The organism is Parafrankia colletiae, from assembly GCF_001854655.1.
Classification (GTDB): domain Bacteria; phylum Actinomycetota; class Actinomycetes; order Frankiales; family Frankiaceae; genus Parafrankia; species Parafrankia colletiae.
Window position 1 is genome coordinate 1 of the sequence record NZ_MBLM01000108.1, and the last position, 57671, is coordinate 57671.

Below are 57671 nucleotides of genomic sequence, written 5' to 3' on the forward strand. Positions count from 1 at the left end.
GACCTCCACCTCGACGCCTCCGGCACCACCACCCCCGAAACCTGCGCCGACACCGTCATCAACCACCTCCACCACACCGGCATCCTCACCCCACCCGAAACGCCGTGAGGGGCTGAGTTGTAGTCCACCTGTGCAGGTCGGGGCGGTGGTGGCCGAATGCGGGCCGCCACCGCCCCGAGCTTCTCCGCGGGCGGAGAAGGATGCGGAAAGAATTCGGCCCGAGGGTCAGCCCTGCGAGGGCTGGTCTGCGTCCGGACAGCTGATACCGCGCAGGATGACGGCGACGCGGTCACGGAGCGTCTGGCTCAGCCAGGCCGCGGTGCGGTCTCCCGCGCCCCAGCGAATGATCGCCTCCATGGTCACGGCGGTCAGCATCGCGGCGACATCCTCGACGTCGATCCGCGGGCCCAGTTCGCCGCGTTCCCGGCCGTAGCGGAGAAGCGTCTCGAAGGCGACGCTGAGGCGAGGACTCGGCACGGTCCCCTCGGGTGCCTGCCCCGTGAAGCCCAGGGCGCCCGCCCGCAACGCGGCCGCCCTGGGGGCGCGGACGACGCGCCGAGCCATGGAACCCATCACCTGCTCGCTCAGCGAGGTCAGGGGGACATTCCGCACTGTCTCGGCCTCGACCTGGTCGATCATCGCCTGAATCGTCGCCGAGCTCATCTCAAGGAGAATCGCCTCTTTGTTGGCGAAATGGAAATAGAAGGTTCCCTTGCTGACTCCGGCGGCCTGCGCGATATCACCTACGGTGCTCGCCTCATAAGCCTCGTTGAAGTCGCCCGCGCTCCACAGGTCGAGTGCGGCGCGGGTGAGCGCGAGTCGGGTCTCCCGTGACCTCGTGTTGACGAGCGTAGCCCGCTGTCGGGGCGGGTTACGGGTTCGACCGGGTTCCATCGTGGCACCAAGCATACGCAGGGGCCCCGCTCGTTCCTGGTCCTGTGTGGCGCCAGTTGTCCGGGGRAGTGGAGCGACTCCCGGGCGGCCGAGCGGTGCCGGCGGGCGCTGGACGGGTACTGGACGGGCGCGGTGCGGCGGACCGCGCGCAGACCCGAAGGTCCGAGTCCGACCGATGTGGATCGCCGAGCTCCGGGTGGCCGCTTCGGTCGCGCTGTGCACCACTGTGAGCCGTGTTACTCTCCCATTTGAACATCGATCAAATGGGAGGCGGAGATCGCATGGCGATGCAGCGCCACGAGGAACTCGATCTGACCGGCAAGGTCGTGATCATCACGGGAGCCAGCCGAGGAGTCGGTCGGCAGGCGGCCCAGGTGTTCGCCCGCCGCGGCGCGCACCTGGTCCTGGCCGCGCGGACGGTCGAGCCGGACAGGAAGCTGCCCGGCACGCTGAACGAAACGCTCACGGAGATCGAGAACCTGGGCGGCCAGGCGATCGCCGTGCAGACCGACCTGGCCAGCGAGGCGGATCTCAGGCACCTGGTCGACGCCGCCGTCGAGCGGTTCGGTGGCGTCGACGTGCTCATCAACAACGCGGCGGCCACCACCGGCGACATCTGGTCCAAGCGGTTCCTGGAGCTGACGCGCGAGGACTGGCTGTACCAGTTCGACGTCAACCTGCACGCGCCCTTCACGCTCATGCAGCTGGTAGTGCCGATCATGGAAAGTCGTGGCGGCGGGCGCATCATCAACCTCAGCACCGGCAGCGGCGAGGTTTTCCGCCAGCCGGAGGAGCTCCCCAAGCTCGAGAGCGTCGGYGAGTTCAGCCTGGCCGTGCCCGGCTACTACTCCAGCAAGCGGGCGCTCGACCGGCTCGGCAACGCGCTGGCTCCCGAGCTCGCCCGCAAGGGCATCGCCGTGATCGCCATGCACCCGGGCCTGGTGGCCACCGAGCTCGTCGCCATCCGGGTCAGGGAAGCCGGTCTCGACGACAGCGTGGCCGTGCCCATGCAGGTTCCCGCGCGCATGCTGRCCTACTTCGCCTCCTGCGCCGACCCCATGGAGTACAYCGGGCGCATCTTCTGGGCCGAGCGCGAACTCAGGGAGCTCGGAATCGAGCTGGACGACGAGCCCGCGCTCACGAGCTGACTGGAACGGGGCCGGCTGCCCGGCCGCTGTCGGCCCGGTGCCGGCACCGGGCCGACACCGACACCGACACCGACACCGCCGACAGCAGAGGGGAAGACATGGATCTGGAGAAGTACGGGCCGTGGGCTCTGGTCGTCGGCGGGTCGGAAGGTATCGGGGAAAGCTATGCGCGAAAGCTCGCAGCGCACGGATTCAAACTGATCCTCACAGCACGGAAGACCGGCCCCTTACAAACGCTGGCGGATGATCTGCGCGCCGGGGGAGCCGAGGTACGGACCCTGTCCGTCGACCTGAGTGAGCCCGATGCGCTGGAGCGGACCCGGACCGCGACCGACGACATCGAGGTCGGCCTGCTCATCTACAACGCCGGCGCCAACAGCGTGCGCGGCGACTTCGTGGAGCTGGACCCCGCGGTCTACCGGTCGGTGATCGCCGTCAACGTCCTCGGCCAGGCGGAGTTCGCGCGTCACTACGGCGCCCTGATGTGCGAGCGCAGGCGCGGGGGAATCATCCTCTCCGGTTCGGGTGCCAGTTTCATGGGTGCGCCGTCCCTGGCCGCGTACTGCGGGTCCAAGGCATTCAGCCGGGTCTTCAGTGAAGCGCTGTGGATCGAGTGCGAGAAGTACGGTGTGGACGTGCTGCACCTCAGCATCGGCTTCACCGCCACTCCGGCGATGGCCCGGCTGGGATATCCCCTCGACGCCGCCCAGTCGCCGGACGAGGCCGCCCAGGAGGCCCTGGACAACATCGCCGGCGGTCCGCTGTGGATCGCGGGCGGTCAGTCGTCCCTCGAGACCGCGATCAGCCGGTCCACGGTCACCGGGCGCGCCGAGGCCGTCCGGGCGGTCGCCACCCCAGGGCGGTTCTGACGCCTCTCGTAGTCCGCTGGTCGACAAGGCATTTCGCGTAGGGTCGAAGGTGGCAGACACTTCGTGCGGCCCGTGACGGGGCCGCGCCGGCCGAGCAGGGCTCCTGCCCGGCACGGATGTCGGGAGGGGAAGCCATGTCGAACTCGTTGGACCTGGGCGGCTCGCCGGCGTCGGGAGCGAGCGCCGACTCCCCTCGCTCGCCGGCCGGTGCCCTGGAGCTCGTCCCGCCCCAGCCGGTGGCAGCCGTCGCCGACGACCAGGTGGACAGCATGGTCCCGCTCGACGAGGCAACCCGGGCCCAGCTGCGGGAACGGGCCGCCGCGTTCGCGGACGACCTCGCGGCGCAGGACCCGCGCAGTCCTGCCTTCCAGGACAAGATCAACGACATCGTCCGCATGGGCGAGCGGGAGATCGTGGCGAGCGCGCGGGTGTCGAGCCGGATGCTCGACCGCCCGGCTGCCGCGCTGCGGGCGGGGCGTGGTGGCCGCGGGGGTGCGGACGCGCAGACCCGCGTCGCCGGCACCCTGCTTGAGCTGCGCCAGACCGTCACCGACCTGGATCCGGCGAAGGCGGACCTGAAGGGTGGCCGCAAGCTGCTGGGCAAGGTGCCGCTGGGGAATCGGATCTCCCGCTATTTCCAGCGTTACCAGTCGGCGCAGAAGCAGCTCGACGCCATCATCGGCGCGCTCGACTCCGGTCAGGACGAGCTGCGCAAGGACAACGCCGCCATCGAGCACGAGAAGGCCACACTCTGGGCCGCGATGGGCAAGATCACCGAGTACGCGACGCTCGCCCGGGCGCTCGACGCCGCCGTCGCGGCCCGCATCGATCACGTCCGCGCCACCGACCCGGCGGCCGCGGACGCACTGACATCCGACGCGCTGTTCCCCATCCGCCAGCGCCAGCAGGACCTGCTCACCCAGCTGGCCGTGAGCGTGCAGGGCTACCTGGCCCTCGACCTGGTCCGCAAGAACAACATCGAGCTGATCAAGGGTGTCGACCGGGCCCAGTCGACGACTGTGGCGGCGCTGCGCACCGCCGTGATCGTGGCCCAGGCGCTGGCGAACCAGAAACTGGTGCTGGACCAGATCACCGCGCTGAACGCCACCACCAGCAACATGATCATGTCGACCAGTGAGCTGCTGCGCCAGCAGTCCGGCCGCATCCAGGAACAGGCGGTGTCCAGCACGGTGGACGTCGAGACACTGCAGAAGGCCTTCGACAACGTCTTCGCGACGATGGACGCGATCGACACCTACAAGGTGAAGGCGGTGGAGAGCATCGCGACCACGGTCACCGCGCTGGAGGCGCAGGTGGTCCGCTCCAGGGCCTACCTGGAGCGGGCACAGGCCGGCGAGGGCTGACCGGTGCCCGTCCGGCGCCGTGCGGGACTGGTACGGGTGGCCGCAGCATGATCTTCCGATGGCGGGGTGAGAGCGCCGAGGCCGAGCCCACGGCCGGTGAACCGGCACCGCCCGCGTCCCCCGCGGAGCAGGCGGGGCGGCTCCGGGAGGAGCTCGCGCGGATCGTCGGCCACGCCAACGCCGACGGTGGCAGGCTCCCGCCCGGCGCGGTGCCGACCGTGCGCGACATCGACGACGTCCTGCGGCCGCTGCTGGGCTACATAGAGACCAGAGGCGCGAGCGACGAGGAACTGCGGTACATCGCCGCGATCATCCAGGAGTACCTGCCACAGGCGCTGGACGACTTCCTGGCACTTCCGCCCCGGTACGCCGACCGGCCCGGCGTCACCGGGACGACCCCCGCCGAGGACCTGGTCCGCCAGCTCCAGCTGCTCGACGAGGGCGCCGGCGAGATCCAGGACTCCGTCTACAGCGGCGACGCCGCGAGACTGGCGATCCAGGCCCGGTTCCTGGACGCCAAGTTCCGCCGCTCCGACCTCGACGCATGACCGTGGCCCTGCCGCGCGGCGGCAACGTGCTGCTGGCGAAGGAGGCACCCGGCATCGAGCGGGTCCGCATCACCCTCGGGTGGAGCGCCACCACGCGGACGACCGGGACCAGGGCCGGGACCAGGGCCGGAGTCGGGGTCGGGACGGGAACCGGCCCGGTGCCCGAGGCCGACGCCGTCGTCGTGCTTGTCGACACCGACGAGAGGGCCCCGCGGCTCCTGCTCACCGACCAGGTGCCCAACCCGACCGAACGGATCGGCGCGCCGCGCGCACCCCACCGGACGGACGGGGACATTGAGCAGATCGCCGTCGCGCTCCCCGCGGTGCCGGCGGACGTCGCCCGGCTGCAGTTCGCCACGGCGATCTACGACCCCACCGGCCGTAACCAGACCTTCCGGGCCGCCCCCCACGGATTCATCCAGGTCTGCGACGACAGGGACGGCCGGGAGATCGTCAGTTACACCTTCGAGGCGGAGACCGGCGCCGAGACAGCGCTCGTCTTCGGTGAGCTGTACCGGCACCCGACAGGATGGAAGTTCCGGGCGGTCGGCGAGGGGTACGCCAACGGCCTGCCCGGCCTGGTCGGTGGCGGTGGCGGTGGCAGTGCCGACGGCATCGCGGCGGTCCACCCGGCCAGCGCGGCCGCCTTCCTCACCCGGCTCTCCCCGGCCCGCAGCCGGCGGCGGGTGACCGACCACCTGCGGCCCGCGACACGACCGGCACCGCCCCCGCCACCGCCACCGCCGGAGCCTTCGCCTCCGCCGAGCGCGCCCCCGTCGGTGGCGCCGCCGAGCGCGCCCCCGTCGGCGCCGCCGACGCCGCCCGCGCCAGTCCCGCCGGCTCCAGTTGCTCCACAGGTTCTGCCGGCATCTCCGGCTCCGCCGGCATCTCCTGTTCCGTCCGCGTCTCCTGCCTCGCCGGTTCGGGCGGCGGCTTCGTCCGCTCCGTCACCGCTGGATCTCGGCCAGCCCGACGCGGGCTCCCGCTCCCGGCCGGCCACCGTCGAGGCGGGCGAGCGGTCGTCCCGCCACCGGCAGCGCCACGAGCAGGTGAGTGCCCTCGACGACGACCACCCGGCCACCATCTGGACCGGTGACACCCGCGGAACGGGCGCCCTGACCGTGTCGCTGCGCTGGACGCCGCTGCGGACCCGGACCGGTCTGCCGCGCCCGGCCAACATCCACCTCGGCTGCCTCTGGCAGGCTCTGGACGGGGCGGCCGGCGTCATCCAGCAGCACGGGGGCTCGGTGAGTGGAACGGGGCGCGCCGGTCGCCAGGTGCTGCGCCTCGTCGGCCGGGACGAGCGGGCCGAGCAGACGATCTTTGTGGATCTGGCCACGCTCGCGACCTTCAAGCGGTTCTTCGTGTTCGCCTACGGCCTGCACCGCTCGCCCGAGTGGGACCTGTTGCGACCGGTCGTCGCCGTCACCACGCGTGGCGGCGGGGAACTCGCCATCCGGCTCGGCCAGCCACCCGAGGACGCCCGGACGTGCATCGCGGTGTCATTCCACGTGGTCGGGGACGACCTCGTCATCCGCCGTGAGAACGACTTCGTCGACGGCCCCCAGGCCATCGCCGCGGCCCGCTACGGCTGGTCGCTCGAGTGGAACGAGGACGGCACCGCACCGCGCGACGCCGGGTAGCCGACCCGACCCGGTCAGGTGGTGGTGGCGGGCACCTGGGCGGGAAACGCCATGGTCGTCAGCAGACCGCGCACCGGCTCGGGCACCGGGACGGGGCCGGTCGGCCCGCGGTGTACGAGGACGGCGTCACACAGGGCCAGGCAGATCTCGTCCTCGAACAGCCCGCAGACCTGCTGGATCGAACTGGTGCCGATCCGTCCGACGCCGACAGCCACCTGGTAGGACCCGGGGTAGCGGACCTCCCGCAGATAATCGATCTCCACGCGGGCCACGACCACCGGCAACGGCCGCCGCTCCTGCGGGAGTGCCACGTGACTGGCGCCGAGTACCGCCCGGTTCATCGCGACCCGCGCCTCCTCGAAAAGCGCCGCGATGGCCACGTTGTTCACGTGGCCCAGGCTGTCCATGTCGCCGAAGCGCGGCTGCATCGTCAGGACGAAGGGGTAGTTCGCCAGCCGGGTTCTCGCCGGGTCGAGTTTCGCTCCCATGAGCCCTTCTACCGTGTCCGACGCACATGGGCATCCCCGGCTGTGGCGGGGGTCTCGCTGTGCGCGGGCGGGCGGGCGGGCGGGCGGCGACGGGCCGGCCGGGATAAGGTCTCCGGCGTGTTGACGGTGACCGGCGGCGACTGGTCGGCGGCGGCCCCTGCGGCGCATCCGGACGGCTCCGAACGGGAGGCGGCCGGCGGCACCGGCGGCCTGCGGTGGCCGCGCCGGCATCACCGGCCGGGCCCGCGGGGACGGCGCCGCTGGCCGCGCCGGTCGCGGCGGGCGGAGCGCCGCCGGCGGGACCCCTCTGATGCCGCCGACGCCGGCTGCGACGCCTTCGACGGCTGTGACGGGTGCGACGGGTGCAGCCCGCTGCTCACCCTCGCTGCCCTGTTCTCGCTCCTGTCCACACTCGCGGTGGTCGGGAACCGGCTCCGCGCCGCGATTGCACTGCGGGGCGCGCGGACGTCGGAGGGTGCGCCGGGAGCATCGGTGACCCGCAGCGGGTTGGCGGCGCGAGGCGCGCTGACGGTGATCCGTGCGTATCAGCGTGCGGTGTCGCCTCGCCTGCCCGCGCGGTGCCGCCACACGCCCACCTGCAGCGCCTTCGCCGCGGACGCGATCTCGGGTTCGGGGCTTGCCGCGGGGGCGGCGGCCACCGCAGGGCGGCTGCGTGCCTGCCGTCCCGGCGCCCGCGCGGGGGGTGGCTGACCCGGCTGACCAGGTCTGGATGGGTTCGTCCAGCCAACCGCGTCAGCTGCCGCCGGGATGGGAAGGCCCAGCCGGCGGGCGCGTCCCGTTGCCGGGGAACGGCGGCCCCGCCGCCAGGCTGGGGCTGCTGCCGGGGAACGGGGGCGGGGCCGACGGGCGGGCTCGGCGGCCGGTCAGCGAGGCGTTCACCTCGTCGATCAGCAGCCGCTGGCCGGCCGTGCCCGCATCGAGGCCGACGAGGTCGATGTAGGTGATGCCGCCCAGCAGGCCTTCGGCACGGACGTCCTCCACCCGAACCGGGAGGAGGGCACGTTCGGTGCCCGCAGGGTCGGAGTCCCAGGCTGCCTGCCAGTGCGCCTGCACCCTGGGCGAGGCCAGGTAGCTGCTGGAGAGCACCACGATGGTCCGGCGGGAGAGCCTGATCGCCTCCTGCAGCACCTGCACGGCACGCGCTCCCGCGACCAGCTCGCGTGCCTTCAGATGGACCTTGAAGTCGGCACCCTCGAGCACCCAGTCGATCCAGCGGGCCCAGCCCTCGTCCGCCTCCGCGTAGGACACGTGAAAGTCCCACCGCGGCCCGTCGCCGCCGGAGGAGCCCATGCCCGGCGTCGGGCTGGGCCGTCCGGCCGCAGTCCGATCGGCCTGCGACGCGGGCGACGGGGGCGTCGTGGGCGAGGCGGCTCCGGCCGCGGGCAGTGCTGCGTCCGGGTGGCCGAAGACCCGGTTGGCCGGGTACTCCGCGGCGGCGGCGGCGAGCAGCTGGCGACGGCCGTCCTGCACAATGCCCGACCGTAGAAGCGCGTTCACCTCGTGCCAGAACGACAGGGAGTCGGACGCTGCCCAACCGGGGATGCGGCTGGGGGAGAACCCCACGGAGGTGAGGAGCCGCCGGGCGGAAGGCAGCTCGGCGTAGACATCGGCGAACGCGTTCAGTTCGACGCCCGTCAGGAAATCCTCACTCTGAGTCATTCATACCTCCCCGTAACAGATCTGATCCTAACGGTGGCGCGGGGCGGTCCGCGCCGTCCGCGTGGCTGACCCCTCGACGGGTTCGCCGCGCGGATCTGTGTCGGTGTGGCGTCACCGGGGAGAACCAGAACATCGCGGACGGGGCGCGGCCGCGCGCACGATGCCTGCTGGCCCCGGGCCGCCAGGCATCGTGCCCGAACCTTTCGCCGCGAACTCTGGAGGAGAATCCATGCCGCTGCTCACTGACACGGCCCTGGACGTTCCCTTCGGCGTCACGCCCGATCCGGACGAGTTCGTCCAGGCTGCCATGGAATGGCATTTCGGTCCCGGAACGGGCAGTCCGTTCTGGCTCCGGCAGGCCGAAACCCTCGGCTTCGAACCGCGCGCCGAGGTACGGACACACCACGATCTGAGGCGCTTCCCGGACGTGCTCCCGCTGCTGCGGGACGTCCGGGCGGAGGATCTCATCCCGCGTGGGTACGGGGACCGGCCGGACGTCGTCGGGTTCTACGAGAGCGGCGGCACGACCGGCCCGCCGAAGCGGGTGGTCCTCATGAAGGAGTGGATGGATCGTCTGCTGCGGAAGAACGAGGACGTCCTCGACCAGCACGGCATCGAGCGCGGGCTGAACTGGCTCGGGGTGATTCCCGCCGGGCCGCATGTGATCGGGGAGTTCTTCCGCCAGATCGCGAAGGCACACGGTGGCTACTCGTTCACCGTCGACCTCGACCCGCGGTGGGTCAAGAAGCTCATCGCCGAGAAGAACGCCGCGGCGGCCGAATCCTACGCCGAGCATGTCATCGACCAGGCCGCCGACATCCTGCGTGGGCAGCACATCGGCGCGCTGAACATCACCCCGCCACTGCTCGAACGACTCGCCCGGCGCGGGGATCTCGTCGACCTGGTCAACGAGAAGGTGCGGGCGATCATGTGGGGCGGGGCACACCTGGATGCCGACACCCTCGACATCCTCCGCACCGAGGTCTTCCCGGACGTGGTCTTCTGCGGGCAGTACGGAAGCACGATGTTCCTCGGCTCCGCGCCGCAGCGGCCCGGGCTGCCCGCCGAGGCGCCCTGCATCTTCGACGCCTACTCCCCGTACATCACGTTCGACGTCGTCGACCCGGAGACCAGGGAGCCCGTCGGCTACGGGGAACGAGGGCGGGTACTGGCGAACCACGTCAGCCGGGCGTTTCTGCTGCCCAACAATCTGGAGCGTGACCTCGCGACGCGGGTGAAGGCACTCGACGGAACTGTCGGGGACGCGCTCTCCGACGTCACCCCGGTGGCCACGTTCGAGGACGAGACCGTCATCGAGGGGGTCTACTGATGCCCGCAGTTCTCACGGCGCCGGTCGAACTGCCCGCGCTCGGGCCCACCGGCGAGTTCCGGACCAGGAACCAGCAGGTGATCACCGAGGTCAACGGGGACCAGGCCGCGCGGCTCAGCCTCGTCCCGCCGCTGTTCGTCCACCGCACCATCGCCCGGATGCGTGCCGCTGCCAGCCCCCCCGCCGACGCGCGGATGGCGATGCTGACCGAGGCGGCCCGGCTGTTCGCGACGGCGACCCTCGGCGACCTGTCGGTCGAGGAGTACCAGCGGATGGTCAGCCGCGTCGGCGGGCTGCCGATCTCCACCGTCCGGGCGGCGACCGATGTCATCGCCGAGTGGCTCACCCGCGTCTGCGACTCCGTCGAGCGGGCCTGCCCGCTGGGCACGGTCGGAGACTGGCGTGACCCGTCCACCCGGAGTGGGCGAGCTGTCTGGGCCCGGCGCGGCGAGGTGTTCGCGGTCCATGCGGCGGGCAACCATCCGGGCACGCACGCCCTCTGGCCGGAGGCACTCGCCCTGGGCTATCGGGTCGCCATCCGCCCGTCGCGCCGCGACCCGTTCACCCCGTACCGGCTCATCACCGCGCTGCGGCTCGCCGGCGCCGCCCATGAGCAGGCTGTGCTGCTACCCACCGACCACAGTGGTGCCGAAGCCGTCCTGCGCGCGGCCGACCTCGGACTCGTCTACGGCGGCGACGACGTCGTCAGCAGGTTCGGCGCCGACCCCACCATCCTGACCCAGGGGCCGGGGCGGTCGAAGATCCTCGTCACCGCCGACACCGACTGGCGCGATCATCTGGACGTCATCGTCGACTCGGTGGCCCGCGGCGGCGGCACCGGCTGCGTCAACGCCACCGCGGTGTTCGTCGAAGGTGACCCGGCGCCGTTGGCCGAGGTGCTCGCCGACCGGCTGTCCCGGCTGCCGAGCCTGCCCCCCGAGGACGACGCGGCGGCCCTTCCCGTACAGCCGCTGGGCAGCGCGCGGGCCGTCGAGGCGTACCTGGGCCGGAAGGCCGCCGGCACGCGGGCCTGGCTCGGCGGCGACGGGATCGTCGACGATCTCGGTGACGGGAGCGCGGTGCTGCGGCCGGCGGTCCACGAACTGGACGCCCCGACCGCGCCGCAGGCGGGCATCGAGCTGCCCTTCCCGTGCGTCTGGGTCGCCCCGTGGACCCGCGCCGCCGGTGCCGCACCGCTGCGCGAGAGCCTGGTGCTGACCGTGATGACCCGGGACGCCCGGATCGTCGACCACCTGCTGAACGAGCCGACCATCCGGAACCTCTACCTGGGCGATCATCCGACCGTCTGGATGGCCGCCGGTGTCCCGCACGACGGCTACCTCGCGGACTTCCTCATGGAGAACAAGGCCCTTATCCGGGACTGACTGCGAGCCAGGGCCAGGGCCAGGGCCAGGCGCCGGACCTCGGGCTTCGGGAGCTCCGCGGTCCGACGCCCTGGGCAGGGCCCGGTTACCAGTACCAGGATGACCAGTACCAGGGTGATCAATACCAGGCCCTGCCGGTAAACCGGTGATCAGTGCTCTGCGCGGATCAGTGCTGTGCACGTGCGGGACAGCAGGCTCCGGGCTCCGCGCCGGCCGTCATCACCTGCAGACCCAGATGGACCGCGGCGGAACCCAGTGTCGATGGCCGTGTGCCCAGACCCAGTGGCCACTCACATGACGCCAGTAGCAGTGACGCCCACCGTGGTGTCCCCCGCCGTGGTATCCCCCGCCGGGATGCGTCTCGCTGTGGTAAGTGCCGCCGGCAACATCGCCCCGTGACGGTGCGGCCTGCGCGGGAGCCGCCCCCAGAACCGTGCCCAGTGCGGCAGCGGCGATCAGCAACGGAAACGTCTTCTTCCGGTACGCCATATCTGCTCCCCCCCGGCGCCCTGCGTAAACGCAGGGCGCCAACTTCGTCGAGGAAGTTCCGGCCGTGGTGCAGACCTGGAATACCCGCGCCGGCCGGGATTCAATCAGGGCGAGATTGTTCGAGCCTGCATCCCCTCCACGCCTGCGTCGATTCCCCAGCTGATGACCCGGCGCGGACGAATGCGAATGACCTCCGGGCTCAGGTGTCCGGCCGGCGGATCCTCGCCGGTAACGGCAGCGGCCTCCCCGCGTATCTCGACACCGCGCACCCGCCACGGGTTTACGGAGGCGATGTCGTCGACCACGAGGGAAACCTCCCGGGTCGCCGCCACATTCCGGAACTTGCGGGTGGCGCCCAGGTTGTACCCGTGAATGTCGATGGTGTCGGTGGCGGCGTTGTGCCGGAATGCGACCGGACTGTTCTGGGGTGTACCGTCCGGCGCGACGGTGGCCAGCCGGCCGAGACGCTGGCCGGCGAGGTACTCGAGTTCCGCGTCGGTGAAGACCATGCCTCCGGATCCTGCGACCTCAACCTCGCTTCAGGTCAAGGAGGCGCCCCCGGGTCCAGCCGCAGGGCCCGGCTGTCCGGGCTCGGCCGGGCTCGGCCGGGCTCAGCCGACGGCCCGGTCGACCGCTCCGCCGGCCGGGTCGTCGGCCGGGTCGAGGGATGCCCGGCGGGCCGGCATCGGCGACGGGGCGGGGCGACGCGGCTCGCGCACGCCCGCGGAGCCGCCACCGCGTCCCACCCGGAGCCGCACCAGCGACCCGTTCGGTACTCGGGCGCCGGCCGCGGGTGCCTGGCTCTGCACCACCGACCCGGCGTCGAACCCGTCGGCTGCCAGCGGCAGGCTGTCGGGGTCGGGCCCGACCCCGATCAGGCTGGCGGCGGACAGCCGCAGGCGCGCCTCCTCCCAGGAGCGGCCGACCACCATCGGGACGATGGTGGAGCGGCGGCGAAGCCGGCCCACCGTCCTGCCGGTGATCGCGGCTGTCGCGTCCTCGGTGGCCTCGTCCAGGGCCCGCCCGAGGACCGTCTCCGCGGCCAGGTGCAGGGACGGCGTCACGTCGGGCAGGGCGCTCGCATCGGCGGGCGTGTCCGCGGTTCTGTCGGCGTCGTCCAGGTCGCGCCACCGTTCCCAGGCCGACTGCCGGYTCACGCCGAGCCGGGTCGCGATCTCGGCCCAGGACTTCCGCTGCCGGCGGGCGGCGCGGACGGCGTCCAGCTCCACCTGGTCCAGCAGCCTGCGCACGGTACCGATGTCGGTCAGTGCCGCCAGCGCGTCGTCGCCGACGGCGGCGCCGTCAGGCCGGGCCGCGTCAGGCCGGTCGAGGTCGTGCCGTGATGAGGAGTGGTCTCGATGCCAGCCGGCGAGGCGATCCCAGGCTCGGCGGGCATCCTGCCAAGGAGTTCCGCTCGTACTCATGACTGTCAGGCTAACCTGACGCGACGCCCGGTCGGCGCCGGACGGTGGAGGTTTGCCGCGGATCCAGCCCCGGCGCGCGGGCGGCGCGTGCCTCATCCAGGTCAGGTCCTTGCAATATAGGTGTGTGCTTATATCCTGCCCGCTATGAGCATGGATCCCGTGATCACAGCCGGCCTGGTGACCCGTGAGGTCCGCCGGGGCACCCGCGACGGGGCGCCTACCAGGACCGTCGTCGCACGCCGCAGCTATCCGACCAGCCAGTCCGATCTCTGGGACGCGCTGACCAGCCCCGACCGCATCCCTCGCTGGTTCCTGCCCGTCAGCGGCGACCTCGAGGTCGGCGGCCGGTATCAGCTCGAGGGCAACGCGGGCGGGGTGGTCGAGCGCTGCGAGCCGCCGGACTCGTTCGCGGTGACCTGGGAGTTCGGGGAGATGGTCTCCTGGCTGCGGATCTCGCTGGCACCGGCGGCCACCGGCGGCGCCACCACCCTCGAGCTCGTCCACGAGGCGCCCTTCGACCCCGGTATGTGGGGGGAGTTCGGCCCCGGTGCCGTCGGTGTCGGCTGGGATCTCGGCCTGCTGGGGCTCGGCCTGTACCTCGACAGCGGCAAGCCGGTCGACCCGGAGATCATGGCGTCGTTCCACACCTCACCCGGCGGCGCCGGGTACATCCAGCGGTCGGCGGCAGGCTGGGCCGACGCCGCGGTGGGCAGCGGCGATGATCCAGAGCCGGCGCAGGAGGCCGCCGCGCGCACGATAGCCTTCTACACGACCACCCCCGAGGACGCCGGGAGCTGAATGAACGGCCTCTTCGAGGCCCTCGGCGAGCCGACCCGCCGGCAGATCCTCGAGCTGCTGGCCGGCGGTGAGCAGCCGGCGGGCGCTCTCGTCGAGGCGCTGCGTACCCGCGGGCCGATCTCCCAGCCCGCCGTCTCGCAGCACCTGCGGGTACTGCGCACAGCGGGGCTGGTGACCGTGCGCGCCGAAGGCGCCCGCCGGTACTACGCGCTGGACGAGTCCGGCCTGCGTGCCGCCCAGGGGTGGCTGGCCGGGCTCGTCGACCCGCTGGGCGCGTTCGCCCAGCCGCTCGACGCGCTGGCGACCGAGATCGCCCGTGGCCACCGGTCGCGCCGCGGTGCCATGCTCGCTCCCACCCCGGTGGGCCAGCACCGGCCCGCCGACCCCGCTCCCGACGCCGACACCGACACCGACACCGAGCGCGAGCGGTTCGGCGCCTGAGCTCCGTGCTGGCCGTGCCCGCGGGACCCGTCGATCAGTCGTCGTCCTCCGGGGCGAAACGGGCCAGCGCGGTCACCGACGGGATCACGTAGTAGGCACCGCTGACAGGCGTCGTGTACCGGGTCAGCTCGTCGCGCAGGCCGTCCTCGGTGGCGCCGGCCATCCGGCGGAGCATGAGGTCCAGCGTCCGCTGTTCGTGGCTGAAACCCACGAACATGGTGCCGTGCTCGGTGACGGTGCCGTAGGCGGTGTTCCGGCGGAAGATCTTCAGCTCCTCGCCGTCCTCCTCGACGACCGTGCGCGAGACGTGCGAGGTCGGCGGCATCACGGCCTCGTCGAGCTCGACGCTGTCGGCCTTGGTCCGCCCGATCACCCGCTCCTGCTCCTCGACCGGCAGGGTCTGGAAGGTGTCGGAGTCGTGCCGCCACCGCTGGAACAGCAGCACGCTGCTGCCGGCGCCCGGCCCGTCCGCGACCACGGCGACACCTGGCGCGACCAGCAGGGACGGGTTCTCCGTCCCGTCGATGAAGCCGGTCAGGTCACGATCGTGCTCGTACACCCAGCCGGTGACCTCGCTGGCCACCGTGGCGATACCGGCGAGCGCCGCGATGACGTTACGGCTGTTGTTGAAGACGGCGGTGCGGTCGCTGCCCGCGACCCACGCCCAGGCGTCGCGCTGGGTCGCCGGCATCTGGAACCCGTCGGCACCGACGATCGGCTCGGTGAAGCCACGGACGCCGGACGGGGCGTGGTCCGGTGCGGCCTGTGCCCACAGCTCCGGCCGGAACCCGACGACGAGGTTCACCCCGCCGCCGGTCGACAGCGGGCCGGTCAGACCGGCGACCGCCTTGACCAGGTCAGTGGGGGAGGCCCCGTCCTGGAGCGAGAACTCCAGGTAGCAGTGCTCCGGAGCACCCAGCCCGAAAATCCCCGGTTGCGTCACCCGACCCGCCCTTCATGCCAGCGACAACGATCACCTGCGCTACTCGCGCACCCGACGCTACATAATGATCAAGAATCGAGGTTGCCATCTCGGATGGGTGTGGATCCTCCTCGGTGAGGTCATCGACTGGCTGATCTCGTCGGGTTGGCTGGTCGTGGTCTGGTTCCCGTGGTTCGCATCCGGTGATCTGACACCGTGTCTGGTTTCTCGCCGSGCGGTCGAGTGCTGCGTTCGCGTGCCTAAAGGGCCACGCGTGTCCGTCCTCGCCGGAGCCTTGACGGATCGAGAGGACGAGCGTTCCGCAACCCTTCGCCGGCAGTGGCACCGGAGAGACACCATCTGCCCCAGCCTCGGGGTGGGCACGTCTCCGGGCCCGGCGGGGACACCGGAAGGCCTGGTCAACGACCTGACGACCCGCAGCCTTCGGCGATGGGCGGTACGAGCGGACCACCCGCGCCGCCCATCGCCGCTCCCTCCACACCACCGACGTCCACCCGTCTGGCTGCCACGCCTTGGGGCCATCCCGGACCGGCCGTCCCGACGTCCACCCGGCCATTCGACCCCGAGCGGCCCGCTTCAGACAGCACCGTCACCTTGACCGCGGACGGCGGCAGGTCAGCCACGAACCACGCCGCGGAGCGTCCGCGGCCCCTTCGGGGATTGGTGGGGCGGGAGCATCCGATGGGTTCATGGCGTCAAGGTGGTTCGAGGTGCAGTGGGCTGGTCGGGTCTCAGTCCCGGCGGGCGGCGAGAAAGAGGAAGCGTGGCTGTGTGGTGAGCAGCTTCCATCTCCGAGGGTCTCGGTCGCCGACCTCGGGGAGGGGCTGCGGTTCGCTCCACTGCTCGTGCGCGAAGTAGTTCTCGCTGCCGGACAGGGTGTAGTCCATGAACGGGTCAGGTGTAGGTGCGTGTTCGGCCCGAGCCGGCGGTGGGCGATCTTCAGGAGAGCGGCGCTGTTGTCGAGCCCGACGACGCTGGCACCGCGATTCAGCAGGCCGAGCAGGTCCCCGAGGCGGGTCTGACCTCCGGACGGTCCCTGTTCGCACCTATGAGGATCCGATGGTGGTGCAAGTGAGGTGACGGTGCTGTCTGAAGCGGGCCGCTCGGGGTCGAATGGCCGGGTGGACGTCGGGACGGCCGGTCCGGGATGGCCCCAAGGCGTGGCAGCCAGACGGGTGGACGTCGGTGGTGTGGAGGGAGCGGCGATGGGCGGCGCGGGTGGTCCGCTCGTACCGCCCATCGCCGAAGGCTGCGGGTCGTCAGGTCGTTGACCAGGCCTTCCGGTGTCCCCGCCGGGCCCGGAGACGTGCCCACCCCGAGGCTGGGGCAGATGGTGTCTCTCCGGTGCCACTGCCGGCGAAGGGTTGCGGAACGCTCGTCCTCTCGATCCGTCAAGGCTCCGGCGAGGACGGACACGCGTRGCCCTTTAGGCACGCGAACGCAGCACTCGACCGCSCGGCGAGAAACCAGACACGGTGTCAGATCACCGGATGCGAACCACGGGAACCAGACCACGACCAGCCAACCCGACGCCTCCGGCGACACGTGCGCGTTCACATCGGCCCCGGCGGGTGCTGCGCCGGGGCCGGCGCTGGTCGTCTCGACGCATCAGCCGGATGTCGCGGCCGGCGGCTGCTCCGGCTCCGGTGGCGGCGGCTGCTGTTCCGGCACTGACTCCGGCGGAGGCGGTGGTGGGTCCTCAGCCGGCGGCGGGTCCTGGACGGGTGTGGACGGCTCCGGCTCCGGATCCGGCGGCGGAGGGGGAGGGTCGCTACTCGGTGGGGGTGAGGACGAGGACGTGGTCGGCCCGGGGCCCGGGGGCGGGTCACCGTTACCGTCCGGGTCCTGCGGGTCCTGCGGCAGGTCCGGCGGATCTGTCGGGTTCGGGAGGGGGCTTGTTCCCTCGCCGGGCAGCGTGACCTCGTCGTGGGCTGAGGAGCGGCCGGCGGCGTTCTCGGCGATGATRCCAAAACCGTAGGTGCCGCCGGGGATCCCGTCGACGGTGTAGGACGTCCCGGGTTCGGTTGTGGCGCCGCCATCCCCGTCCTCGCCCCCGGCGCCCGGGTATGAGTGGGAGACGAAGTAGTTCTCGACGTGGGTGTTGGACGGCAGTGCCCACGTCCAGGTGATCCGGGTGCCGACGACCGTGCGGCTGAGGACGATCGGGTCCGGGACGGTGCAGCCCATCCCGGTGACCGGCTCCGAGGTCGCCGATCCGCCCGGGCCGGTCGCCGTGACGGTGACCGTGATCAGGCGGCAGTCCGGGGTGCGGAAGTGGATCTGGTCGCCTGCGGTCTCGACGCCGAGGCCGCCGCCGTCCCCGCCCTCGGCCGTATAGGACCACTGGTAGCTGACCGATCCGGCTGCCCCCGGGTTGCTGACGGCGACGGTGAAGCCGAATCCGTCGACCGCCTTCACAGCCAGGATCGGCTTTTCGAAGGTGCACGACACCCCGTCCGCCTGTGGGTCGAGCGACTGTGGCGCCGACGGGGTCGAGGCGCCGCTGTCGGCGTAGGCGGTGAGGGTCACGGTGAACGCGGCGCAGCTGGTCGGGACGACGTCGAACGCGGTGTCCGACACGGGTGTGATGGTGACGTCCGGCAGGTCGGCGGTCAGGGCGAAGCGGGTGGTCGGGGCGCCGCCCGTCCCGGCCTGGGCGTTGACCCGCCACCGGTCCACGTCTGCGGTCACCGTCATCGTCGGCACGGGGGGTGCCCCGGCGTCGGTGAGCGTGACCGGCTGGCTGGCGCGGCTGACGTTCCCGGCCTCGTCGGTCACGGCGACGGACACGGTGAACGTGGTGCCGGCGGCGCCCGCCTCGTAGGTGTGCGTCGCGGTCGCCGCCGCGCCCGGCCCGCCGGACGTCGTGCCGTCGCCGAAGTCGAACGCGTACCCGGTGATCGGCGCCGTGCCGGCAGTGGATCCGGTGGCGTCCGCGGCGACCTGCAGCGGGGCCGCACCGCTGGCCGGGGTGACGGTCAGCCGCGCGACGAGCGCGTCGGTGCTGCCGTTGTCCGGCCCACCCGGCTGGACGTCGACGCCCGTTCCCGGGACCGGCGGCGGGGCGGTCTGGTCGACGGTGATGCGCACGGCGGGCGCGGCGTGCCGGCCGTCGGCGAGGGTCGCGTGCGCGATGACGAGGTAGTCACCGGGCTGGGACCAGGCGTGGCTCGCCTGGGCGCCGCCGCCGGTCGTCCCGTCCCCGAACGACCAGGTCGCCCCTGCGATCCGGGTGCCGTCCCGGGCCACCAGCCGCAGCGTCACGGGCCGGCCGACGCCCGCGCGTGACGCCGACACCTGGATGGCGACGCCGGTGTTCCCCACCGGCGCGGCGGGCGGCACGGTCTTCGGCCGGGTGACCCGCGGGGCGGGTGCGGTCGGTGGCAGCGGGGCCGACACGTTCTGCATCCCGTTGTCGTCACGGGGCTGGTCGGTCTCGCCGTTCCCGGCGCCGCCGGTCAGGCCAGCGCCGGGCCGGTCCGGGTTGTACTTCTCGATGACCCGCACGCTGCCGTCCAGCCGGATGGCGCCGGCCCGGAAGCTGCCCGGGTCGTTGAAGAACATGTACGGGCCCTGCGCGACCAGCTCGAAGCGGGTGCCGGCGGGCAGCACCTCGGGACGCGCGACGATCCGGCGGTCGGCGGCGTCCAGGACGATCACCCGCCCGTCGGTGAAGTCGGGGATGAAGACCCGGCCGGCGGCCTGCCGCGGCTGGCCGAGGGTGTGGCCGGCGGCGGCGAGGTCGAGGACGGTGTCGCAGCTGCCCGCGGCCAGGTCGCTGATCACGAGGGTTCCGCGCTGGCCGCTGACCGCGTAGACCCGCGGCCGGGACTGGTCACCGAGGACGGCCACGGAGTCGTCGGCGGGCAGGGTGTCCAGACAGGTGCGCGCGCCGGGGGCGCCGTCGTCGCCGAGTGGCAGCACGGTGCGTGCCGCCGCGTCGACCACCGCGGGCCGGCCGGCCACCAGGACCAGCCGGCCGCCGTCCGACGCGGTGGCGGGCGTGCGCACCTTGCGGCCCCGTTCGTCGAGGCGGACGATGCCACCGCCGGCGCGGTCGATCAGCCACAGCCGCCCGGCGTCGTCGGCGACCACCCCGCCGGCCCCGGCACGCGCCGCGATGGACTGCAGGCCCCGGGCCTGCAACGTGTCCGGGTCGGCGGTCGTGACGAGCCCCGACTGTCCGTCGACGACGAAGGCGGCCTGCTTCGTGGGGAAGACCTGCAGCCGCCGCGCGGCGGTGGACGTCCCGAAGCGCACCGGGTCGGTCGGTGCGAAGGTCGCGCCGTCCACCCGCAGCACGCTGCCCGCCGTGCTGTTGACGACGTAGGCGTTCGGCCCGGCCTGCGCGGATGACAGCTCACCCGTCCCGACGGCGACCCGGGCCACCACCTGGGACGACGCGCCGTCCACCAACGCGGCCTGCCCGGTGGCGGACGACACCAGCCACGCGGCGCCGTCCTCGGCGGACAACTGCCGGGCGGACACGCCGCCGCCCCGGCTGACAACGGCGAGGCCGCCGGCGACCAGTCCCAGCACGACCGCGAGCCGCAGCAGGAGGAGGAGCCGTCCTCTGTGGAGTAGCCCTCTGTGCAGTGGTTCTCTGTTCGGATGGCGCATGTCGCGGATGCCCTTCTCCGGCCGGGTCATCGGGTGGCCTGCCGGGTGCGCGGCAGCAGCGGACGCGGGTCGATCGACGCACGGATCCGCCCGAGGCGGCTTCCGAGGGCGCGGCTGGACAGCCGGGTGAGATCCCAGGCGCGGTGGGCGTCGTCCTCGCCCGGCTCGGCCGCCCCGAACAGCGCCATCGTGACCAGCGGCGCCAACGAACCGAGGTGGTGCGCGGCCGCGGTACAGGCGGGTAGTTCGCGGGCCCGTCCGGCGACCTCCCGCGGTGTGAGCGCGGGAGACCCGGGCAGGCCGTGCTCGGTGAGCCGGTCGCAGACCTCGCGCCAGGCCGCGGCGATCCGTGCCGACGGCGGTCCGGCGCGGCGCCGCCGCCATCGACGACGCCGCTTCTCCAACGGGACCAGCGCCAGGCCGAGCAGTGGCGCGGCGAGCAGGGCCGCCGCATAGCCGGGCCAGGTCCGCCCGGCCCGCTCGCCGCCGCCGGCGGCCGCCCCGGTCGGGTCGAGCTGGGGGACGACGACCGGCGCGACGACGTTCACGTTCAGGTCCTGCTGGCCCGCGCCACCGGTGGCGGGGCGGTCCGCCGGCGCCAGGGTGAGCCCGAGCTTGCTGATGTCGGTCGGTTCGAACCCGACCCAGCCGATCCCGTCCAGGGCGACCTCCGGCCAGGCGTGGGCCTGCCGGGTCGTCACCACGAAGCCACCGGGGCCGTCGGTGGACGTCCGGTCGAGCAGATACCCGACCGCGATCCTGGTCGGGAAGCCCTGGGCCCGGGCGAGGACGGCGAACGCGGCCGCGTGCTGCTCGGCGTAGCCGCGCCGGTCCGTCGCCGGGCCGGCGCCCGCCGCGCCTGCACCGGTCACCGGCCCCGGTGCGGTGGCGGTGACGCCCAGCAGGCGGGCGACGGCACCGTAGGAATGGCCCGGCGGGGCGCCGCCGTCGTAGGGGAAGCGGTCCGGGTCGCGCAGGTAGTCCGCCAGGGCGACGAGCCGGTCGTACGAGGTCGACGCGTTGGCCGTCACCTCGTCGGCGAGCTGGGCCAGTTCCGGAGCGAGGCCGGGCGGCAGCGCGGCATAGCGGTCCGTCATCGGCCCGGACGCCGCCCGGGCCAGGCGCAGCGCCTCGCCGTCGGGTGTCGCGACCTCGGCGCGGAGCCGGTAGCCGTCGCCGGCCCGCGGGGCGGCGACCGCCGCGAGCGAGCCCGAGCCGGGCTGCACGGACACCGCCCGGCCACGCAGCCCGACCGGCACGCCGATCGACGGAAGCAGCGTCCCGCCCCAGCCGTCGATCGTGACGTCCATTCCCACCTGCGTGGTCGCGACAGTGATCTCCGGGCCGTCTGTCGGCAGGGTGCCGCCGGCCCGGACGAACAGCCCCTCGTCGCGCCAGTCGGCGCCGTCGAAGTCGCCGAGCGCGGCGATGCGCAGCCGGTCGACGGGCAGCCGGCCGGTGGTGGACGACAACCGGGCGGTGAACAGCGAGCGTGGTGGGTTCGCCCGCTGCTCGACCTGCACCTGGGCCAGCGGGTCGAGCAGCGGTGCGGTCGCGACCGGTGGCTCGCGGTGGTCCCGCGGGTCGAACCGCTCGTCACCATCCGCCAACGGCAGGATGCTCGCGCCCAGGGTGGCGGCCGCGGCGGCGCCGGCGACGAGCGGCAGGCCGAGCGTCAGCCACCCGGCGGACTCCGCCGAACCGGCCGCCTGGGACGTCCTGACCAGCACCAGAACGAGGGCGGTGAAGGTGAGACAGCCGGTCAGCGGTAGCTGCGACCGCCCACCGGACGATGTCACGACAAGGGCGAGGACGTCGGCGAGCACCACCGGCAGTAGCGGGAGCAGCACCGCGTCGGTCCGCAGAACGAGCAGGACGGCCGCGACCGTCACCACCCACAGCACCAGGCTCGGGACGACGAGCAGCTCGACGGTCGGGTCCGCGGGCAGGGCGACGGTGAGCAGGTCCGCCCAGCCGTCCCGCAGCGCGGAGCCGAACGCGGACGGGCCGGCAGCGCCCCGGGTGGCGACCAGGGCGACCAGCGCGCAGGGTACCCAGCCGACCATCGCGGCCAGCACCACCATGTCGGCCGGGCGAAGCCGGGCGGCCAGCACCATGGCCAGCCCGCCGGCGAGCAGCACCGTCCCGCCGAGCGGCAGCAGGAACCCCGTGCCTGCGAAGAAGCCGCTGAAGGCCGCCGCGACCTGCACCATCAGTACGACGGCGAGGGCGACCTGCGCCGGGCGCCGCCGCTGAACCCGCCCGGGCGCAGCCGGCGTCCCGGGGGAGACCCGCGCGGCGGCCGGCGACCGCGGCGCCGAGCCCGGCCCCTGCCCCTGCCCCTGCAGGGGCCTCGGGTCCGGCCGCTGCGCCGGGTGCGAGCCCGGGGCGGACCGGGCCGCTGCCGGGGGCACGCGCAGCGTGGCGACGTCGGAGATGTCCGCCAGCTCGGTGTCCGCGGGCACGAGCTTGTGCAACCTGGGCGGCAGCGGAAGAGGGCGTCCCGCGCCGCCGCCCGTCCCCAGCCCGGGCGGCGGGCCGGTCACCGGACCACCCGGGTGTTCCACGCGGTGACGAAGTCGTCGCTGTCGCGCACGTTCAGGACCAGCGCGCCGCGCACCACCGGACCGGGCTGCCCCGGCCGCGCGCCGACCTGGATGACGCTGACCATCGCGAACCGCGCGCGGACCTTCGACACGGTGGCGGTGCCCGCGGCCGGTGCCTGGCCGGTCACGACCCCGAGGGCCACCCCGCCCTCCCGCGGGACGAGCGTGGCCAGCGCCCCCAGCCCGGGGTCGTCGGGGCCTGCCCCGACGTCGGCGAGGAGATCGAGCAGTGCCGTCGACGGGGCCGCGCCGCGTTCCGCCACGGCATGACGTCCACCGGTGGTGCGTACCTCGACGCCGAACCCGTGCGTCACGGCGGCGGCGGCCAGTGACGCGGCGATGCGCACCGCGTCCTCGAACTGGTCCGCCTGGTACGGATCCGCGCTGGTGTCGAGCATGACCAGCATCCGCGGCTCCCGCGGGACCACGTTGTGGCGCACCATGAGGGTTCCCGTGCGCGCGGTGGATCGCCAGTGGACGAGTCGCAGGTCGTCGCCCCGCACGTACTCGCGCAGGCCGTGGAAGGCCACCCCGCCGGGTGCGGCGGAGGCGGATGTCGGCCCGTCCACGTCCGGTGAGCCGCCGGTYGGCAGCGGTGCGACCGGCAGCAGCCGCGGGTGCACCCGCAGCACCGAACGGGACGGGAACCCGCGCCGGACGTGCATCAGCCGCAGCGGATCGGCGTGACCGACGGTCAGCGGACCCACCTCGAAGACACCGCGGCGGGTGGTCGGCAGCTCGTACCGGGCCTCCTGGCTGCCGCCGGGGGGCAGGCTCGCCAGCGCTATCCCGACGTGGCGGCCACCGACCGACTCGCCGGCGACGATCGGCGGCGACCGGCGCCGCGCGGTGTTGGTCACCACCAGGACGGCGAGCGCCGGATCACCCTCGGCGACCCGGTCCGGGCGGATCTCGCGCTCGATCGTGACGTCCGGCCGGGCGAGCATCCAGCCGGCGGCCACCGCGACCACGACGGCCGCGCCCAGGCCGAGAACGATCATCTCGGGGTAGTCGAGTAGCACCCCCGACACGACGAGCACCCCCGCGGCCGCGATCATCGCGGCACCGGACCTCGTGATCAACGGGTGGCCAGTCGCTGGCTCGGGACCGGGACCGCGGCGACCGTCTCCCCGATCAGGTCCACGGCGCGCAGGCCGGACATCTCCGCCTCCGGGCGCAGCAGCACCCGGTGCCCGAGGACGTACGGCGCCAGCGCCTTGACGTCGTCAGGTGTCGCATAGGTCCGGCTGTCGGCCGCCGCGTGTGCCTGCGCGGCGGCGGCGAGTGCCAGCGCGCCCCGGGTGCTCACCCCGAGCCTGACCTCCGGTCGGCGCCGCGTCGACGCGGCGAGGGTGACGATGTAGCCGAGCAGCGACTCGGACAGGTGGACCCGGCGGGTGATCCCGATCATCCGGTCGATGTCGGCGGTGGTCAGGACGGGCGCGACCGCGTCCACCGACCGGCCGCCCCGGCGGTTCGCCAGCACCTCCACCTCGGCGCCGTGGTCCGGGTAGCCGATCGTGAGCCGCATCATGAACCGGTCGATCTGCGCCTCGGGCAGGTCGTAGGTCCCGCCGTGCTCGACCGGGTTCTGGGTGGCCACGACGAGGAACGGGCGCGGCACGGCGATCGGCTTCCCGTCCACCGTGACCTGCTGTTCCTCCATCACCTCCAGCAGCGCCGACTGGGTCTTCGGCGAGGCGCGGTTCACCTCGTCGGCGAGAATCACGTTGCCGAAGACCGGCCCCGGCTGGAACTCGAAGGCCTGCGTCCCGGTGTTCCACACCTGCACGCCGGTGACGTCGGTGGGCAGCAGGTCGGGGGTGAACTGGATCCGCCGCATCGTGCCGGCGATCGAGTTCGCCACCGCCTTCGCGAGCGAGGTCTTGCCGGTGCCCGGGACGTCGTCGATCAGGACATGACCCTCGGCCGCCAGGCAGACCGCGACGAGCCGCACGATCTCGGTCTTGCCCCGGATCAGCGTCTCCACGTTGCGGACGAGTGCCGTGCCGCGTTCGGCGAACCAGGCCGTGTCATCCGGGCCCAGCAGCGATTCCGTCATGATCCCCCCGATTCGATTCCGGCAGGCGTGTCGTCCTGCCGGCCAGTCCGGCCGTCAGCGCGGCATCGTCATCCGCGCCCCGGCACCGTCATCCGCCTGGCAGCTGCGTCATCCGCGTAGCAGCAGTGCCGTGGCGACCAGCAGTCCCACCACGGTGAGCAGCACGAGCGCGGCGACGGCCGTCCGGTAGCCGAGCCTGCGGTACTCGGCGTCGGTGCCGGTGCGGATCACGACCCGCGACTCCTCACCGACGACCCGCTGCAGCGCAGCCGTGCCCATAACCACGCCCGAGCCGCTGACGCCCGAGCCGCTGACGCCCGGGACCGGGCCGCCCGGCGGCAGGGACGTCCGCAACACCGGCCCCGGCCCCGGTCGCGGTGGCTGGGGCGGAGAGGGAGTCGGTGGCGGCGCGGGTGGCTCCGGCCGTTGGTGAGGCGGCGGCACGACCAGGGTGACCGCGTGTTTCGACGGTTCGGGTGCGAGCGCGGTCGGCCCGGTGCTGCCCCGCGCCGCCGGCAGCCCGCCGCCGGGGAGTGGCACCGCGGCCGGGTCGCTCGTAGCCAGCGCGCGGATGTCGTCGTCCAGGCCGACCACCAGACCCGCCCGGCGCAGCCAGTCGGGACCCAGCGCCTCGGTGGCGGCGCCGGCGAGCGCGGCGGCGAAGTCCCGCGCTGTCTGGTACCGGTCGGCGGTGTGCTTCGCCAGCGCCCGCAGGACGACCGCGCCGATCGGTGCGGGCGCGGTGTGCAGCGGCGGCGGCGCCTCGCCGAGGTGGCTGCGACGAAGCCCTTCGAGCGAGGACTGCGCGTCCGTCGGGGCCGCCCGGAACGGCGGCCGGCCGGCCAGCAGTTCGTAGAGAATGACGCCCAGCGCGTACAGGTCGGTGGACGGCCCCAACGGCCCTGCCAGGAACTGCTCGGGCGCCATGTAGCGCGGGGTTCCGACCGCCGTCGCCGTCCGCAGGTCCGAGCCCGTGTACTCCCGCGCGATGCCGAAGTCGGCGACCTTCAGCTGCCCGCCTTCCGTGAACAGTACATTCGCCGRCTTTACATCGCGGTGCAGCACGCCCCGGCTGTGGGCGTGGCCCAGCGCAGCAGCGGTGGCCAGACCCACCGCGCACACCTGGGCCGGGGACAGTCCGCGTGCGGCCCGCGCGCGCAGTGTGCCGCCGCCGACCAGCTCCATGACGATCAGCGCGCGGTCGTCCAGCTGGACGTAGTCGTACACCCGCACGATGTGGGGGTGATCGACCCTGGTGAGGGTGAGGGCCTCCGCCCTGGCGTCGTCACTACCACCGTCCACGCCGGGAACAATTTTGATCGCAACCTGACGGTTCAGCCGGTCCCGGCCCGACAAAACAACACCGAAAGCACCATGGCCGATCTCGCCGTGCACCGCATAGCCCGGCAACGCAGCCGCGATCAGGTCATGCTTGCCGGTCAAGAAGTCGCCCCCCCAGGCACAGTGCGCTGCCGTCAAAGGCCCGCGACATTCCGACTGTAGCCGCTCGAAATGCCGCACGCGCGGCACAGCCCCCCGTTGCACCGGGATGTCGCCAGGTGCGGTTCGACATAGCCGGCCGGGTTCCGGCATCCCGACCGATCCGGCCGAGGCCCCCGGCGTCGTGCGCTGACAATGCGGCGGCCGCGGTCAACAATGYGGATGACCGGAGCCCGGACGTCGACATTCGGCGGAGTCGTATTCGTGGGGGGGAAAGATGGCCAGCGCCGGGACGGGTACGGCCAGGGCTGCGGGCGGTGGGGGAGGCGTCCTGCTCACGCTGTGCGCCGGTCAGTTCCTGATGACCCTGGACAGCTCGGTCATGAACGTCTCGATCGCGACCGTCTCCGCGGACGTCGGAACGACGGTCAGCGGCATCCAGACCGCCATCACCTTGTACACCCTGGTCATGGCCGCATTCATGATCACCGGGGGCCGGCTCGGGCGGATCTTCGGTCGGAAGCGGGTCTTCGCCGTCGGCTGCGTGATCTACGGCTGCGGGTCGCTGACCACGGCGCTCGCCGGGAATCTGGCCGTGCTCACCGTGGGCTGGTCGGTGCTCGAAGGGATCGGCGCGGCACTGATCATGCCGGCGATCGTCGCCCTGGTCGCGGCCAACTTCGCGCCCCCCGACCGTCCGCGAGCCTATGGCCTGGTCGCCTCGGCGGGAGCGATCGCGGTCGCCACCGGACCGCTCGTCGGCGGCCTGTTCACCACCTACCTGTCCTGGCGGTGGGTGTTCGCCGGTGAGGTGGTGGTCGTGCTGGTCATCCTGGCCTTCACCCGCCGGATGTCCGAGTCCCCGGCTGGAGGTCCGGCGGCTCCGGGCCCGCTGGGCCAACAGGGCGTGGCAGGGGAGCCCGCCGGTGGATCCCGGGGGTGGAGTGCCAGCCTCGACCTCACCGGAACCGGACTTTCCGCGCTGGGACTGGGTCTGGTCGTCTACGGCGTCCTGCGGGCGGGAAGCTGGGGGCTCGTCAGGCCCAAGGACGGCGGACCGGCCTGGCTGGGTCTCTCGCCGGCCTGCTGGCTGATCTTCGCCGGCCTGTTCACCCTGCGGGTCTTCCTGTGGTGGGAGGAGAGGCGGATCGCCCGCGGACGGCCCGCGCTGCTCGACCCCGCGATGCTGCGGAACCGAACGCTGCGCGGCGGCCTCACCTCCTTCTTCTTTCAGTACCTCCTGCAGGCCGGGCTGTTCTTCGTCGTGCCGCTGTTCCTCTCCGTGTCCCTGGGGCTGTCCGCGGTCGAGACCGGGGTGTGGCTGATTCCGCTGTCCGCGACGCTGCTGGCCGCGGCCGTCGGCATCCCCAGGCTGCTCCCGCACGCCTCCCCGCGCCGCATCGTCCGTCTGGGCTTTCTCGCGCTCCTCGGCGGGATCGTGATCATGATCGCGCTGCTGGATCTCGGCGCCGGGCCGGAGATCGTGACCTGTCCGCTGCTGCTGGCCGGCCTCGGCATCGGCGCGCTTGCGTCCCAGCTGGGCAGCGTCACCGTCTCGTCCGTCGCGGACGAGGACAGCGCCGAGGTCGGCGGGGTGCAGAACACAGTGACCAACCTGGGCGCCTCGATCGGCACCGCGGTGGCCGGCACGGTGCTCATCGCGAGCCTGACGACGTCGTTCCTGGCCGGCGTGCGGGACAACCCCGCGGCGCCGCCGGACCTCGCGGCGCAGGCCACGGTGCGGCTGACAGAGGGTGCCCCGTTCCTGTCGGACCAGGATCTGGAGGCCGGCCTCGCCGCCGCCGGCGTGCCCGCGCCGACCGCGGAGGTGATCGTCGACGAGAACGCCCGCGCCCGCGTCACGGCACTGCGTGCCTCGCTGGCGGTCCTCGCGCTCGTCGCGCTGTTCGCGACGGTGTTCACCCGCCGGATCCCCCCGCGCCAGCTCGCCGGATCCGGTCGCGGCCCCTCCGCCACCGGCTGACCTCGCGGTCCGCCGAAGCGTGGCGCCTTTCCGAAAGCAGGGCATGACCCGGGCGGATGCGGGCATACCGGGCCTGGCCTGTGGACAGCTACCGCAATGCGAGGAGCTTCGCCTATGACCGAACGTTCTGCGCTCGGCCCCATCCCCGGCATCGAAGGCACGGACTCCAGCCTCGGCGTCCTTGTGATCATGGCCGGGGCCGCCATCATCGGCTATCTGGCCGCCCTGCTCCTGTACCGGATTCTGCGCCGCATCGGCCGGCATTCGCAGATCGTCAGCGACCTCGCCGTCCGCGGACGGCGGCCGACGCGTTTCGCCCTCGTCGTCCTCGGGCTGCTCACGGCCGCGAACGCCGCCGTGGAACAGTCCTGGACGCCCCCCACCGTGCGGGTGCTCGGCCTGGCCCTGATCGCGGCGATCGCCTGGCTGGTGGGCGTCCTCGCCTTCGTCGTCGAGGACCTCGCCCTGTCCCGCTATCGGATGGACATCGCCGACAACAGGCATGCCCGCCGGATCCGGACCCAGGTGACACTGCTGCGCCGGATCACCGTCCTGGTCATCTCGCTGATCGCGATCGCGTCGATGCTGATGACGATCCCCAGCGTCCGTGTCGCCGGGGCGAGCATCGTCGCCTCCGCCGGAGTGGTCGGCATCATCGCCGGTCTCGCGGCACAGACGTCGCTCGCGAACATGTTCGCCGGCCTGCAGCTGGCGTTCACCGACGCCATCCGGGTGGACGACGTCGTCGTGGTCGAGGACGAGTGGGGAAGAATCGAGGAGATCACCCTCACCTACGTCGTCGTGCACATCTGGGACGACCGCCGGATGATCCTCCCGTCGACCTATTTCACGACGAACCCGTTCCAGAACTGGACCCGTCGGGAATCGGCCGTCCTCGGTGCGGTGGAGTTCGACCTGGACTGGTCGGTCCCCGTCAACGACATGCGGGCCGAGATGCACCGCATCGTGGAGAACACCGAGCTGTGGGACGGGCGGGTCAGCGTCCTGCAGGTCACCGACGCCATCAGCGACCATGTCCGGATCCGGGTCCTCGTCAGCGGCAAGGACGGGCCGACGACGTTCGATCTGCGCTGCCATGTCCGAGAGGCACTGGTGGACTGGCTGCGGCGCCGGCATTCGCTCGCGTTGCCGCGTACCAGAATCGAGATCGACCGTTCCCCGGCCGAGCTCGGCGCCCAGAACGGGCACGGCGGACGATTCGCCCCCACGGACCGCGTCCGGCTGGAGAAGGAGTCCCCGGAGATGATCTCGGACGCCCGCCTGTTCACCGGCAGCGCCGACGCCGAGGAGCGTTCCCGCGCCTTCAGCGAGACCGGTGAGCCCACTGCGCAGGATGACGACAGGTCGGACGGCGACCCGCGCGGGCCGCGGCAGCGCGGGACGGACGGACGCGGGGACAGCGACTCGGCGCCCGTGTCCGCGTCAGCCCACGCCCGCTGACGAAACACCGCCGTCAGTGCAGCCCTCGCCGGGCCCGCCGCGTCACGCGGTGGCCCGGGCCTCGAGGGCAGTCTCACGATCATCGGCCTGTTCGTGCGACGGTTACTGTGTGAGCTTGTTGGGTGACGCCCTGGAGAGCATGTCCACCAGCGCCGGGCGGTGGGCGTCGCTGCAGGCCGACCTCCACTGGTGGGCCGACAGGGCCGCGCTGACCAGGGCTCGGACCGCGGCCGCGGCTGCGCGCGGGACACCCGTCGACATCCAGCCGCCAGGGTTCCCGCGTGTGCCGGTGGCCGCGGTCGCGGTGGACGAGCAGCGTGGCTCGCTCCTCGCCACCCCTCGTACGCTGCGCGTCGAATGGCACGCCAGCGCGGCGGCCGCTGCGGGCGCCGGCGCCGGCGGCGCGGTGGTCGCCGTGGTGCGGGGCGAGGAGTGGCGCGAGCGCCGCGCCGGGAGCGTCCGGGGCTCGCAGGTCACCGATCCCGGCACCGGCCTGACCACCCGGTGGGTCCGCGAACTCGTCTTCGTCCGACCCTGGCGGCTGCTGTCCTGCCTGCACCTGAAGGCCTGCGACGCACTGGACTGGCACGGGCGGCCGGCGACCTGGCTGCGTGCCGAGCCACGCGAGAACGAGTTCTGGTCAGTACCCAGCCTGCACAGCCTCACCGACGGCGACGCCTACGACCTCGTCGTCGACAGCGCCACCGGCGTACTGCTGGACCTGACCACCTGGTACGCCGACCAGGAGGTCGAACGGTGCTGGCTGGGCGACCCGCGGTTCGACGCGCCGGTCGATCCGGCCAGCTTCGACCTGGAGACGATCGGCACCGCCGCCGAGGCGGAATCCCCGATCAGACGAGCCCGTCCGCTGGCCTCGCTCGCCGACGAGGTCGACTTCACCGTGCTGAGCCCGCGCGGTGAGCACTACACCGGAGTCGTCGACACCGACGAGGGCGGGTCGGTCGTCGTCGCCCATCCTTCGGGCGGCGGACCCGGCGGCTGGCACCGGTGGTTCACGCAGTCCGGGGGAGCGAGGATGGCGGATCCAGCGGAATGGGAGCCGATCCAGCTGCCGGACGGCACCCATGCCCGGCGGTGGTCTCCCAGCGGCGACCCCGACCAGGTCCATCTGCGCTTCGAGCGGGCCGGCACCCAGGTCTGGGTACAGGGGCGTGGACGTCGCGACGTCCACCGGCTGGCCGCCAGTCTCGAACCGGTCAGCCGCTGACACTCGTCCGAACTCGCTCGTCCGAACCGCTGCGGCAGCTCGATCCCGTCCTCCGGTGGCGTTRCTCTGCCTACTGTTGCCCCCCGCCTCGTCTCCGACGGTTCTGCGTGGCCTACCGCCTGAGCTGGCCACATGCGGGACGGCGGGTTACTCCCCGGGAAATACAGAGATCGCCAACGGGATACCGGTGGTTCCGGCTTCCCTATGTCCGAACAATACGTTCGGGCTGTCCCGCCTCATGAACAGGTCGGTCGATACTCTGTGCGGCTCGAATCGATTCGGGCTGCTTCGCGCGCGCCGATGACGTCCCCGGTGGCCGCCGGGCTCCGGCTCCGGCGGCCAGGGGGCCCGACATCGACAGCGACGGCGACGCCGAGCCCCGGAGCGACGACGACGTCCACGGCCACTTCCCCGCCCCCGACGCCCACGCAGCTGCAGACCCCCACCCCGGCTCCGACCACACCAGCCATCTCGCCGACCCCGTCGACCGACACCCGGACACCGGTGACTCTCGAGGCCACCAGCGGGCTGAACGGCAGTGGAATCGTGGTCGGTGTCGTCCCGGTCTCCGATCGTGCGAGCCAGCTTCCCGGGGCGACGGGCACCCTCACAGTGCATGAAGGGGGCAAGCTCCTCGGCACGGTGACAACCGAGAGGAAAGGCTGGGATCCGTATGCAACGGGTGAGCTGGATGTCGACCTGCCTCCGGGATACCACTCGCTGGCCCTCGACTACAGCGGCGACGCGAACTACCAGCCGAACCGGGCCACGGTGTCAGCGAACACGTCKAACGTCGAGGTCATCGCATCGGTTCCCGGTTCGCTTGTGGACGGCCAGCCCAGCACTGTCGAGGTGCAGGTCGTGYCGCTCCCCGGAATCACCGGCATCCCCACCGGCAAGGTTCGCAACGAGGACGACTTCGGCCTGCCCCCGTTCGAGGTGACCCTCGACGCCCGCGGCCGAGCGACGATCACCATCGAGGGTAGGCCGGCCAACCCCTACATCACGGAACCGAGGCAGGGCCACGCCTACATCGAGTACCTGGGTGACAGCACCTTCGTCCCCAACCGCACGCTCGTCCTGTTCACCGTGCTCCCGAGCACGGCGGCATAGCTGACGTCCGGGCCTCGTCGGCGGGGTTTCTCCGCTGGTGTCAGGTACACAGGCGCCCCGCCCAGCGGTGCTGGGCGGGGCGCGGGCAAGCTTGGCCTCACCGTTCGGCATGAACCCGGAAAGGACCATGAGATGAGTGGCGGTCTTCCGCAGTCCCTGAAGGACCTGGTCGCAACCGGCCCGTTGGCGCACCTGAGCACCATCAACGCGGACGGAAGCCCCCAGGTCTCGGTCATCTGGATCGGTCTTGACGGCGACGACCTGGTCAGCGGCCATCTGTCTCGGTACGCGAAACTGCGCAACATCGAGCGGGACCCCCGCGCCGTGCTCTCCTTCGAAGCGCCGCGGCAACCAGGGGTCGTCATGGTCCCGTACGCGGTGCTGCACACCCATGCCACCGTGCAGCCCAGCGACGACACCTGGGATCTGCTCGACCGCCTGACGAAGATCTACGTGGCCCCGGACGCCGAGTTCCCCGCACCGCGGGTGCCCGGGTACATCATTCGCTATTCGGTGCAGCGTATCGGCGGTGTCGGCCCCTGGGCCCCGTCCTCGCAGTGAGGCACGGGATGACAATAGGCCCCATGGCATGGGGCAGAGAGCTTTTTCTGGATGTCGCCGCGTCGGCGTCGGCACTCCTGCGCGACCCGGCGGTCGCCGCCTCCTGGGAGGCGGACAGCGCGTTGGCGCACTTCCGCGTCAGCGGGCTGGCCGGGCATCTGGGCTGGCAGATCACCATCGTTCCGGTGCTGCTCAACGAAAGCCCACCCGGCGGGAAACCCGTCTCCTTGTTCGAGCACTACACCACCCAGGCGGTGTGGATCGGCGCCCCTCTTGACACCGATCTCAACCGGGGTATCCGCCAGCTGGGTGACGGGGCGGCCGTCGACGGCCCGACGGCGCTGGCCGACCGGGTCGACAGCGCCATCCGAGACCTGTCCGGGAGGCTGGCGACCGAGCCACCCGGGCGGCTCGTGAGCCTCGCGTCGATGGTGCTGACCCTGGACGACTTCCTGGCCACCCGCATTCTCGAGATCGCCGTCCACTCGGACGACCTGGCGGTGAGCGTGGACGTCCCGACGCCGGCGCTGCCCGCGCCGGCGACAGACGCCGTCCTGGCTCTGCTGACCCGGCTGGCGGCCCACCGGCATGGGCCGACGGCCGTCCTGCGTGCCTTCAGCCGAGCCGAGCGCGCCCCCACGACGATCACGGCGATCTGACTGCCGCTCTCTTCTCTTCGACCGCGAACGGGCGGCCTGCTGAGATAGCACTGATCTGTGCAGCCTCTCCCGGTCGTCATCGTTCACCGCAACCAGCCGGCGCGCCTCGTCGACACGATCGACGCCTTCCGCGCCCAGGACGTCCCTGTCACGATCACGGTCGTCGACAACGGYTCGGCGGCCGTGCCGGCGGTCGAGGCCACCGATGTGGCGGTCGTGCTGGCCGGCGGCAACCTGGGCTTCGGCCCCGCGGCCAACATCGGCTACCGCCGGTTCCTCGCCGACGGCGACGCGGGCGAATGGGTGGTGCTCGCGCCGCATGACGCGCTGCCCGAGCCGACCTGTCTGAGCAACATGCTGAGCGTGCTCGCCGAGCACCCACGCGCGGGGCTGGCCTGCGCGGACGTCGGCGACGGCGCGACACCGGTCATCGACCCCTACTTCGGCGGGATCCTCGTCCCGGCCCGCGTCGACAGGGGATGGGAGCCGGTCGGCCACCCGCACGGGACGCTGATGCTCGCCCGGCGCGCCTGCCTCGACGAGGTCGGGATCTTCGACGAGCGTTACTTCGCCTACTGCGAGGAGGCGGACCTCGCGCTGCGGGCGACGGCCGCCGGCTGGGAATCCGGCCTTGTGCGGGGTGCGATGGTCCGGAACCCGTCGGTCGGCTCGACCTCGGCGTCGATCGACTACCTGCAGCTGCGCAACACGCTGCTGCTCGTGCGGGAGCACTCCGGCCGCTACCACGTGTTCATCCGGCTCTGTATCGCGCTGTGGCACCTGGCGTCGGGCGCGGTCGTCCCGACCCGGCGCGGGCCCTACTGGAACGTGGAGGGACGCCTGCGGGGCCTCCTCGACTTCCTCCGCGGACGTTTCGGGCCGCCACCCCCGCACCTGTTCGCCAAGCGCTGACGGTCTGCCTGGGCGCGGCGCCACCGGGGCAGGCCAGCCCACCGCCAGGCGGGCTCACCGCCACGGCCCTACCGCGAGGGGTCGGTGTCGCCCTCGAGCAGCCAGGCTTCGATGTCGTGCGCCCGCCACCGGTCGAAGTGCGGCTCGGACTGGATGGGCCGGGGAAAACCGTCGCGGGCACACAGCCGCCGGGCCCGCTCGACCGAGATCGACAGTCGTCGAGCGATGTCCGCGGTTGTCCACAGATCGCCGGCCGTCATGGCTCCATCGTACGGCGGGGCAGCAGGGCGGCGCTGCGGAGCATCCCGCCCACACCTGCCCCGGCGATCGTCCGGTTCCCGGCACGGTGGGCGGAACACGGAGGCAGCGTGCTCCCGCCTGGCACCCGTGACCGGGGGGTGTACGGTGGTCCCGTTGCTCTTCTCCTTGGTGCCGCCGGTCACCAGTACAGGATGGCATCACGATGATCGCCAATCGCGATCATCGGCGTAACGCCGGGACACCACGCGGGTGTGCCGCAGCAGGGGAACGAGGAAAGAACGTGTCCGAAGGTACTGTCAAGTGGTTCAACGCCGAGAAGGGCTTCGGCTTCATCACGGTTGACGGCGGAGGCCCCGACGTCTTTGCCCACTTCTCCTCGATCGTCGGAGACGGCTACAAGTCTCTCGAAGAGGGTCAGCGCGTCTCCTTCAACATCGAGCAGGGCCAGAAGGGCCCGCAGGCCGCCCAGGTGCAGCCTCTCTAGACCTTGACGGATTGCCGCGAGCCCGTGTTGGGACCGGGCTCGCGGCCTTCCGCACGAAAAGTCCCATAAGGCCGCACCAGGCCTGACCACGACAGGGTGGCAACCGGCCCACCCGAGTCGAGGGCTGCCTGGGCTCTCGCCAGGTCGGCGACTGCTGCGGTAATTCAGTTGTTGGGCGGTACCGTCGTTCCCAGTGGGGACACGGTCGAGTACCGGCCGAAGACCGATCTTTTCCCGGCAGACGTGGTGATTGCCGTCTGCCGGTAGGTGAACATCGCCGCCCTTCGGGTGCTGGTCCTTGCCGTCGAGCTGTCGTCCGCCGCGGCCGCCGACCAGCCCGATCCTGCCGGAGGTTACGCCGGCCTTCGTGATCCAGGCATCCGTTGGTCCAGCCGCGGAGAGCCGTCACCAGCGGCGGACCTTGCCATGATGGTTCCGTGAGCCCCGTCGCCGTCGTGGGAATCCGCATCTGGTGCGACCTCGATGTGACCAGCCCCATCTCGACTCCGTCGAGGGCGCCGGCTCCGGATCCGGCCGCGATGCCGGGCCTCGCGCCGCCGCCTACCTCCTCGCCGGACGGCTACCTCGACGAACGCAGCGGTCTCGCCGTCAGAGTGCACGAACTCGCCGAGCTTTCGGACGGCCGGGAGATCACCCTCCTGGATGACCGGGGCTGGGGCACCTCGCGCGGCGCCGCGACCTCCGACGAGCTCCTGGCCGAGCTGACGATCGAGGAGATCGAGCGCATGGCCTACCTGGTGCTGTTGCCGGACTGGGCCGACGACGACCACCCGCTGCCGCCGGACCTCGCCGCGGTCGAGGACAGCGGCGGGGCGCAGGACTGGGATTTCCTCGCGGAACGCCTGCGTGCGTTCGGGGTGGTCGCCACACCGGCGGGGCTCATGCGGGTGCCGCGCCGCTTCGATCTCGGCGAACATCTGCGGGCGCGGCTGAGCGGTGCTGGCGGCTGACCGCGACCGCCGCGCCGGCAGATGGATAACCGGTGCAGGTCAGCGGGCTCCGGCGGCCCGATAGGCGAGGCCGGCGGCATTGGGCCGCCCCGCCGCGTCGTACAGGCCGGTGACGCTGTCGCCGATCGCCGGCAGCCCGAACCAGGAGTAACGCTCCACGTACGGAAGGCTCTCCAGCATCGCCGTCGACTGGCGGATGAACTCGGCCTGCTGCTCCGTCGACGGCGCCCGTGGCGACTTCGCGAAGTCCATCAGCGCGTACTCGGTCAGCCAGATCGGCAGGTGGTAGCGCTCGTAGGTCTTCTGGACGTAGTCCCGGAGGTGGCCCGTGGCCCGCGCCGGGTCGAAGTCGCTGCCGTACCAGTGCAGGGTGATGAAGTCGACGCGGTATCCGCGCTGGGCGGCACCTGTCATGAACCGGTCAAGCCAGCCACCCGCGTCGGCCGCGCCCCACGCCACCGCCGGGCTGCTCAGACGCATGCCGGTCGCCTGCAACTGCGGCCACAGCTCCAGCGCGCGCTCCACCGACATGTCCGCCTGCCCGCCGAGATCCGGCTCGTTGAACGTGAGCAGCGTGTCGCCATACCCCTTGACCTGGTTCAACGTCGCCGGTGTCACCGCACCGGGCCCCCAGATCATGGGCACGAAACGCACCCCGGGCGGAATGTCGTTGTCGGGTTTCGGGCCCCAGTCGTAGAACCAGGACGCTCCCGAATCCACCAGTGCCGGTACGGCCGCGCCGTACGTCCAGACCGCGGCACCCTTCTTCGCCGTCACCGCGGCGGGCGGCCGGGGCGGCGTCGTACCCGTGCTCGTACCCGTGCTCGGCCCCGGGGTCGGGTTCGGCGGTCGGGTGGGCACCGTGGTCGCCCGGGTGGGCGTGGCCGTGGGAGAGACGGCCGGATTGGCCGGGTTCGTCGAGCCGCTCGGATTCGCCGACCCTGTCGGATTCGACGCCGGCCCCGTCGGATTTCCGCCGGGTGCGGGCGCGGAGGTGGCCGGAGCCGGAGTCAGCGTCGCGGGAATCGGCGGCGCCCCGCCGGCCGGAGTGTCGCCCACCGGCCCGCAGCCGGCGAGTACTGCCCCGGCCGCGACGGCGGCGACGGCCACGCCCATCCAGCGCCTGCGAGCCCGTCCACCGCCTCGCGAGATGGGGGCTGGAGAGGTCCGGGTCGTCCGGATCGCTGCGGACGAAGGTGCGCCGGGCACGGGTCCTCCTCGTCGGCATGACAACCATGCCGTGGCTGACCCCCAGCTGGGACAAGAATAGAGACACCGACACCGACACCGACACCGACAGCGTTCCGCGCCCCGGGAGGACCCGCGCCTCTGCGAGCGTCCGGCCAGCCGCGGCGTGGGGTGGCATCCCGCGGCTGGGTGTTACGAACCGCGGACGGATGGCCCGGAGCGCGGGAGAGGAACGTGCGGCGTCGGTAGCTTCCGCGTCGATGGGGGTCGAGCGCGGCCCGGATCCCGTCAGAGTCGGGCCACGACGAGCGACCCCGGAATCGGCTCGGATGACGGGAGACGGATGTGACCGGCGCGGAGATCGGTGTGATCGGCGGAAGCGGCTTCTACTCGCTGCTCGACGGGATGACGGACGTCGCCGTGACGACGCCGTACGGGGATCCCAGTGACGTCATCGCGGTCGGGGAGGTCGGCGGCCGGACGGTCGCGTTTCTGCCCCGGCACGGCCGGGGCCACCGGCATCCGGCACACACGGTCAACTACCGGGCGAACCTGTGGGCGCTGCGCAGCCTCGGGGTCCGGCAGGTGATCGCCCCGGCCGCGGTGGGGAGCCTGCGTCCCGAGCTCGCGGCCGGCACCGTCGTCCTGCCCGACCAGCTGGTCGACCGGACGTCCGGTCGACCGCAGACCTATTACGACTCCGGCGCGGCGCACGTCTCGTTCGCGGACCCGTACTGCCCGGCCGGCCGCTCGGCGGTGCTCAAGGCCGGCGCCGACGGTGGCCGGCCTCTGGTCGACGGAGCGACGATGGTGGTGGTGCAGGGCCCGCGCTTCTCGACCCGGGCCGAATCCCGCTGGTTCGCCGCGCAGGGCTGGTCGCTGGTCAACATGACCGGTCATCCGGAGGCCGTCCTCGCCCGGGAGCTCGCGCTCTGCTACACGACGATCGCGCTGGTCACCGACTACGACGCGGGCGTGGACGCCGCCTCGGCCGTCAGCCAGGCCGAGGTCTTCGCGGTGTTCGAACGCAACATCGAGCTGGTGCGCGATCTGGTGTGCCGGGTCATCCCGACGCTGCCGTCGACGTCCGCGCGGTCGTGCCCGTGCCCGGCCGCGCTGGACGGCCTGACGCTTCCCTTCGACCTCCCCTGACCCGCGCGATGCTGACGCCGAGCACGACGAGCGCGCCGACGACGTAGCCGCCGGGGCGGGTGATCCGGTCGGCGAGCGCGAGATCGGTGAACAGCGCCATATAGAGGACGTAGGGCGCCGCGGCCACCGCCAGCCACTCCGGGCGCCGGGCGAGTACCGCCAGCGCCACCAGCGGTATCCCGTACCAGGGCTGGGCCGGTGTGGCGAGCAGGAAGGCCGCGCCCAGCAGCCAGAGCGCGCCGAGCTCCGCGCCGACCCTGGCCGGATCGGCGCGCCAGACCGCCGCGGCGACCGCGGCGAGGACGAGTGCCGCGGCGATCTTGGCGGACGTCCCGGAAAGGCCGAGCAGGCCCAGCAGCAGGAACCGGTGGCCGTCCTGGTAGCCCTCGACCGAGAGGTACCTGGGCAGGAAGCCGACGACGTCCGGGCCGACGGCGAGCACATGCGGCAGGTACGACAGCGCGACGACGGCGACGGCGGTGCCCCCGACCGTCAGCGCCCGGCGGCGGGCGGCGGCGACGAGCAGCAACGCCGGGTAGAGCTTCACCGCGACCGCCGCGCCCAGCAACGCCCCGGCGGCGACGCCGACCCGCGCCCCGGTGCCGTGGATCCGCGCCGCAGCGCCGCTGGCCTGTGTCCTGGTGCCGCCGAACCGCGGGGGCCTGCGCAGCCACGGCCGGCCGGGCCGGGCCGGGTCGGGCGGACGTCGCGCGAGCAGCGCGCAGGCCCCGACGGCGAACAACGCCGCCAGCACGTCGACATGGGCGTCCATGCCCGCGTCGAGCCCGGCGGACGGCGCCCAGGCGTAGGCGGCGGCGTACCCGACCGGATGCCCGCGTGCCGCGAGGACCCGGACGAGCAGGCCGGTCAGCGCCAGCGAGACCAGCCCCCCGTAGAGCTGGACCTTGTTCTCCCGGGGCGGGCCCGGCAGGTAGTGGACCACAGCGAAGTACGCCTGCGCGACGGGCGGGTAGATCGTGTGCGCCTGCGGGTAGTTGAGCCTCGTGCAGCCCGGGCCGCGGTTGATCTCGGCGCAGGCTGCGTCGTCCGGCCAGAGCCAGGCGTCCCGCAGATGTGCCAGCTCGGGGGAGCTGGTCGGGTGGCGGTACGGGTCGATCCCGGCGGCCTGGACCCGGCCGTCCCAGCTGTAGCGGTACAGGTCGTCGCTCATCCGCGGGCCCGCGCCGATCGCGAGCACGTGCACCGCGACGGCGCCCGCGAGCAGCAGCCAGACCGTGGCTCGCCGGGAGCCGGCGCGTACCAGCAGCCAGGTCCCGAGCGCGGCCACCGCCCACCAGGCGAGTGCCAGGTACAGCACCGCGGGCGGGCCGGGCAGCGGGCCCGGCTGCGCGATGACCGCGCTCTCCAGCGCGAGCGCACCGGCGAGGACACCGGCCGCCGCGACGAGAGCCCACCGCCGCCGTCCGGCTCCCGGTACGGCTCCCGGTACGGCGCCCGGCGCGGCTCCCGGTTCGGCCGCGGGTTCGGCTCCCGGTAGGGGTCCCGTGCCGGCGGCTGGTCTGTCGGGTGCCGGCGCGAGCGCCTCGGAGTGCGGACGGATCGCCATGGGCACCAGCCTGGCGGCGCCAGCCCGAGACGGCCCGTACCCGGGTGGACGCTTCCGCGGACCGTAATGAGCCGGGCAGGTCCGGGCGGCTGACGTCCTGCCTACCGTGCGTGCATGAACCTGCTCGACCGCTCCTTCCCGCCGCCTCCTGAGCGGCTGCGGCGGGGCCCGCTGCGCGGTGACGCCTTCACCAGCCGCCTGCACGACCCGCGCGTCGCGTCGCTGCTGGGCATGTGGCTCGGCGTGGCCTTCGTGACCGCGTTCCTGACCGGGCTGGTGTCGCACTTCATGCAGCATCCGCCGGGCCAGTTCACCTGGTGGTCCAGGCCGGTGTGGTTCTACCGGCTGACGCAGGGCGTTCACGTCGCGGCGGGGCTGGCCTGCGTGCCGCTGCTGCTGGCGAAGCTGTGGACGGTCTACCCGCGGCTGTGGGAGTGGCCGCCGGTGCGGAACGCCGCCCACGCGCTCGAACGGATCTCGATCATCCCGCTGATCGCCGGCGCGCTGTTCCAGCTCGCGACCGGGATCGCCAACATCGCCCAGTGGTACCAGTTCCGCTTCTTCTTCACGGTGACCCACTACTGGGTCGCCTGGATCACCATCGGCGCGCTGGTGGTGCACGTCGCCGCCAAGCTGGCCGTCGTCCGGGCGAACGTGGGACGTCGCCGCGCCAGCCGGGCGCATCTGACCGACCGGGTCAGCGAGCCCGAGCCGCCGGGTGAGGGGCTGTCCCGGCGCGGCTTCGGTATCGCGGTCGGCACTGCCGCCGGTGTGATCACGGTGTCGACCGCCGGCCAGTTCGTGCCCGGCGCCGGCGGCACCGTGCTGCTCTCGCCGCGCAGCCCGACCCTCGGGCCGCAGGGGCTGCCGGTGAACCGCACGGCGGCCGCGGCCGGAGTCGTGCGGATCGCCCGCGACGCCGGGTACCGGCTCGAGGTCGTCGGCCCGCGCCCGTTCACCCTGACACTGGCCGAACTGCACGACCTCGGCCGCGCGACGTCCCGCCTGCCGATCACCTGTGTCGAGGGCTGGTCGGCCGACGCCACCTGGGGCGGGGTGCGGCTGCGCGACCTGTTGGACCGGGCCGGTATCCCGGCCGACGCGAGCGTCCGGGCGGAGTCGCTGGAGGCACGCGGCGGTTACCGCACGAGCGAGGTCGCGCCGCCGCACGCCCGTGATCACCTGACGCTGCTCGCGACCCGGCTGAACGGCGAGCTCCTCGACATCGAGCACGGCTACCCGGCCCGGCTGATCGCGCCGAACCGGCCGGGCGTCCTGCAGACCAAGTGGGTCCACCGGGTGGTGATGCTGTGAGCGGCAACGGGCTGCGGCTCGGCCGAGCCGGCCGAGCCGGCCGAGCCGGCCGGGTTGGTCAGGTTGGTCAGGTTGGTCAGGTCGTGCGGGTCCTGCTCGTCTGCGCCGGACTCGCGGCGCTCGGCTACGGGCTCGCCGGCCTGTTCACCCACCCGAGACCGGTCAATCTGCCCAACTCGACCCGGTGGCTGGCCGGTGGGGTCTTGGTGCACGATCTCGTGCTGGTGCCGGCGACCATGCTGGTCGGCCTCGCCCTCGCCCGGTTCGTCTCGGCGCCGTACCGGGCCGTGGTGCAGGGCGCCCTGATCGTCTCGGCTTCCGTGGCTCTGATGTGTCTCCCGCTGTGGCTCGGCTACGGGGGCACACCGGGGAACCCGACGACGAACCCGCTGCCCTACCGGCGCAACCTCGCCCTCGTGCTCGGGGCCGTGTGGGCCGGCGCCCTCGCGATCATGATTATTCGTGCGGTGCGGCGGCAACGGTCGCCAGGCGACCCGGTCCGCGGCCGCCGGATCTCAGGCGGCGAGGGGGAGCTCGACGACGAACCGGCAGCCGCCGTCGATGTTGTGGACGGTCACGCCGCCGCCGTGCGCCTCGACGATGCCGCGCACGATCGCCAGCCCGAGACCTGACTGGCTTCCCTCGGCGGCGGGAGCCGCGGGCGGGGTGTGATCGTGCGACCCGCCCGCGGTGGGGGTGCGGGCCGGCTCGCCCCGGAACCCGGTCTCGAAGAGCCGGTCGATGTCCGCGTCGGGAATGCCTCCGCAGGTGTCCGCGACCGACACGACCGCGCGTGACGCCGACACGTTCGCCGTCACCGCGACCGTCCCGTCGCTGGGGGTGTGCCGGATCGCGTTGACCAGCAGATTGCTCAGCACACGGCCGACCTCGGCGACGTCGATGTCGACCTTGGTGGTGTCGTCGGCCTCGCCCCGCAGGAGCACCCCCTTGGCCCGGGCCAGCGGGTCCGCGGCGGCGACCGCGTCCGACACGACATCGCTGAGCGCCACCGTCTCCAGCGTGAGCTCCAGCGAGCCGGCGTGCAGCCGCGAAAGCTCGAACAGGTCGTCGACGAGGGTGGAGAGCCGTTCCGAGCTGCGCACCATCGCCCGGTGGTAGCGGGCGACGGTGGCGGCGTCGCTGACGACCCCGTCGTCGAGTGCCTCGGCCGTCGCGCGGATCCCGGCGATCGGCGTCCGCAGGTCGTGGCTGACCCACGCGACCAGTTCCCGGCGGCTCGCCTCCAGCGCCCGCTCCCGTTCCCGCGCGGCGGCGAGCCGCCGGTGCGACTCGTCCAGCGCCCGGGCGATCGCCGCCAGCTCGGCGGTCGGTGGCGGCCGGCGGACGGGCTCGTAGCCGGGCTCGCCCAGGTGCCCCGCGGCCACCGTCAGCGCGGTGGACGCCCGCGCCAGCGGACGGCCGAGCCACAGCGTGGTCGCCGCGGCGGCCACGGCGGCCACGGCCAGCACGACGAGCACCACGTCGAGATCATGGTCGGAGAGGAACATCGCCTGGGCCGTCCCGGCGACGCCGGCCGCCATCGCGGCGACCCCGGCGAGGACGAGCACCGCCCCCCAGACGCGGATCGGTGCGTGCCGCAGCCAGCGCAGCGCCGGCGCGACGAGCAGCGGCGCGACCAGCGAGCAGGCCAGCGCGATCCCGACGATGTGCAGCAGGTCCGTCACGACCGCTCCCCGCTCGCGCTGACTCCGCTCGCGGTGACCCCGCTCGCGCTGACTCCGGCCTCGAACCGGTACCCGATGCCCCAGACCGTCAGCAGCAGCACCGGAGTGGTCGGGTCCGCCTCGACCTTCTCGCGCAGCCGGCGGATGTGGACGGTGACGGTCGAGGCGTCGCCGTAGGTCCAGCCCCACACCCGCTCCAGCAGGGTGACGCGGGAGAACGCCTCGCCCGGATGCGCCATCAGGAAGGCGAGCAGGTCGAACTCCCGCACCGTCAGCGCCAGGGACTCGCCATCGCGTGTCGCCACCCGGGCGGCGACGTCCACGACCAGGGAACCGGCCCGCAGCACGCCGCGACCGGCCGGCGGCGGCGCCAGCGTGCGGCGCAGCACCGACTGGACCCGCAACACCAGCTCGCGCGGGGAGAACGGCTTGGTGATGTAGTCGTCGGCGCCCGTCTCCAACCCGGCGACCCGGTCGGCCTCCTCGCCGAGCGCCGTCAGCATCACGATCGGCACCGCGCTTCGTTCCCGCAGCCGGCGACAGACCTGCCGCCCGTCCAGACCAGGCAGCATCAGGTCGAGAACGACCAGGTCGGGCGAGCACTCGGCGGCGAGCGCCAGGGCCGCATGGCCGTCGCCGGCCCGGTCCACCTCGAACCCGGCGTGGGAAAGGTAGCGGCCGACGACGTCCGCGACGGTCGGGTCATCCTCGACGAGCAACACCCGGGCCATCCGCCAACGGTAGACGTCCCGGCCGCCCCGCCGAGGGCTGCCCAGGTGTCCGTTCGTGCTTCGTAAGAAGCAGGCCGCGCCGCCGAGGACGTCCCCGTTCTGTAAGAACTGTCAGCACGTTCCGTCACTAGCCTGCCGAACATGCTCACTGAACGTCAGGAATCGCCAAGCGCCGGCGCTGTCCACACGGTGGATGTCGTGCTGCCGTGTCTGGACGAGGCCGCCGCCCTGCCCTGGGTCCTGGAGCGGATCCCGGCCGGCTACCGCGCGATCGTCGCGGACAACGGCTCCACCGACGGCTCCGCCGAACTGGCCCGCGGGCTGGGCGCGCACGTCGTCGACGTGCCGATGCGCGGGTACGGGGCGGCCGTCCACGCCGGCCTGCTCGCCGCCCGCGCCCCCATCGTCTGCGTCTGCGACGCCGACGCCTCGCTCGACCCGACGGAACTGCCGCGCCTCGTCGGCCCCGTCTCGGCCGGCGAGGTCGACCTCGTCGTCGGCCGGCGCCGGACCACGCAGCGCGGCGCATGGCCGCTGCACGCCCGCACCGGCAACGCGATCGTCGCCCGCCAGCTCCGCCGGCGCTGCGGGGCACCCGTCCGTGACATCGGCCCGATGCGTGTCGCCCGGCGCGAGGCCCTGCTCGCCCTCGGCGTGGCGGACCGCCGGTTCGGCTACCCGCTGGAGCTGCTCGCCCGGGCCGCCGCCGCCGACTGGCGCATCGCCGAGGTCGACGTCCCGTACCTGCCCCGCCGGGGCCGTTCGAAGGTCACCGGGACCGCCCTCGGCACCGCCCGGGCCGTGCGGGACATGTCGGCGGTGCTGCGGAGCATGCCGTGAGGGAGCGCCCCGTGACGCTGATCGTCATCGCCAAGGAGCCGCGGCCAGGCCGGGTGAAGACCCGGCTGACGCCCCCCTACCTGCCTGAACAGGGATCGGCGCTGGCCGAGGCCGCACTCGCCGACACCCTGGACACCGTCGTGACAGCCTGCGCCAGCTGCCACCTCGACCCGCCGGTGCGACCCCTGGTGGTCCTCGACGGAACACCGGGCGACTGGCTGCCGCCCGGGATACCGGTCATCGCCCAGGTCGGCGGCCCGTTCGACGAGCGGCTCGCTGCCGCCTTCGACGCCGTCCGCGGTGAACCGGCCCTGCTGATCGGGATGGACACCCCACAGGTACGCGCCGACACCCTGGCCGCGGCCTGCCGTGCGCTGCTCCGGACGGACGCGGTCTTCGGCCCGGCGTTCGACGGCGGCTGGTGGGCACTCGGCCTGCGCGCGGCCGACGGCACCCTGGTCCGGGGAGTCGCGACGTCCCGCCCCGACACCGGCGCCGTGCAACGCGACCGGCTCGGCGCCGCCGGCCTGCGCGTGGTGGACCTTCCAGCGCTGCGGGACGTCGACACGGCCCCTGACGTGGAGCTGGTCGCGAACCTGGCACCGGACGGACGGTTCGCCGCCCTGGCCCGCTCCCTCCAGACCACCGGCCTGCGGATGACCGGCCGCCAGGCCGACCACGAGACACGTCTGACGTGCTCAGGATGAGGGCCGACAACACCGCCGTCGCCCGCTCGGGGGCTGCGGTCGCGGGCGTGGCGTCGCCGGGTGCCGTCTACGACGCCGCGCTGCGCGCACCGGGCAGCACCCTCCTCGCCCGGCAGCACGGRCAGTGGCGGGCACTGCGCGTCGACCAGTGGCTGGGCCCGGCCTCGGCCGCCGACGAGTCGGTGCTCTCCCGATGCCACGGCCCCGCCCTCGACGTCGGCTGCGGGCCGGGACGTCTCGTCGCCGCCCTCGCCGCCCGCGGAATCCCCGTCCTCGGCATCGACATCGCTCCCTTCGCCGTCCTCCTGACCCGGCGGTCAGGAGCCTCGGCGCTGTGCCGCGACGTCTTCGGCCCGCTGCCCGGGGCCGGCCGGTGGTGCGAGGCACTGCTCGTCGACGGCAACATCGGGATCGGCGGCGATCCCCGCCGGCTGCTGAACCGGATCGCCCTGCTGCTGGCCCCGGACGGCACCGTGCTGGTCGAACTCGACCCGCCAGGCGCACCGACCGGCCCCTACTGGACCCGGCTGGCGGCCGCGGGCCTCGTCAGCGCCCCGCTGCGCTGGGCCGGAGTGGGCGTCGACGGGATCACCGGACTCGCCGCCGCCAGCGGTTTCGACGTCGCGGAGACCTGGCGGGCTGCCGGGCGGCACTTCGCCCGCCTCGTCCGGGCCGGCGACGCGCTCTGATTTCCTCGGCTCGTAAGGACCCGCAGGGGTCCGCGGCGCCTCGTCGGCACCTAGCGTCGCCAGCGTGCACATCCTCGTCACCGGCGGTGCCGGTTTCATCGGGTCCCATCTCGTCGAGGCGCTGGTGGCGGCGGGGGAGCAGGTCCGGGTCCTCGACGCGCTGGACCCCGCCGTCCACCGGACCCGCCCAACCCCGGAGAACCTGCCGGCCGAGCTTGTCATCGGCGACGTCCGCGACGCGGGCGACGTCGAGTCCGCACTCGACGGGGTGGACGCCGTGTGCCATCTCGCCGCGAAGGTCGGCCACGGCGTCGACCTCGACGACCTGCCCGCCTACGCCAGCCACAACGACCTCGGCACGGCCGTCCTGCTCGCCGCGATGGCACGCCGCGGCGTACACCGGCTGGTGCTGGCGAGCTCGATGGTCGTCTACGGCGAGGGCGCGTACCGGTGCCCGGCCGACGGCCCGGTCAGGCCCAACCCCCGCGCCGAGGGCGACCTGCGGTCCGGACGGTTCGAACCAGCCTGCCCCGACTGCGGACGTCCGCTGGAGCCGACACTGGTACACGAGGACGCGCCGCTCGACCCGCGCAGCGTCTACGCCGCCAGCAAGGTCGCGCAGGAACACCTCGCCGCCGTCTGGGCGGCTGCCAGCGGTGGATCGGTGGTCGCGTTGCGCTACCACAACGTCTACGGCCCGCGGATGCCGCGGAACACCCCCTACGCCGGCGTCGCGTCGATCTTCCGCAGCGCCCTGGAACGGGGTGAGCCCCCGCAGATCCTCGAGGACGGAGCCCAGCTCCGCGACTTCGTCCACGTCCGGGATGTCGCCCGGGCCACCGCCCTGGCACTGTCCCCCCAGGCTGCCGAGCCCGGGCGGCTGCGGGCACTCAACATCGGCAGCGGCCAGCCGCGCACCATCGGCGACATGGCGTGGGCGCTCTCCCGCGCGTACGGCGGTCCGGACCCGGTGATCACAGGTCGTTACCGGGCGGCCGACGTCCGCCATGTGACCGCCTCGTCCGCCCGCGCCCATGACGTTCTCGGCTACCAGGCCACGGTCACCTTCGCCGACGGCCTGACGGAGTTCGCCCGGGCCCCGCTGCGGGTATGACCCGGACTCCGCGACCAGGGGGAAGATCCGTCAGCTTTGTCCCCTCACAAAGAGGATCTTTCCTGGGTCGGCAGGGAGACGATCATCTCCAGACCGCCTTCGGGCCGAGACGCAGCCTGGACCGTGCCGCCGTGGGCGCGCACGATCGAGGCGACGATCGACAGACCGAGCCCGGCGCCGGGCTCGGGTCCCTGCCCGCCTCGCCCGCCCCGGCTGAACGGCTCGAAAAGGTCGACGGTCGACGACAGCGGCACCGGGGGCCCGGTGTTGGCGACGCACAGGACCGGGGACCCACCCTCGCGCACCCACACCGTCCCGCCGCGCCGGTTGTACTTGATCGCGTTGTCGACCAGGTTGGAGAGCATCCGCTCCAGCAGCAGACGGTCACCCAGCACCCGGTCACCCCACCCGGCATCAGACGGTCTGGCGGCACCGTCCCAGCAGGTATGGCTCCAGCCGGCGCTGTCCCACCGCAGCTCCACTCCGGCCTGGTCGGCGGCCGGCCGGTGCGCGTCGATGACTGCCTCGACGACCTCGCCGAGGTGCACCGACTGGCGGGCCGCCAGCCCACGGTCGCTGCGCGCCAGCACCAGCAGCCCTTCGATGAGGGCCTCGATGCGAACGTTCATCGTCAACAGGCGGGTGCCGAGTTCGCGCAGGGCCGGTTCGGCCCCGGGCCGGCCCATCGCGACCTCGACGAGGGTGCGCTGGGCGGCCAGCGGTGTGCGCAGCTCGTGCGACGCGTTGGCCACGAACCGGCGTTGGCTGTCGAAGGCCGCGGCCAGCCGGTCGAGCATCTCGTCGAAGGTGTCGGCCAGCTCGGTCAGCTCGTCGCGAGGCCCGCGTAGCCGGATCCGCGCATCGAGGTTGTCCGCGCCGAGCCGGCGGGCCGTCGAGACCACCGCGTGCACCGGTCGCAACGTCCGGTCGGCCACCAACCACCCCAGCAGAAGCGCAAGCACGAGCGTGGCCCCGATCGCCACCCCGGACTGCACCAGCAGGGCGTTCAGGACGTCTCCGCGATAGCTGCGGACGGCCCTGACCACGGTCAGGGCGCCGGTCTCCGGGCCCGGAGCGGGCATGCCGGCGACATGGGGCGGGGGCCCCGCCGTTCCGGGCATCGAGACCGTCCCGCTGACCGACAGTTCGGCGGAAGCGGTGGCCGCCGGCAGCGCGGCGCGCACCAGGACGTAGTTGACCGCCAGCAGCACCACGCCGCTGAGGAGGAACAGCCCACCGCACATCAGCGCGAGCCGGACCCTGACCGACATCGCGACCGGTCGAGGTCTCGTCAGCCGCTCAGGCGGTACCCGACCCCGGCCACCGTCTCGATCGGTGGGGGCGGGCCCAGTTTGCGGCGCAACGTCATCACCGCCATCCGCACGGCGTTGGTGAAGGGGTCGACGTTGGAATCCCACGCCTTCTCCAGGAGCTCCTCGGCGCTGACCACGGACCCGCCGGCCCGCATGAGGACCTCCAGGACGGCGAACTCCTTGCGGGACAGCTGGATGAAACGACCGTCCCGCGAAACCTGGTGCCTCGGCACGTCCAGCTCGACCCCGGCCCGCCGGAGCACCGGCGGCACCGCGGCCCGGGCCCGCCGGCCCAGTGCCTGCACCCGGGCGACCAGCTCGGCGAACGCGAACGGCTTGGTCAGATAGTCGTCGGCCCCCACCCCGAACCCGTGCACCCGATCTGCGACGTCCCCGGCGGCGGTCAGCATGATGACCCGGGTGTCGCCGCCGGTGGCGACCACCGCCCGGCACACGTCGTCGCCGTGCACCACCGGAAGATCCCGGTCGAGCACGATCACGTCGTAGGGATGGAGCGCCGCGAGTTCCAGGGCGCTGGCACCGTCCCCGCAGGTGTCCACCGCCATGGCTCGCTGGCGCAGGCCCTCGGCGATGGCCTCGGCCAGGATCGCCTCGTCCTCGACCACCAGAATCCGCACGCGACCGCCCTCCTCCCACATCGATCATCGGCGGCGGACCGTAAAGAAAGCGTAAGCGGCGATCTTTACGGAACCCTGATCGCTCGGCCACTAGATCTGGTCGTGGCCGGCGAAACCGCGCCGGCCACGAGGCGGAGGTGGCAGATGAGACGACGATGGTCCGCGAGCGTCCTGCTCGGGACGGCGATCGTGATGGCGGCCGGTGCAGGCAGCCCCGCGCTGGCGATGGCCGCCGGGACGGCTGACACGCCCGAACCCGGAACGGCGGCAGGCGGGGCTCCCGTCCTCCCGCCGGACGACCCCTTCACCCGGTGCCTCGAGGAGAACGGGGCCCAGGTGCAGACCGAATCGTCGGGGAAGCACCGGCGACTGCTGCGGATGACGCTCGATCCGGAACACGGGCCGCAGGCCCTGGACGCCTGTGAGCAGTACGCGCCCACCCCCGCGCCCATCGGCGGTCCGCCCTCGCTCGAACCGCTGACCGCCGAACAGAACGCGTCCGTGACGGAATGTCTGCGGGCCGCCGGCGTGGTCTTCCCCGCGCCCGGCACCACGCAGGTGCTTGGTCTTCCGCCCGCGGAGGGGCCGGTCCGCGCCGGTTCGGTTCCCGGCCCCGGTAGCGCTGGCGGCTCCGGCGGCTTCGTCGGCTCCGGCGGCAGCGGTGGTCCGGCGATCGGGGGTGGGTCGACCGCTGGTGGTGGCCTGGTGACGGGCGGCGGGTCGGATCCCGGGCCGGGTCTGGTCATCGGCGGTGGGCCACGCTTCGGCGGTGGTCTGGTGATCGATGGTGAGGCGGGCTCCGGCGACGGCCCGGCACCGGGACGGCCGGGCAGAGCGCCCGGTGCTCCCGACGCGCCCGGTGCTCCCGACATGCCTGGTGCTCCTGACGCACCCGACGCGAAGGTCGTCACCGCGCTCGGCCAGTGCGCGCAGGAGGCCGGCCTGCCCGCTCTCGCCCTGGAGACGCGTTCGGCGGACGGGGCCACCACGGCGGTGGTAGCCGTGGCCGCAGCCCGCCCCTAGCCCGCCTCTGGCCGAGACCGGCAGAGCTGCCGCGTCAGGCGGGCGGTGGTTCGCCCCACCCGCCTGACGCGCCATCGCCAGCTATCTCATCGCGAGCTCGTCGGACGTCGCATGAGCGACCGGTCGCAGGAGTGACAGAGCGCAGGCGAATCGGATCCGGGGCAGCACCATGGTCCCCAGCCGATCCGCTCATCGTTCCGTGCCACAGCACCGGAAAGGGCGGATGACGATGAGCGAGGAGACACTGTGAACCTCAGAGACATGACCCGAGGACGCCAGACGGGAATGGCGGGGGCTCCCCTTCGCCTCGCCGTCGCCGGCGCCGCGTTGGCGTTCGCGCTGGGCGCCTGCGGAGGGTCCGACGATACGGACACCGCCGCCGGGGTCACGCCGGATTCGTCAGCTCCGGCGGCAGCGACGACAGATGGCGCGAACCACTCGTCGTCGTCCTACGGGTCGCACCCGTCGAGCACGACCCCGGCCGCGGCTGCCACCGGAGCACCGGCAGGCGGCGCTCAGAGCGCCACGACCGTGACCATCGAGAACTTCGCCTTCAGCCCGCAGACCGCGACCTTCAAGGTCGGGCAGACGATCACCGTCGTCAACAACGACAGTGCCCCGCACACCTGGACCTCCGCGGAGGGCGGCTTCGACACCGGCCGACTCCAGCAGGGCCAGAGCGCCACGGTTACTTTCAGCAAGGCCGGAACGTTCACGGTGATCTGCGAGATCCATCCGTCGATGACCGGAACGGTGACGGTCACGGCATAGGCGCGGCGGCGTCCTGTGCCCCTCCGCATGCGCAAGGCCAGGTCGGCGCGGGTTGCTCGGGTCCATGAGGGTGCCCGGAGTCTCATGACCAGGGCCGCGCGCCGACCGTGTTCCTCCGGGTAACGTCGAATCCGGCGTCACCAGCCAGCCCGGCTCCGGGACGCGCTTCGAGACCGCGCAGGGCGCTGTTTCCGCGCCTGCGTGGACTCTGCTGCGACGAGCCGGTGGCTCAGATCGGAGTGCTGTATGACGCCCGAGGCCGACTCGCCGGAAGCAGCGCTGTCCCCGGAAGCGGCGCTGTCCCCGGAAGCGGCGCTGTCCCCGGAAGCGGCGCTGTCCCCGGAAGCGGCGCTGTCCCCGGAAGCGGCGCCGCGCCGCAGCTTCGTCGGGGACGCGGCGCTCACGGAGCTGATCGTCTCCGAGCGGCGTTGCCTGATGACGGCGCCGCTCACGGACGCTGTCCGTTCGCCGGGGGGTTCCGTCTCGCCGGGCATGATCCTGACCATCTTCGACGTCGGGGCGTCCCATCCCACGATGATCACCTGTCGGCCCGACTGGACCGCCACCCAGGACATCTCACTGCACGGCGCGGATCCGATCACCGAAGGCCCGATCGTGGTGGACAACCAGCTCGTGCGGGTCGGGAAGAAGGTCGCCATCGCCTCCGCCGCGGTCTACGACGGGCACGGGGTGGACGACATCGAGAAGCTCCAGTGGCTGATCGATCAGGCGGGGCCGTCGGCGGCTCCGGCCGGCCTGACCAGGGCCGGCGCCGGTCTGATCAGCTTTGCCCGCCTTCCGCGGGCTGCGGCCGCGGGCATGGACGACTATGACCCGGGAAAGTGGATCGGGCAGGTCCGGCACACCGGTGTGCCGGAGCCGGTCGAGGGCTCTCTCCACGAGCGGCTGGGGCTGCGGCTGCTCGAGCCGCGCATCGGCCAGTTCGATCTGGACCTCACGCCGTCCGTGACCAACAGCATCGGCACGATCTTCGGTGGAGCCCTGGCCGTGATGATCGAAGCCGCGGCCGAGGCGATGCGCCCCGGTCTGGCGGCGACGGACCTGCAGATCCACTTCCTGTCCCAGGTGCGGACCGGACCAGCCCGGACGACCGGCACGGTCCTGCGCGACGCTGGCGACCACTCCGTCGTGACGGTGCAGGTCACCGATGCGGGCCACGACAACCAGATCCTCGCCCTCGCCACCGTGACCCTACGGAGAAGGCAGTAGCAGGTAGGACGCAGGCGCCCGTCCGTCGTGATCAGTCGACGTGGACGGGTCGGGCGTCCGCCGGCGGCTCGCCGAAGGTTTCCACCATGTCGCGCGGCGCGACCTGCTCCCTGGCCAGGGTCGCGCCGCGAACCCGGTCGAGCCGGAACCACCGTCCGGCGCAGCGGAATGACGGGGATGACGACGCGCTCGCCGCCGAGCGGGCGCGCACCGAGGCATGGGCCAGTGCCTTCCTCTTACTGAGGAGCGGAAACGGCTGGGCCTGACACAGCGTCAGGTGGCCGACCTGATGGGCGTCTCGCCGGGCCGGGTAAGCCAGATCGAGAACGGCGATCTTGGCGAACGAGGTAGCGACGTTGAGCCGTTACGCTCGGGCACGGGGGGCTCGGATGYGGATCATCTTCGACTGCGGAAACGATCTCCGTCAGATCGCGTGAGCTGCTGCCGGTCTTGTATCAGGGCCACGTGTTCGGCCACAGACAAGCGGGGCCGGTTAATCGATATGACGATTCCCGGATACGCCTGATCCAGTCTGATACCCGACATTGAACCCCGAAGTCTACGCAAAACAGACAATGTCGGGCTTATGGCAAGGTCTGCAAGGTCGGCCTGGGTCGTCCTCTTCGCACTTCTTGCCACCGTCGCTCTGCTCCTGGTGACTGCCTGCGCGAGCAGCGACCCAGCTGAGGGAGGCGGCACTGTCAACGTCAACCCGTCCGCTGGCCATGCGGCGGCCGGTGACAACCGCGCCCAGGGTGACACCCCAGCGGGCAGCGRCACTCCCGCCGACCGCGACGCCCCGGCCGAGAGCGGCAGCCCAGCGGTCGCCGGCAAGCCCGGTACCCGTCAGGATCCCCTCCCCGTCGGCACCTCCGCCAGGATCGGAGACTGGGACGTCAAGCTCGGCCTTACCATCCAGGACGCCACCGACCAGGTCCTGGCCGCCAACACCTTCAACAAGCCCCCGATCGCCGGCCGGCAGTACGTGATGGTGCCCCTGGAGGCAACCTACAGAGGACCAGACGAGGGCACGGCATGGGCGGAACTGGGATTCAAGTTCGTCGGCTCGAAGGGCAACACTTTTTACCTCAACGTCGACGACGTCTGCGGGGCTCTCCCACAACCTCTCATCGACGGCGGAAATGTGTACGCCGGTGCCTCGGCGCAGGGGAACGTCTGCAAGTCAGTGCCGTCGGACCAGGTCGTGGGCGGCACCTGGATCGTGTTTGCGGTCGACGCTTCCGACGCCTCGGAGACGTTCTTCGCGGTTTCCTGATACCTGCGGACTGCGCTTCGGGTGCGGCTGACGCGGACGGACCGGGCAGTGGTCACGGGCCTGGCCGCGGGTGGCGGCCGGTGGGCTCGCGAACCATCGCGATCCCGCGTCCGTGGACATCCATGCCGTCCGCTGAGCCGTCCGCTGACCTGGTGCACCGGGCCTAGTGCTCGACTGCCTTGCCGAGGGTATGTCTGATGCGGAGATTATCGCGGAGTACCCGTAACTGACCGTGTCAGGGATCCGCACGGCGGCTGCCTACGGGGCACGTCTGGCCCGGCAGGATCTCGTGCCACTTCGTACCTCGCCGTGAAGGTCGAACTGGACGGAGGTCTCCCGGTTTCCCCTGCGGAGCGACTCGCGAAGCACGGGATCGATGCCGACACGGTGATCGCGGAGAACCTGTCGGGCAAGCGTGCTGGCCAAGCTCGGCACACGTGATCGCACCCACGCAGTCGTCATCGCCTATGAGTCCGGCTTCGTGGCGGCCGGCAGGCCCTGAAGATCCCGTGCGCTCGCCTGGGAGCAGATCGCGACAACGTCGTCGAAGCATTCCAGCAGGGACGGCCGTTCCTCGGAGAGGTAGACGTGGGCGGCCGTGGCGAACCAGCCGAGCGCCATCTTCGTGAGAGCACGGATCTCGAGCGCCGGGACGGTGTCGCCACATCTGCTCTCCAGGACCGCGGCGAGACTCGTCTCGAACGCCCGACTGCCTGTCGAGAACTGCTCCGCGGCGAGCTGTGGCTCCGTCGCCACCACGGCCCGGATCTGCTCGACGAGCCGTTGTTCGTAACCCTGCTCGGCGAGATCCCGAAGCAGGAGGTGCAGGCTCGTCAGGGGCGGTTCATCGGCCGGTCTCTCGCGCAGGCGTTGGGTCGCGGCTTCGCGTCGTACGACGAGGTGATCGAAGAGGACGGCCTCTTTCGTCGGGAAATGATGGAAGACGGTGCGACGGCCGACGCGTGCTGCTGATGCGATCTGGTCGATCGTCGTCTCTGTATATCCCTGTGTCTGGAACAGACGAAGGGCCTCGTCGGCGATGCGGACGCGCTTCGCGTTCGGATCGCGCTCGCGGATCGGTGTTTCCGGCACGCGTCGAGATTGTACCCACGTGGCCCGGCGGGTGAGGGCGGTCGTCCTGTGGTCGGAGGCTCCCCGCCCTGGGTCCGCCCTCGGCGCCGTGGCACGTGCCGACAGGCCCGACCTTGACCACCCCCAGTTGTTGCACTAGTGTCATAGCCGGAGAGTTCGCAGGTAGCGGGCCTGAACCACAGCATCGCAGGACTGGCCCAGGCCGGGACTGCGGGCGGAGACGCCGAGCCTGCCCCGTGGCGAAACGGGCCGCGGCACGGTACGCAGACACGTGGAGCCAGCATGCGTCCAGACGGACAGGGTGACCCCGCCTTACCTTCGGGTCGCCGCTTCCATCAGGTTCATGGGGTGCCGCGCGTGAAATGGTGCGAGTCGGGTGGAGAGCCCGGGCCCTGACGCGCCCGACACATTCTTTTCGGGCTGCTGTTTTTGGTAGCCGTCCACTTTTCCGGCCCGGGTTGAGCCCTGCCTTTTYCCGGCTTTCCTCCGCCGTTCGGCGATGGCGGGAGAGTACGGGAAGGTGCCGCCTGTCCGCGGTGTTCGGCGGAGGCTCGCGTCCCCGGTCAGAGGATTTCGAACCTCGGCCCCGACAGAGGAGATGCAATGATCATCATACCTTTCAACGGAAAGAGTCCGCGGGTCGCGGCGTCCGCGCTCGTGGCCGACAACGTCACCCTGATCGGTGACGTCGAGATCGGCGAGGAGTGCTCGATCTGGCCGGGTGTGGTCATCCGGTCGGACACCACCCCGATCAGGATCGGCAACAACGTCCACATCGAGGAGAACTCGGTGCTGCACACCAGCACGCACATCGAGGACAACGTGATGATCGGGCACAACTGCACGATCGAGGCCTTCGTCGGCCACGACTGCATGATCGGGAACACGGCGGCGTTGATGCCGCTGTCGCGGGTCGGTGCCCACTGCGCCGTCGCCGCCGGGTCCGTCGTGCTGGAGCAGGTGGAGATTCCCGAGTACTGCTTCACCGTCGGTGCTCCCGCGAAGGTCCACTCGAAGATCGATCCGGACAACCCCAAGCACGCGATGCGGCTTGCCTCCACCTACCTGCCCACGATGCGCAAGATGGCCGACGAGTACCGCCGCCAGGGCATCTGGAGCCGGGCATGAGCGGGCCAGGCCAGCCAGGCCAGCCAGGYGATCCGGGCGGGCCAGGTGATCCGGGCGGGCCGCTGGCTGGTATCCGCGTCATCGACTGGACGATCTGGCAGCACGGCCCGGTGGCCGGCGCCATGCTCGGCGATCTCGGCGCCGACGTCATCAAGATCGAGGAGAGGCTCGGCGGTGACTCGGGCCGGGCCCAGTTCGCCTTCCCCGACACCGGTACCTCTCCGTACTTCGAGGTCAACAACCGCAACAAGCGCAGCATCGCCGTCGACCTGAAACGGCCCGAGGGCGTGGCGCTGGTACGCCAGCTGGTCGCCCGCTCCGACGTGTTCATCCAGAACTTCCGGCCCACCGTCGCGGAGAAGCTGGGACTCGACTACGAGACGCTGCGCGCCGACAACCCGATGCTCGTCTACGGCGCCGGCAGCGCCTACGGGCCCAACGGCCCCGAGCGCACCGCCCGCGCCTACGACCTGCTCGGCCAGGCCCGCTCCGGTCTGATGCTCAAACCCGGCACCGACGAGGTCAGCATCGCCGACAGCGGCCTCGCCGACCAGATGGGCGCCATCATGCTCGCCTACGGCGTGCTCGCCGCCCTCCTCGCGCGGGAACGCCACGGGGTGGGCCAGCGGGTCGACACATCCCTGTTCGGCAGCATGCTCGCCCTGCGCGGCCTCGCGCTCGCCCTGGAACTCATGACCCAGGACGGACGTGTCGCCACCTCGACGTTCCGCAGGCACCTGGGCGACGAACCCCCYTCGCGGGAGAACCCGGGCAATCCGCTGTGGAACTACTACCGGTGCGCGGACGGCAAGCTGATCGCCATGGCCATGGTCCAGTCCGACCCGCACTGGGCCAACCTCCTCCACGCACTCGGCAGTCCCGAGTCGCTCGCCGGCGACCCACGGTTCGCCAGCCACATCAGCCGCTGCCAGAACGCCCGCGCCTGCGTCGCGATCCTCGACAAGATCTTCGCGGCCGAATCCCGGGACACCTGGCTGCGCCGGCTGCTCGCCTCCGGCGACATGCCGATCACTGCGGTGAACACCACCGCCGACATCGCGAACGACCCTCAGGCGATCGCGAACAACTACATCACCTGGTTCGACCACCCCGCGATGGGCAGGACCCGGGTCCCGGGGTTCCCGGTCGCGCTCTCCGAGACGCCGGCCCGCATCCAACGCCAGGCGCCCGAGTTCGGCGAGCACACCGAGGAAATCCTGATCAACGTGCTCGGCCTGACCTGGGACGACATCTCCCGCCTGCGCGAACAGGAAATCCTCTAATGGCCGGCCCGGTGACAGAGTTCAGACCGGGTACCCGCCTGCACAGCGCCACCTGCACGACCGAGGTCATCATCACCCAGGGCGGCAGGGGAGTCCTCACCTGCGGTGGGAAACCCATGACCGCGGGGGACAGCCAGGCCACCGACGCCCGGCCAGACCGGCCAGGCCGGCCAGACCGGCCAGACCGGCCAGACCGGCCAGACCGGGCGGAGGGATCGGACCGGCCGGAAGAAGCTCAGACCCTTCTCGGTAAGAGGTACCGGGCCCCGGGCGGCTCCTTTGAGGCCCTCTGTGTCCGGCAGGGCGCCGGGGCGCTGGAACTGGATGGCATTCCGCTGGAACTGGTCAAGCCCAGAATTCTCCCGGCGTCGGACTGACGGCGACCCGGCCGGGGGTTGCCTCGTTGTCACCGGCCGGGTTCTCGGCGGAGCACCCTGGCACGGCCATTCATCCATCCGACCGGTGCCCCGTGCCCCGTGCCTGCCGGACCCGTCCCCAATCATCTTTTCCGACGCAGACAAGAGGTCCATGGTGATTCACAAGGCACGATTACTCGTCACTGCCGCCGTGTGCTGCGCGACGCTCGTCCTGGGCGCCTGTGGTGGAGCCGGAGACAGCGATCCCGGCCCGTCCTCGGGTGCTTCCGGGCAACCGGTTGCCGGTGGCCAGGGACGGATACTCACCCTCAGCGATCCGCGGAGTCTGGACCCGGCGGCCCTCGGCAATGCCTACGCAACCACCGGCGTCGTGGGCAATGCGCTGTACGGGACGCTGATGACCGACTCGTCGGCCGGTGAGATCCGGTACTCCATGGCCGAGTCGTTCAGGACCACCGACGCCGGGGCGACGTTCGAGCTGAAGCTGCGGGCCGGCCTGGTGTTCTCCGACGGGACCCCACTGGACGCCGAGGCCGTGAAGTTCAACTGGGACAGGCTCAAGGACCCGGCCACCGCCGCCATCTCCCGGTCGGAGGCATCGATGATCGCCTCCACGGAGGCGGTCGACGACACCACCCTGAAGATCACCATGGTCACTCCGGTGCCCAAGTACGCCCAGGCCGTCCTCACCTCGTCCATGAACTGGATCGCCTCGCCGCCAGCGCTGAAGAAGGGGCAGCAGGCCTT

53 protein-coding genes and 2 pseudogenes (1 of these 55 running past the window's edge) are annotated in these 57671 nt (G+C 72.2%); 35 read left to right on the top strand and 20 right to left on the bottom strand.

Features of this window, described 5'->3' with window-relative positions; translation table 11 throughout:
• Window positions 1-225: 225 nt before the first annotated feature.
• Window positions 226-894 carry a TetR/AcrR family transcriptional regulator gene (locus CC117_RS11055; protein WP_071083959.1) on the bottom strand — a complete coding sequence of 223 codons (669 nt, stop codon included), beginning with the start codon at window positions 892-894 and terminating at the stop codon, window positions 226-228.
• 287 nt (window positions 895-1181) lie between these two features.
• Between CC117_RS11055 and CC117_RS11060 the strand changes: the two genes are divergently transcribed.
• The 5 genes from CC117_RS11060 (at window position 1182) to CC117_RS11080 (ending at window position 6466) form a co-directional block, all read left to right on the top strand.
• Window positions 1182-2042 carry an SDR family NAD(P)-dependent oxidoreductase gene (locus tag CC117_RS11060; protein ID WP_071083960.1) on the top strand — a complete coding sequence of 287 codons (861 nt, stop codon included), beginning with the start codon at window positions 1182-1184 and terminating at the stop codon, window positions 2040-2042.
• 98 nt (window positions 2043-2140) lie between these two features.
• Complete coding sequence (locus CC117_RS11065) at window positions 2141-2911, top strand: SDR family NAD(P)-dependent oxidoreductase (RefSeq protein WP_071083652.1); 771 nt, start codon at window positions 2141-2143, stop codon at window positions 2909-2911.
• Between the two features lie 134 nt (window positions 2912-3045).
• Entirely contained in the window at window positions 3046-4275 is a 1230-nt protein-coding gene (locus tag CC117_RS11070) for a toxic anion resistance protein (protein WP_071083653.1), read from the top strand.
• 47 nt (window positions 4276-4322) lie between these two features.
• The gene (locus CC117_RS11075; protein WP_071083654.1) at window positions 4323-4823 is read left to right on the top strand and encodes a hypothetical protein; all 501 of its coding nucleotides are present in this window, start codon (window positions 4323-4325) and stop codon (window positions 4821-4823) included.
• Window positions 4820-6466: a TerD family protein gene (locus CC117_RS11080; RefSeq protein ID WP_071083655.1), complete on the top strand. Its 1647-nt coding sequence runs from the start codon at window positions 4820-4822 to the stop codon at window positions 6464-6466. Before CC117_RS11075 ends, CC117_RS11080 begins: the two co-directional genes overlap by 4 nt.
• 14 nt (window positions 6467-6480) lie before the next feature.
• Here CC117_RS11080 and CC117_RS11085 read toward each other — a convergent pair whose 3' ends face one another.
• Window positions 6481-6954, bottom strand: a complete 474-nt coding sequence (locus CC117_RS11085) for an acyl-CoA thioesterase (protein ID WP_071083656.1) — start codon at window positions 6952-6954, stop codon at window positions 6481-6483.
• 117 nt (window positions 6955-7071) lie between these two features.
• Between CC117_RS11085 and yidD the strand changes: the two genes are divergently transcribed.
• Window positions 7072-7665: a membrane protein insertion efficiency factor YidD gene (yidD, locus tag CC117_RS38890; protein ID WP_071083657.1), complete on the top strand. Its 594-nt coding sequence runs from the start codon at window positions 7072-7074 to the stop codon at window positions 7663-7665.
• Between the two features lie 42 nt (window positions 7666-7707).
• On the opposite strand, the gene CC117_RS34555 is transcribed toward yidD, so the two are convergent.
• Window positions 7708-8634 (bottom strand): toll/interleukin-1 receptor domain-containing protein, encoded by a 927-nt coding sequence (locus tag CC117_RS34555; protein ID WP_084131924.1) that lies wholly within the window; start codon window positions 8632-8634, stop codon window positions 7708-7710.
• A gap of 229 nt (window positions 8635-8863) precedes the next feature.
• Here CC117_RS34555 and CC117_RS11100 point away from each other — a divergent pair, with 229 nt between their 5' ends.
• Window positions 8864-9964, top strand: coding sequence for a phenylacetate--CoA ligase family protein (locus CC117_RS11100; protein WP_071083658.1), 1101 nt, complete (start codon window positions 8864-8866; stop codon window positions 9962-9964).
• Window positions 9964-11349, top strand: a complete 1386-nt coding sequence (locus tag CC117_RS11105; RefSeq protein WP_116287762.1) for an aldehyde dehydrogenase family protein — start codon at window positions 9964-9966, stop codon at window positions 11347-11349. Before CC117_RS11100 ends, CC117_RS11105 begins: the two co-directional genes overlap by 1 nt.
• Window positions 11350-11942: 593 nt before the next feature.
• Here the strand turns inward: CC117_RS11105 and CC117_RS11110 are convergent.
• A complete protein-coding gene (locus tag CC117_RS11110; protein ID WP_071083660.1) occupies window positions 11943-12347 on the bottom strand; it encodes a PPOX class F420-dependent oxidoreductase in 405 nt (134 codons plus the stop codon).
• A gap of 102 nt (window positions 12348-12449) precedes the next feature.
• Window positions 12450-13262 carry a Stk1 family PASTA domain-containing Ser/Thr kinase gene (locus tag CC117_RS11115; protein ID WP_071083661.1) on the bottom strand — a complete coding sequence of 271 codons (813 nt, stop codon included), beginning with the start codon at window positions 13260-13262 and terminating at the stop codon, window positions 12450-12452.
• 144 nt (window positions 13263-13406) lie between these two features.
• On the opposite strand from CC117_RS11115, the gene CC117_RS11120 reads away from it, so the two are divergent.
• Entirely contained in the window at window positions 13407-14060 is a 654-nt protein-coding gene (locus CC117_RS11120; protein ID WP_071083662.1) for an SRPBCC domain-containing protein, read from the top strand.
• Entirely contained in the window at window positions 14061-14501 is a 441-nt protein-coding gene (locus CC117_RS11125) for an ArsR/SmtB family transcription factor (RefSeq protein ID WP_071083663.1), read from the top strand. It abuts the gene before it with no gap.
• Between the two features lie 34 nt (window positions 14502-14535).
• Here CC117_RS11125 and CC117_RS11130 read toward each other — a convergent pair whose 3' ends face one another.
• The 7 genes from CC117_RS11130 to CC117_RS39925 form a co-directional block, all read right to left on the bottom strand.
• Window positions 14536-15444 carry a Dyp-type peroxidase gene (locus CC117_RS11130; RefSeq protein ID WP_071083664.1) on the bottom strand — a complete coding sequence of 303 codons (909 nt, stop codon included), beginning with the start codon at window positions 15442-15444 and terminating at the stop codon, window positions 14536-14538.
• A gap of 731 nt (window positions 15445-16175) precedes the next feature.
• Window positions 16176-16331: a hypothetical protein gene (locus CC117_RS37405; RefSeq protein ID WP_157905396.1), complete on the bottom strand. Its 156-nt coding sequence runs from the start codon at window positions 16329-16331 to the stop codon at window positions 16176-16178.
• A gap of 721 nt (window positions 16332-17052) precedes the next feature.
• A complete protein-coding gene (locus CC117_RS11135) occupies window positions 17053-20094 on the bottom strand; it encodes a PKD domain-containing protein (protein ID WP_071083665.1) in 3042 nt (1013 codons plus the stop codon).
• Window positions 20091-22529 carry a DUF4129 domain-containing transglutaminase family protein gene (locus tag CC117_RS11140; protein WP_084131931.1) on the bottom strand — a complete coding sequence of 813 codons (2439 nt, stop codon included), beginning with the start codon at window positions 22527-22529 and terminating at the stop codon, window positions 20091-20093. Before CC117_RS11140 ends, CC117_RS11135 begins: the two co-directional genes overlap by 4 nt.
• Window positions 22530-22606: 77 nt before the next feature.
• Window positions 22607-23728: a DUF58 domain-containing protein gene (locus tag CC117_RS11145; protein ID WP_084131932.1), complete on the bottom strand. Its 1122-nt coding sequence runs from the start codon at window positions 23726-23728 to the stop codon at window positions 22607-22609.
• Between the two features lie 20 nt (window positions 23729-23748).
• Window positions 23749-24732 (bottom strand): AAA family ATPase, encoded by a 984-nt coding sequence (locus CC117_RS11150; RefSeq protein ID WP_071083667.1) that lies wholly within the window; start codon window positions 24730-24732, stop codon window positions 23749-23751.
• A 108-nt stretch (window positions 24733-24840) separates the two neighbouring features.
• Entirely contained in the window at window positions 24841-26175 is a 1335-nt protein-coding gene (locus CC117_RS39925) for a serine/threonine-protein kinase (protein WP_071083668.1), read from the bottom strand.
• 274 nt (window positions 26176-26449) lie between these two features.
• Here CC117_RS39925 and CC117_RS11160 point away from each other — a divergent pair, with 274 nt between their 5' ends.
• From CC117_RS11160 to CC117_RS11195, 7 genes are all read left to right on the top strand, one after another.
• Window positions 26450-28156 carry an MFS transporter gene (locus CC117_RS11160; protein WP_071083669.1) on the top strand — a complete coding sequence of 569 codons (1707 nt, stop codon included), beginning with the start codon at window positions 26450-26452 and terminating at the stop codon, window positions 28154-28156.
• A gap of 114 nt (window positions 28157-28270) precedes the next feature.
• The gene (locus tag CC117_RS11165) at window positions 28271-29617 is read left to right on the top strand and encodes a mechanosensitive ion channel family protein (protein WP_071083670.1); all 1347 of its coding nucleotides are present in this window, start codon (window positions 28271-28273) and stop codon (window positions 29615-29617) included.
• Between the two features lie 109 nt (window positions 29618-29726).
• Window positions 29727-30845, top strand: a complete 1119-nt coding sequence (locus CC117_RS11170) for a hypothetical protein (RefSeq protein WP_131803056.1) — start codon at window positions 29727-29729, stop codon at window positions 30843-30845.
• Between the two features lie 504 nt (window positions 30846-31349).
• Window positions 31350-31958, top strand: coding sequence for a carbohydrate-binding protein (locus CC117_RS11180; RefSeq protein WP_071083673.1), 609 nt, complete (start codon window positions 31350-31352; stop codon window positions 31956-31958).
• 132 nt (window positions 31959-32090) lie between these two features.
• Complete coding sequence (locus tag CC117_RS11185; RefSeq protein WP_071083674.1) at window positions 32091-32519, top strand: PPOX class F420-dependent oxidoreductase; 429 nt, start codon at window positions 32091-32093, stop codon at window positions 32517-32519.
• Between the two features lie 23 nt (window positions 32520-32542).
• Complete coding sequence (locus CC117_RS11190) at window positions 32543-33178, top strand: maleylpyruvate isomerase N-terminal domain-containing protein (protein ID WP_071083675.1); 636 nt, start codon at window positions 32543-32545, stop codon at window positions 33176-33178.
• A 57-nt stretch (window positions 33179-33235) separates the two neighbouring features.
• Window positions 33236-34090, top strand: coding sequence for a glycosyltransferase (locus CC117_RS11195; RefSeq protein WP_071083676.1), 855 nt, complete (start codon window positions 33236-33238; stop codon window positions 34088-34090).
• Window positions 34091-34158: 68 nt separating this feature from the next.
• Here CC117_RS11195 and CC117_RS11200 read toward each other — a convergent pair whose 3' ends face one another.
• A complete protein-coding gene (locus CC117_RS11200) occupies window positions 34159-34350 on the bottom strand; it encodes a helix-turn-helix transcriptional regulator (RefSeq protein ID WP_071083677.1) in 192 nt (63 codons plus the stop codon).
• Window positions 34351-34631: 281 nt separating this feature from the next.
• Between CC117_RS11200 and CC117_RS11205 the strand changes: the two genes are divergently transcribed.
• Window positions 34632-34835 (top strand): cold-shock protein, encoded by a 204-nt coding sequence (locus tag CC117_RS11205; protein WP_018638894.1) that lies wholly within the window; start codon window positions 34632-34634, stop codon window positions 34833-34835.
• Between the two features lie 437 nt (window positions 34836-35272).
• Complete coding sequence (locus CC117_RS11210; protein WP_241830015.1) at window positions 35273-35806, top strand: hypothetical protein; 534 nt, start codon at window positions 35273-35275, stop codon at window positions 35804-35806.
• A 39-nt stretch (window positions 35807-35845) separates the two neighbouring features.
• Here CC117_RS11210 and CC117_RS11215 read toward each other — a convergent pair whose 3' ends face one another.
• On the bottom strand, window positions 35846-36922 hold the full coding sequence (locus CC117_RS11215) for a glycoside hydrolase family protein (RefSeq protein WP_084131936.1): 1077 nt from the start codon (window positions 36920-36922) through the stop codon (window positions 35846-35848).
• A gap of 477 nt (window positions 36923-37399) precedes the next feature.
• Here CC117_RS11215 and CC117_RS11220 point away from each other — a divergent pair, with 477 nt between their 5' ends.
• Window positions 37400-38146: an S-methyl-5'-thioadenosine phosphorylase gene (locus CC117_RS11220; protein ID WP_407673511.1), complete on the top strand. Its 747-nt coding sequence runs from the start codon at window positions 37400-37402 to the stop codon at window positions 38144-38146.
• On the opposite strand, the gene CC117_RS11225 is transcribed toward CC117_RS11220, so the two are convergent.
• The gene (locus CC117_RS11225) at window positions 38058-39713 is read right to left on the bottom strand and encodes a glycosyltransferase 87 family protein (protein ID WP_241830016.1); all 1656 of its coding nucleotides are present in this window, start codon (window positions 39711-39713) and stop codon (window positions 38058-38060) included. The genes CC117_RS11220 and CC117_RS11225 overlap by 89 nt on opposite strands.
• A 114-nt stretch (window positions 39714-39827) precedes the next feature.
• On the opposite strand from CC117_RS11225, the gene CC117_RS11230 reads away from it, so the two are divergent.
• Together CC117_RS11230 and CC117_RS36205 are read left to right on the top strand one after the other, a co-directional pair.
• Window positions 39828-41027: a molybdopterin-dependent oxidoreductase gene (locus tag CC117_RS11230; RefSeq protein WP_071083679.1), complete on the top strand. Its 1200-nt coding sequence runs from the start codon at window positions 39828-39830 to the stop codon at window positions 41025-41027.
• Entirely contained in the window at window positions 41024-41659 is a 636-nt protein-coding gene (locus tag CC117_RS36205; RefSeq protein ID WP_131803057.1) for a hypothetical protein, read from the top strand. The genes CC117_RS11230 and CC117_RS36205 overlap by 4 nt, the downstream gene beginning before the upstream one ends.
• Here CC117_RS36205 and CC117_RS11235 read toward each other — a convergent pair.
• Window positions 41543-42712 (bottom strand): sensor histidine kinase, encoded by a 1170-nt coding sequence (locus CC117_RS11235; protein ID WP_071083680.1) that lies wholly within the window; start codon window positions 42710-42712, stop codon window positions 41543-41545. The two genes, CC117_RS36205 and CC117_RS11235, sit on opposite strands and share 117 nt — an antisense overlap.
• Window positions 42709-43443 (bottom strand): response regulator transcription factor, encoded by a 735-nt coding sequence (locus tag CC117_RS11240; RefSeq protein WP_071083681.1) that lies wholly within the window; start codon window positions 43441-43443, stop codon window positions 42709-42711. The genes CC117_RS11235 and CC117_RS11240 overlap by 4 nt, the downstream gene beginning before the upstream one ends.
• 141 nt (window positions 43444-43584) lie before the next feature.
• On the opposite strand from CC117_RS11240, the gene CC117_RS11245 reads away from it, so the two are divergent.
• From CC117_RS11245 to CC117_RS11260, 4 genes are all read left to right on the top strand, one after another.
• A complete protein-coding gene (locus CC117_RS11245) occupies window positions 43585-44283 on the top strand; it encodes a glycosyltransferase family 2 protein (protein WP_071083682.1) in 699 nt (232 codons plus the stop codon).
• 11 nt (window positions 44284-44294) lie between these two features.
• Window positions 44295-44990 carry a TIGR04282 family arsenosugar biosynthesis glycosyltransferase gene (locus tag CC117_RS11250; protein ID WP_241830017.1) on the top strand — a complete coding sequence of 232 codons (696 nt, stop codon included), beginning with the start codon at window positions 44295-44297 and terminating at the stop codon, window positions 44988-44990.
• On the top strand, window positions 44987-45679 hold the full coding sequence (locus CC117_RS11255; protein ID WP_116287765.1) for a class I SAM-dependent methyltransferase: 693 nt from the start codon (window positions 44987-44989) through the stop codon (window positions 45677-45679). The genes CC117_RS11250 and CC117_RS11255 overlap by 4 nt, the downstream gene beginning before the upstream one ends.
• Window positions 45680-45743: 64 nt before the next feature.
• On the top strand, window positions 45744-46793 hold the full coding sequence (locus tag CC117_RS11260; protein ID WP_071083684.1) for an NAD-dependent epimerase/dehydratase family protein: 1050 nt from the start codon (window positions 45744-45746) through the stop codon (window positions 46791-46793).
• Between the two features lie 44 nt (window positions 46794-46837).
• Here the strand turns inward: CC117_RS11260 and CC117_RS11265 are convergent, their stop codons facing one another.
• A complete protein-coding gene (locus tag CC117_RS11265; protein WP_071083685.1) occupies window positions 46838-48064 on the bottom strand; it encodes a sensor histidine kinase in 1227 nt (408 codons plus the stop codon).
• Window positions 48065-48084: 20 nt separating this feature from the next.
• Window positions 48085-48744 (bottom strand): response regulator transcription factor, encoded by a 660-nt coding sequence (locus CC117_RS11270; RefSeq protein ID WP_071083966.1) that lies wholly within the window; start codon window positions 48742-48744, stop codon window positions 48085-48087.
• Between the two features lie 144 nt (window positions 48745-48888).
• On the opposite strand from CC117_RS11270, the gene CC117_RS11275 reads away from it, so the two are divergent.
• The 6 genes and pseudogenes from CC117_RS11275 to CC117_RS40490 form a co-directional block, all read left to right on the top strand.
• Window positions 48889-49767: a hypothetical protein gene (locus CC117_RS11275; RefSeq protein ID WP_071083686.1), complete on the top strand. Its 879-nt coding sequence runs from the start codon at window positions 48889-48891 to the stop codon at window positions 49765-49767.
• A 246-nt stretch (window positions 49768-50013) separates the two neighbouring features.
• A complete protein-coding gene (locus CC117_RS11280; protein ID WP_241830018.1) occupies window positions 50014-50538 on the top strand; it encodes a cupredoxin domain-containing protein in 525 nt (174 codons plus the stop codon).
• Between the two features lie 246 nt (window positions 50539-50784).
• A complete protein-coding gene (locus CC117_RS11285; protein ID WP_265338900.1) occupies window positions 50785-51768 on the top strand; it encodes a PaaI family thioesterase in 984 nt (327 codons plus the stop codon).
• A 110-nt stretch (window positions 51769-51878) separates the two neighbouring features.
• Window positions 51879-52205, top strand: a pseudogene (locus CC117_RS38900) (helix-turn-helix domain-containing protein).
• Between the two features lie 149 nt (window positions 52206-52354).
• On the top strand, window positions 52355-53044 hold the full coding sequence (locus CC117_RS11295; RefSeq protein ID WP_071083689.1) for a hypothetical protein: 690 nt from the start codon (window positions 52355-52357) through the stop codon (window positions 53042-53044).
• Window positions 53045-53453: 409 nt separating this feature from the next.
• Window positions 53454-53546: pseudogene (locus CC117_RS40490) on the top strand (DNA-binding response regulator); the annotation flags it as partial.
• Here CC117_RS40490 and CC117_RS11300 read toward each other — a convergent pair.
• On the bottom strand, window positions 53510-54136 hold the full coding sequence (locus CC117_RS11300; protein WP_071083690.1) for a TetR/AcrR family transcriptional regulator: 627 nt from the start codon (window positions 54134-54136) through the stop codon (window positions 53510-53512). The pseudogene CC117_RS40490 and the gene CC117_RS11300 overlap by 37 nt on opposite strands.
• A gap of 603 nt (window positions 54137-54739) precedes the next feature.
• On the opposite strand from CC117_RS11300, the gene CC117_RS11305 reads away from it, so the two are divergent.
• From CC117_RS11305 to CC117_RS11320, 3 genes are all read left to right on the top strand, one after another.
• Window positions 54740-55264, top strand: coding sequence for a gamma carbonic anhydrase family protein (locus tag CC117_RS11305; protein ID WP_071083691.1), 525 nt, complete (start codon window positions 54740-54742; stop codon window positions 55262-55264).
• Complete coding sequence (locus CC117_RS11310) at window positions 55261-56547, top strand: CaiB/BaiF CoA transferase family protein (protein ID WP_071083692.1); 1287 nt, start codon at window positions 55261-55263, stop codon at window positions 56545-56547. Before CC117_RS11305 ends, CC117_RS11310 begins: the two co-directional genes overlap by 4 nt.
• A 528-nt stretch (window positions 56548-57075) precedes the next feature.
• A protein-coding gene (locus CC117_RS11320; RefSeq protein WP_071083694.1) for an ABC transporter substrate-binding protein crosses the window boundary here: on the top strand, window positions 57076-57671 show its beginning. Its footprint extends 976 nt past the window's final position; 596 of the gene's 1572 nt are visible here — the first part of the coding sequence; it begins with the start codon at window positions 57076-57078; its stop codon lies off the right edge, out of view.

Bases quoted from the DNA above. Each gene is read 5' to 3' on its own strand.
- CC117_RS11215 (WP_084131936.1), bottom strand. From the start codon at position 36,922: ATGGGCGTGGCCGTCGCCGCCGTCGCGGCCGGGGCAGTACTCGCCGGC.
- CC117_RS11085 (WP_071083656.1), bottom strand. From the start codon at position 6,954: ATGGGAGCGAAACTCGACCCGGCGAGAACCCGGCTGGCGAACTACCCC.
- CC117_RS11185 (WP_071083674.1), top strand. From the start codon at position 32,091: ATGAGTGGCGGTCTTCCGCAGTCCCTGAAGGACCTGGTCGCAACCGGC.
- CC117_RS11150 (WP_071083667.1), bottom strand. From the start codon at position 24,732: ATGACGGAATCGCTGCTGGGCCCGGATGACACGGCCTGGTTCGCCGAA.
- CC117_RS11080 (WP_071083655.1), top strand. From the start codon at position 4,820: ATGACCGTGGCCCTGCCGCGCGGCGGCAACGTGCTGCTGGCGAAGGAG.
- CC117_RS11225 (WP_241830016.1), bottom strand. From the start codon at position 39,713: ATGGCGATCCGTCCGCACTCCGAGGCGCTCGCGCCGGCACCCGACAGA.
- CC117_RS11245 (WP_071083682.1), top strand. From the start codon at position 43,585: ATGCTCACTGAACGTCAGGAATCGCCAAGCGCCGGCGCTGTCCACACG.
- CC117_RS11275 (WP_071083686.1), top strand. From the start codon at position 48,889: ATGAGACGACGATGGTCCGCGAGCGTCCTGCTCGGGACGGCGATCGTG.
- CC117_RS11265 (WP_071083685.1), bottom strand. From the start codon at position 48,064: ATGTCGGTCAGGGTCCGGCTCGCGCTGATGTGCGGTGGGCTGTTCCTC.
- CC117_RS11110 (WP_071083660.1), bottom strand. From the start codon at position 12,347: ATGGTCTTCACCGACGCGGAACTCGAGTACCTCGCCGGCCAGCGTCTC.
- CC117_RS11100 (WP_071083658.1), top strand. From the start codon at position 8,864: ATGCCGCTGCTCACTGACACGGCCCTGGACGTTCCCTTCGGCGTCACG.
- CC117_RS11230 (WP_071083679.1), top strand. From the start codon at position 39,828: ATGAACCTGCTCGACCGCTCCTTCCCGCCGCCTCCTGAGCGGCTGCGG.
- CC117_RS11160 (WP_071083669.1), top strand. From the start codon at position 26,450: ATGGCCAGCGCCGGGACGGGTACGGCCAGGGCTGCGGGCGGTGGGGGA.
- CC117_RS11120 (WP_071083662.1), top strand. From the start codon at position 13,407: ATGAGCATGGATCCCGTGATCACAGCCGGCCTGGTGACCCGTGAGGTC.
- CC117_RS34555 (WP_084131924.1), bottom strand. From the start codon at position 8,634: ATGACTCAGAGTGAGGATTTCCTGACGGGCGTCGAACTGAACGCGTTC.
- CC117_RS11125 (WP_071083663.1), top strand. From the start codon at position 14,061: ATGAACGGCCTCTTCGAGGCCCTCGGCGAGCCGACCCGCCGGCAGATC.
- CC117_RS11285 (WP_265338900.1), top strand. From the start codon at position 50,785: ATGACGCCCGAGGCCGACTCGCCGGAAGCAGCGCTGTCCCCGGAAGCG.
- CC117_RS11105 (WP_116287762.1), top strand. From the start codon at position 9,964: ATGCCCGCAGTTCTCACGGCGCCGGTCGAACTGCCCGCGCTCGGGCCC.
- CC117_RS11075 (WP_071083654.1), top strand. From the start codon at position 4,323: ATGATCTTCCGATGGCGGGGTGAGAGCGCCGAGGCCGAGCCCACGGCC.
- CC117_RS11200 (WP_071083677.1), bottom strand. From the start codon at position 34,350: ATGACGGCCGGCGATCTGTGGACAACCGCGGACATCGCTCGACGACTG.
- CC117_RS11165 (WP_071083670.1), top strand. From the start codon at position 28,271: ATGACCGAACGTTCTGCGCTCGGCCCCATCCCCGGCATCGAAGGCACG.
- CC117_RS11065 (WP_071083652.1), top strand. From the start codon at position 2,141: ATGGATCTGGAGAAGTACGGGCCGTGGGCTCTGGTCGTCGGCGGGTCG.
- CC117_RS11305 (WP_071083691.1), top strand. From the start codon at position 54,740: ATGATCATCATACCTTTCAACGGAAAGAGTCCGCGGGTCGCGGCGTCC.
- CC117_RS11070 (WP_071083653.1), top strand. From the start codon at position 3,046: ATGTCGAACTCGTTGGACCTGGGCGGCTCGCCGGCGTCGGGAGCGAGC.
- CC117_RS11190 (WP_071083675.1), top strand. From the start codon at position 32,543: ATGGCATGGGGCAGAGAGCTTTTTCTGGATGTCGCCGCGTCGGCGTCG.
- CC117_RS11055 (WP_071083959.1), bottom strand. From the start codon at position 894: ATGGAACCCGGTCGAACCCGTAACCCGCCCCGACAGCGGGCTACGCTC.
- CC117_RS11240 (WP_071083681.1), bottom strand. From the start codon at position 43,443: ATGGCCCGGGTGTTGCTCGTCGAGGATGACCCGACCGTCGCGGACGTC.
- CC117_RS37405 (WP_157905396.1), bottom strand. From the start codon at position 16,331: ATGGACTACACCCTGTCCGGCAGCGAGAACTACTTCGCGCACGAGCAG.
- CC117_RS11220 (WP_407673511.1), top strand. From the start codon at position 37,400: ATGACGGACGTCGCCGTGACGACGCCGTACGGGGATCCCAGTGACGTC.